This window comes from Paenibacillus sp. MZ03-122A, assembly GCF_024213325.1.
Lineage (GTDB): Bacteria > Bacillota > Bacilli > Paenibacillales > Paenibacillaceae > Paenibacillus > Paenibacillus polymyxa_B.
In genome coordinates this window covers 403,701-461,371 of the sequence record NZ_JANAVI010000004.1, presented here as the reverse complement: position 1 = coordinate 461,371, position 57,671 = coordinate 403,701, and the positions used below count along the sequence as shown (strand labels likewise).

At 45.2% G+C, this 57,671-nt stretch carries 46 protein-coding genes and 2 pseudogenes (2 of these 48 cut by a window edge); 10 read left to right on the top strand and 38 right to left on the bottom strand.

Translation table 11 applies throughout. The features are described from left to right. Window positions 1-302: the end of an alpha/beta hydrolase gene (locus NLX74_RS12130; protein WP_254328861.1), read on the top strand. It extends 673 nt beyond the left edge of the window; 302 of the gene's 975 nt are visible here — the last part of the coding sequence; its start codon lies off the left edge, out of view; its stop codon occupies window positions 300-302. 327 nt (window positions 303-629) lie between these two features. Here the strand turns inward: NLX74_RS12130 and sigK are convergent, their stop codons facing one another. Further along, window positions 630-1,331 (bottom strand): RNA polymerase sporulation sigma factor SigK, encoded by a 702-nt coding sequence (gene sigK, locus NLX74_RS12125; protein ID WP_013311218.1) that lies wholly within the window; start codon window positions 1,329-1,331, stop codon window positions 630-632. Between the two features lie 461 nt (window positions 1,332-1,792). Here sigK and NLX74_RS12120 point away from each other — a divergent pair, with 461 nt between their 5' ends. After that, window positions 1,793-2,302, top strand: a complete 510-nt coding sequence (locus NLX74_RS12120) for a discoidin domain-containing protein (protein WP_254328860.1) — start codon at window positions 1,793-1,795, stop codon at window positions 2,300-2,302. A 48-nt stretch (window positions 2,303-2,350) separates the two neighbouring features. On the opposite strand, the gene NLX74_RS12115 is transcribed toward NLX74_RS12120, so the two are convergent. From NLX74_RS12115 to NLX74_RS12085, 8 genes and pseudogenes are all read right to left on the bottom strand, one after another. Then, the gene (locus NLX74_RS12115; RefSeq protein ID WP_254328859.1) at window positions 2,351-6,937 is read right to left on the bottom strand and encodes a fibronectin type III domain-containing protein; all 4,587 of its coding nucleotides are present in this window, start codon (window positions 6,935-6,937) and stop codon (window positions 2,351-2,353) included. Between the two features lie 193 nt (window positions 6,938-7,130). Next, on the bottom strand, window positions 7,131-8,009 hold the full coding sequence (locus NLX74_RS12110; protein ID WP_254328858.1) for a hypothetical protein: 879 nt from the start codon (window positions 8,007-8,009) through the stop codon (window positions 7,131-7,133). Between the two features lie 203 nt (window positions 8,010-8,212). Beyond that, on the bottom strand, window positions 8,213-9,685 hold the full coding sequence (locus NLX74_RS12105) for an Ig-like domain-containing protein (protein WP_254328857.1): 1,473 nt from the start codon (window positions 9,683-9,685) through the stop codon (window positions 8,213-8,215). Between the two features lie 272 nt (window positions 9,686-9,957). Beyond that, window positions 9,958-11,429: pseudogene (locus NLX74_RS12100) on the bottom strand (carboxypeptidase-like regulatory domain-containing protein). 120 nt (window positions 11,430-11,549) lie between these two features. Beyond that, the gene (locus NLX74_RS12095; protein WP_235309269.1) at window positions 11,550-13,151 is read right to left on the bottom strand and encodes a ClC family H(+)/Cl(-) exchange transporter; all 1,602 of its coding nucleotides are present in this window, start codon (window positions 13,149-13,151) and stop codon (window positions 11,550-11,552) included. Window positions 13,152-13,405: 254 nt separating this feature from the next. Next, window positions 13,406-13,582 (bottom strand): hypothetical protein, encoded by a 177-nt coding sequence (locus tag NLX74_RS25995; protein ID WP_483311650.1) that lies wholly within the window; start codon window positions 13,580-13,582, stop codon window positions 13,406-13,408. A gap of 422 nt (window positions 13,583-14,004) precedes the next feature. Further along, window positions 14,005-14,184: a hypothetical protein gene (locus tag NLX74_RS12090; protein ID WP_254328856.1), complete on the bottom strand. Its 180-nt coding sequence runs from the start codon at window positions 14,182-14,184 to the stop codon at window positions 14,005-14,007. A gap of 28 nt (window positions 14,185-14,212) precedes the next feature. Further along, on the bottom strand, window positions 14,213-14,638 hold the full coding sequence (locus tag NLX74_RS12085) for a hypothetical protein (protein ID WP_235309265.1): 426 nt from the start codon (window positions 14,636-14,638) through the stop codon (window positions 14,213-14,215). 168 nt (window positions 14,639-14,806) lie between these two features. Here NLX74_RS12085 and NLX74_RS12080 point away from each other — a divergent pair, with 168 nt between their 5' ends. Then, complete coding sequence (locus tag NLX74_RS12080; protein WP_235309263.1) at window positions 14,807-15,025, top strand: helix-turn-helix domain-containing protein; 219 nt, start codon at window positions 14,807-14,809, stop codon at window positions 15,023-15,025. Window positions 15,026-15,593: 568 nt separating this feature from the next. Further along, entirely contained in the window at window positions 15,594-16,082 is a 489-nt protein-coding gene (locus NLX74_RS12075; protein WP_061830400.1) for a hypothetical protein, read from the top strand. Window positions 16,083-16,142: 60 nt separating this feature from the next. Here NLX74_RS12075 and NLX74_RS12070 read toward each other — a convergent pair whose 3' ends face one another. The 3 genes and pseudogenes from NLX74_RS12070 to NLX74_RS12060 all read right to left on the bottom strand — a co-directional run. Next, window positions 16,143-16,973: a siderophore biosynthesis protein gene (locus NLX74_RS12070; RefSeq protein ID WP_235309261.1), complete on the bottom strand. Its 831-nt coding sequence runs from the start codon at window positions 16,971-16,973 to the stop codon at window positions 16,143-16,145. 10 nt (window positions 16,974-16,983) lie between these two features. Further along, window positions 16,984-17,436 (bottom strand): AAA family ATPase, encoded by a 453-nt coding sequence (locus tag NLX74_RS12065; protein WP_254328855.1) that lies wholly within the window; start codon window positions 17,434-17,436, stop codon window positions 16,984-16,986. Window positions 17,437-17,438: 2 nt separating this feature from the next. Beyond that, window positions 17,439-17,817, bottom strand: a pseudogene (locus tag NLX74_RS12060) (tRNA(His) guanylyltransferase Thg1 family protein); the annotation flags it as partial. Between the two features lie 305 nt (window positions 17,818-18,122). On the opposite strand from NLX74_RS12060, the gene NLX74_RS12055 reads away from it, so the two are divergent. Continuing rightward, window positions 18,123-18,557, top strand: a complete 435-nt coding sequence (locus NLX74_RS12055) for a DUF4395 domain-containing protein (protein ID WP_483311649.1) — start codon at window positions 18,123-18,125, stop codon at window positions 18,555-18,557. A 110-nt stretch (window positions 18,558-18,667) separates the two neighbouring features. Here NLX74_RS12055 and NLX74_RS12050 read toward each other — a convergent pair whose 3' ends face one another. Both NLX74_RS12050 and NLX74_RS12045 read right to left on the bottom strand, forming a co-directional pair. Then, entirely contained in the window at window positions 18,668-19,015 is a 348-nt protein-coding gene (locus tag NLX74_RS12050; RefSeq protein WP_013311231.1) for a Na-translocating system protein MpsC family protein, read from the bottom strand. Window positions 19,016-19,134: 119 nt separating this feature from the next. Continuing rightward, a complete protein-coding gene (locus tag NLX74_RS12045; protein ID WP_419538109.1) occupies window positions 19,135-19,569 on the bottom strand; it encodes a MarR family winged helix-turn-helix transcriptional regulator in 435 nt (144 codons plus the stop codon). A gap of 150 nt (window positions 19,570-19,719) precedes the next feature. Between NLX74_RS12045 and NLX74_RS12040 the strand changes: the two genes are divergently transcribed. Beyond that, the gene (locus tag NLX74_RS12040; RefSeq protein ID WP_254328853.1) at window positions 19,720-21,030 is read left to right on the top strand and encodes an amidohydrolase family protein; all 1,311 of its coding nucleotides are present in this window, start codon (window positions 19,720-19,722) and stop codon (window positions 21,028-21,030) included. A 236-nt stretch (window positions 21,031-21,266) separates the two neighbouring features. On the opposite strand, the gene NLX74_RS12035 is transcribed toward NLX74_RS12040, so the two are convergent. From NLX74_RS12035 to moaA, 8 genes are all read right to left on the bottom strand, one after another. Further along, window positions 21,267-22,802 (bottom strand): right-handed parallel beta-helix repeat-containing protein, encoded by a 1,536-nt coding sequence (locus NLX74_RS12035; protein ID WP_254328880.1) that lies wholly within the window; start codon window positions 22,800-22,802, stop codon window positions 21,267-21,269. A gap of 201 nt (window positions 22,803-23,003) precedes the next feature. After that, on the bottom strand, window positions 23,004-23,669 hold the full coding sequence (gene modB / locus NLX74_RS12030; RefSeq protein WP_235309248.1) for a molybdate ABC transporter permease subunit: 666 nt from the start codon (window positions 23,667-23,669) through the stop codon (window positions 23,004-23,006). A 27-nt stretch (window positions 23,670-23,696) separates the two neighbouring features. Continuing rightward, on the bottom strand, window positions 23,697-24,518 hold the full coding sequence (gene modA, locus NLX74_RS12025; protein WP_235309246.1) for a molybdate ABC transporter substrate-binding protein: 822 nt from the start codon (window positions 24,516-24,518) through the stop codon (window positions 23,697-23,699). 102 nt (window positions 24,519-24,620) lie between these two features. Beyond that, entirely contained in the window at window positions 24,621-25,700 is a 1,080-nt protein-coding gene (locus NLX74_RS12020; protein ID WP_302058565.1) for a thiazole biosynthesis adenylyltransferase ThiF, read from the bottom strand. Window positions 25,701-25,763: 63 nt separating this feature from the next. After that, complete coding sequence (locus tag NLX74_RS12015; RefSeq protein WP_302058564.1) at window positions 25,764-26,495, bottom strand: molybdenum cofactor biosynthesis protein; 732 nt, start codon at window positions 26,493-26,495, stop codon at window positions 25,764-25,766. A gap of 55 nt (window positions 26,496-26,550) precedes the next feature. Continuing rightward, entirely contained in the window at window positions 26,551-26,799 is a 249-nt protein-coding gene (locus tag NLX74_RS12010) for a MoaD/ThiS family protein (RefSeq protein ID WP_254328852.1), read from the bottom strand. Between the two features lie 133 nt (window positions 26,800-26,932). Then, window positions 26,933-27,745 carry a formate dehydrogenase accessory sulfurtransferase FdhD gene (gene fdhD, locus NLX74_RS12005; RefSeq protein WP_165178516.1) on the bottom strand — a complete coding sequence of 271 codons (813 nt, stop codon included), beginning with the start codon at window positions 27,743-27,745 and terminating at the stop codon, window positions 26,933-26,935. 40 nt (window positions 27,746-27,785) lie between these two features. Then, window positions 27,786-28,799 carry a GTP 3',8-cyclase MoaA gene (gene moaA, locus NLX74_RS12000; RefSeq protein WP_069290051.1) on the bottom strand — a complete coding sequence of 338 codons (1,014 nt, stop codon included), beginning with the start codon at window positions 28,797-28,799 and terminating at the stop codon, window positions 27,786-27,788. A gap of 640 nt (window positions 28,800-29,439) precedes the next feature. Between moaA and fdhF the strand changes: the two genes are divergently transcribed. Beyond that, entirely contained in the window at window positions 29,440-32,382 is a 2,943-nt protein-coding gene (fdhF, locus tag NLX74_RS11995) for a formate dehydrogenase subunit alpha (protein WP_254328851.1), read from the top strand. 12 nt (window positions 32,383-32,394) lie between these two features. Then, entirely contained in the window at window positions 32,395-32,877 is a 483-nt protein-coding gene (locus tag NLX74_RS11990) for a helical membrane plugin domain-containing protein (RefSeq protein ID WP_254328850.1), read from the top strand. Between the two features lie 82 nt (window positions 32,878-32,959). Here the strand turns inward: NLX74_RS11990 and NLX74_RS11985 are convergent, their stop codons facing one another. The 6 genes from NLX74_RS11985 to NLX74_RS11960 form a co-directional block, all read right to left on the bottom strand. Continuing rightward, window positions 32,960-33,313 (bottom strand): hypothetical protein, encoded by a 354-nt coding sequence (locus tag NLX74_RS11985; RefSeq protein WP_235309238.1) that lies wholly within the window; start codon window positions 33,311-33,313, stop codon window positions 32,960-32,962. Between the two features lie 139 nt (window positions 33,314-33,452). Further along, window positions 33,453-34,454 carry a 2-keto-3-deoxygluconate transporter gene (gene kdgT, locus NLX74_RS11980; protein ID WP_254328849.1) on the bottom strand — a complete coding sequence of 334 codons (1,002 nt, stop codon included), beginning with the start codon at window positions 34,452-34,454 and terminating at the stop codon, window positions 33,453-33,455. Window positions 34,455-34,502: 48 nt separating this feature from the next. Continuing rightward, on the bottom strand, window positions 34,503-35,510 hold the full coding sequence (locus NLX74_RS11975) for a tripartite tricarboxylate transporter substrate binding protein (RefSeq protein WP_254328848.1): 1,008 nt from the start codon (window positions 35,508-35,510) through the stop codon (window positions 34,503-34,505). Window positions 35,511-35,639: 129 nt separating this feature from the next. Then, a complete protein-coding gene (locus NLX74_RS11970) occupies window positions 35,640-38,081 on the bottom strand; it encodes an AraC family transcriptional regulator (RefSeq protein WP_254328847.1) in 2,442 nt (813 codons plus the stop codon). 214 nt (window positions 38,082-38,295) lie between these two features. After that, window positions 38,296-39,951: a methyl-accepting chemotaxis protein gene (locus tag NLX74_RS11965; RefSeq protein ID WP_061829704.1), complete on the bottom strand. Its 1,656-nt coding sequence runs from the start codon at window positions 39,949-39,951 to the stop codon at window positions 38,296-38,298. 27 nt (window positions 39,952-39,978) lie between these two features. Next, window positions 39,979-40,983, bottom strand: coding sequence for a BMP family lipoprotein (locus tag NLX74_RS11960; protein WP_235309227.1), 1,005 nt, complete (start codon window positions 40,981-40,983; stop codon window positions 39,979-39,981). A gap of 285 nt (window positions 40,984-41,268) precedes the next feature. Here NLX74_RS11960 and NLX74_RS11955 point away from each other — a divergent pair, with 285 nt between their 5' ends. Continuing rightward, window positions 41,269-44,445 (top strand): bifunctional cytochrome P450/NADPH--P450 reductase, encoded by a 3,177-nt coding sequence (locus NLX74_RS11955; protein WP_254328846.1) that lies wholly within the window; start codon window positions 41,269-41,271, stop codon window positions 44,443-44,445. A 95-nt stretch (window positions 44,446-44,540) separates the two neighbouring features. Here NLX74_RS11955 and NLX74_RS11950 read toward each other — a convergent pair whose 3' ends face one another. The 5 genes from NLX74_RS11950 to NLX74_RS11930 form a co-directional block, all read right to left on the bottom strand. Continuing rightward, window positions 44,541-45,128, bottom strand: a complete 588-nt coding sequence (locus tag NLX74_RS11950) for a restriction endonuclease (protein WP_254328845.1) — start codon at window positions 45,126-45,128, stop codon at window positions 44,541-44,543. 174 nt (window positions 45,129-45,302) lie between these two features. Then, window positions 45,303-46,712: an aspartate ammonia-lyase gene (gene aspA / locus NLX74_RS11945; RefSeq protein WP_061829699.1), complete on the bottom strand. Its 1,410-nt coding sequence runs from the start codon at window positions 46,710-46,712 to the stop codon at window positions 45,303-45,305. A 200-nt stretch (window positions 46,713-46,912) separates the two neighbouring features. Further along, window positions 46,913-47,443, bottom strand: a complete 531-nt coding sequence (locus tag NLX74_RS11940; protein WP_254328844.1) for a GNAT family N-acetyltransferase — start codon at window positions 47,441-47,443, stop codon at window positions 46,913-46,915. A gap of 109 nt (window positions 47,444-47,552) precedes the next feature. Further along, window positions 47,553-47,954, bottom strand: a complete 402-nt coding sequence (locus NLX74_RS11935; RefSeq protein WP_061829696.1) for a VOC family protein — start codon at window positions 47,952-47,954, stop codon at window positions 47,553-47,555. Window positions 47,955-48,069: 115 nt separating this feature from the next. Next, entirely contained in the window at window positions 48,070-51,444 is a 3,375-nt protein-coding gene (locus tag NLX74_RS11930; RefSeq protein ID WP_254328843.1) for an S-layer homology domain-containing protein, read from the bottom strand. Between the two features lie 183 nt (window positions 51,445-51,627). On the opposite strand from NLX74_RS11930, the gene NLX74_RS11925 reads away from it, so the two are divergent. After that, window positions 51,628-52,791, top strand: a complete 1,164-nt coding sequence (locus NLX74_RS11925) for an aminotransferase A (RefSeq protein WP_250260839.1) — start codon at window positions 51,628-51,630, stop codon at window positions 52,789-52,791. 526 nt (window positions 52,792-53,317) lie between these two features. On the opposite strand, the gene NLX74_RS11920 is transcribed toward NLX74_RS11925, so the two are convergent. The 5 genes from NLX74_RS11920 to NLX74_RS11900 all read right to left on the bottom strand — a co-directional run. Beyond that, entirely contained in the window at window positions 53,318-54,391 is a 1,074-nt protein-coding gene (locus NLX74_RS11920; protein WP_254328842.1) for an ABC transporter substrate-binding protein, read from the bottom strand. Further along, on the bottom strand, window positions 54,388-55,209 hold the full coding sequence (locus NLX74_RS11915) for an ABC transporter permease (RefSeq protein WP_013311255.1): 822 nt from the start codon (window positions 55,207-55,209) through the stop codon (window positions 54,388-54,390). The genes NLX74_RS11920 and NLX74_RS11915 overlap by 4 nt, the downstream gene beginning before the upstream one ends. Beyond that, entirely contained in the window at window positions 55,199-56,011 is an 813-nt protein-coding gene (locus NLX74_RS11910) for an ABC transporter permease (RefSeq protein ID WP_023989586.1), read from the bottom strand. Before NLX74_RS11910 ends, NLX74_RS11915 begins: the two co-directional genes overlap by 11 nt. Beyond that, on the bottom strand, window positions 56,001-57,110 hold the full coding sequence (locus NLX74_RS11905; RefSeq protein WP_025720927.1) for an ABC transporter ATP-binding protein: 1,110 nt from the start codon (window positions 57,108-57,110) through the stop codon (window positions 56,001-56,003). The genes NLX74_RS11910 and NLX74_RS11905 overlap by 11 nt, the downstream gene beginning before the upstream one ends. Before the next feature lie 76 nt (window positions 57,111-57,186). Then, window positions 57,187-57,671, bottom strand: partial view of an N-acetyldiaminopimelate deacetylase gene (locus tag NLX74_RS11900; RefSeq protein WP_250260836.1) — the 3' portion only. 652 nt of this gene lie beyond the right edge of the window; only the last 485 of its 1,137 coding nucleotides appear in the window; the start codon falls outside the window, past its right edge; its stop codon occupies window positions 57,187-57,189.

The following is a 57,671-nucleotide window of genomic DNA, read 5'->3' as shown; positions in this document are numbered from 1 at the left end:
TTCCATTTAGTTATACATCGACATGGATGGCAAATTGGACCTTTAAGGTTGATCTTGATTCCATATCACCTATGGATGCGGTAAAAAAGATGCAAGACAAGCCAGTTATGCTCATTCATGGTACTGGAGATCAGCAAATTAGTTATAAAAATACAGAAATTATTTACGAGTCCTTAAAAGATAACCCAAAAGCAGAAGTATGGTACCCGCAAAATACGGAGCACATCGATGCCATCAACCATTACCCCATTGAGTATTTCAAAAGAGTAGATCGCTTTTTGGATGAGTATGTAGGAAAATAAATTCAATCCAAGAGAGTCAACTAGCGAAGGAGCTTGTCCGGACGAAGTATAAACACCCAATAATATCAAGCATTTTTAGCCTGTAGTGTAGAAAACCACTACAGGCTTTTATTTGCGTTTTAAATGAAAACACATAGCAAAATAGTTATTATTTAAGCGAAAAGGAACAGTTGTTTTTATAAGATAGCCTTAGATAAGAATATTGGATGGGCAGAGGGGGATGCAATTTAAACACACCTCTGAAAAGAAGCAAGTAATTGAATTATGAAAAAGACCTAAAAAGGCCCTGTTAAGGGCCTCAAGCGGCTTCATATATCTCCTTATCCATTACCCCTTCTGCTTGTAAAACTCATGGTACAACTTCATCAGCGCGCGCTTTTCGATTCGTGACACGTACGAGCGCGAAATTCCCAGTTCTCGTGCAATTTCCCGCTGTGTTCGTTCTTCTCCTCCGGCTTCCAGGCCGAAGCGGCCGATCACCACTTCTTTTTCACGCTCATCTAAAATATCCAGGTTGCGATAGATTTTACTTTTCTCAATTTTGAGCTGTACTTTATCTACAATATCATCCGCCTCGGTGCCGAGGATATCAATCAAAGTAATCTCGTTGCCTTCCTTATCAGTCCCTATAGGATCGTGGAGAGATACGTCTTTGCGTGTTTTTTTTAGGGATCGTAAATGCATAAGAATTTCATTTTCTATACAACGGGCTGCAAATGTTGCCAGCTTGGTGCCTTTCCCAGTCTGAAAGCTTTCAATGGCCTTGATCAGTCCGATGGTACCGATGGATATAAGATCCTCCAAATCTTCGCCGGTGTTATCGAATTTTTTCACAATATGGGCCACCAGCCGTAGGTTATGTTCAATGAGTGTGTTACGGGAGTGTGCGTTGCCTTCGGCAAACAGCTTTAGGTGTCGAGCTTCCTCTTTCTCAGTCAATGGCTGCGGAAAGGCGTTGTTTTTCACGTAGGAAACGAGCAGCGTCAATTCCTTGATGAACAGAGCGATAGCGCTAAATAGTCCGGGCACGGATGACACCTCCTGAGGTAGTTGCGAACTTACCGGCCTTTGTTACTTACCGGGCTTGCGGTCTGTTTATTGTATGTAGGCAGGTGCCCATCCGTGCCTGTACTCCGAAAACTGCTCCGTAACAATTTGCCAGATACCTTTCTGGAGCAACCTCCGATACTTAATTCGAAACGTAGAGATCTCTTCGACACAAATCAACGCACTCCATATAGCCATCTCCCAAATAATAAGTGTATATTTTCATATTCTATCCATTTCCTTTCTCGCACCTCAATTAGTTATTTATATTCTAAACATGCAACTCCCCGCCCGCAAATGAGCTTGCAATTATGATGTTAGACCGCTTAAACACTAGTATGCATTCCATCATCAAGGAATATATTCATAGAGAGTTCCATATAAATGATATAAATCAACCTTTTCAACACATTCAAAAATTAAACTAAAAGGGGAATTTCAACATGGCAAAATTCAGCCAAAATCCAGACAACTATACTTTTTCTGTAGATCCTGTTGTTATAGCAGAGGAAAATGTTTCAACCAACGGGGATTCTAAAAATACTTTTCCGAAAAATGTTTTAGTCGATAATAATCTCTATTGGGAGAGCAGTTTAAGCGGTAGAGGTGGAGAAATCATCTTCAAATTAGATACAGGCAAGACGATCAATGATATTCTTTTAGCTCAGCCATCTTCTCGAGCTTTTATACTTTCATTTTCTTTTCACGGCTCTATTGACGGAGAAAATTGGTTTAGGTTAGGTGAAGTCGAAACTTTGCCAACCACTGCAAAAACAACTTATCAATTTAGTAATGAGATTCCTTTTTCATATTATAAAATAACTGTACTTTCATCCGGCTTGAGTAGTACAACCTCCTATTATGGTATACGATATATTCAGCTAAGAACCGCACTCGTTAATGGCGTTCCTGCCTACAGAGCATCCAACATAAACCCCGCTATTGCAGAATAAGTTACTACACACAAAAAAGGGGCTGGCCAACGCCGCCCCTTTTTCATTCTATTTCATTTGTAGCATGTTATAAATCATCTCAGCCGCTTCCGCCCGTGTGACCTCTTGTTTGGCACGGAAGCTACCATCTGGATATCCTTGTACTAAATTAATCTCGGTTAGTCCAAGTACATCCTTTCTGGCCCACTCTACAATTTGAGAGGAATCCGAGTATGCATTGCTTTCTTGCTGTGGAGTAGCTTTGATAATGTTATTCACCATTTTAGCCGCCTGCTCACGGTTAATGATCCGATCTGGGCCAAATTCTCTATTACTAAACCCACGAGCGACCTGATCTTTAATCGCCGTTTTGAGCAAATCAACGTACCACGCCGATGGATTGATATCCTCGAAGCCTAAAGTCACATCCGTTTCGAGCGGTAATTTCAAGGAACGGATCAGCATAGAAGTGAACTCCATACGCGTTACAGGTCTGTTCGGCTCAAATAGCGTGTGGGTTGTTCCCTTTACTATACCCAAATCGGCAAGCACATTTATTTTTTCTTTATTAAATATCCGATCAATGTCGCTAAAATGATTTGGCTTCTTCTCAACGGTTGAATCTTGAATATACTCTGTTTCTAACGGTTCCTTTACAACAGGCTGAATCGGTTTTACACTCTCCGCCCCTCCTGCTCCGCCACCTACGTCCACAGTATTAGCCGTTGTTTTTCCATACGCTTGTTTTGCCTCTGTGCGTTTTCCTTGACTATTTTCTGCCCAAAGTTGAACTGTATACAACTGCTTCTCTTTAAGTTGTCTCCAGATATAGCTTCGATCCTTACCACGATATAGCTCGGTTCCTCCTTCACTGGCGAGGACGAAAATATCATTCTCATGGTCTGACTCCCAATGGATGATAAATTCACTATTCGTTGTTTCTGACTTCGAAAACGCAAATGCTGGAGACGGCAGCGTCTCGACCTGACCTTCTGTCTGCTTACCTTCACCACTTGTGTTCAATGGCTTGACGGTAATACGGTACAATGTAGAACTATCCAATCCATCTACTTTAAATTCATGGGAGGTCGTATGACCGATAAGCCCCCCGTTTTGGTAGACATTGTAAGCATCTGCACCCGGAGCTTCTTTCCACGTAACAACCAAATCGGTATCTGTTACTTCTTTCACAGTCAATCTATTGTCTGGTATTTGACCTGGCAAAGCGCGATGCGTAAAGGGAGTTATATTACCTACCCCCGTTGTATTCACGGCCTGTATACCAAACGAGTAAATCATACCAGGCTGGATATTTGAAAGCTTAATATGGGCATCTCTGGTGTTAAAAACTTCCCCCGTATCTTTACGGATTACAGTATATTGATAAGCGCTCTTGATTTCATCCCAGCTCAGTAAAATCTGTCCACCCTCAAGTTCTGTAACATTAACATTTTGTACTTGAGGAGGAAGTGTCAGCAGCTTACCCAACGCTGGCTGGCTGAAACCACTACTGTTCCCACTGCTCACTTGAAAATCATAGTTTCTCCCACCTGTTAAACCAGATACAACTACATGTGGTTCCGTACTATAAAAATTTTGACCGTTGATCGTTACCTTATATTGAGTTGCCCCATCAACCGGGGCCCATATCAACGTGGCATCATGCTCGCAAACATCTTCAGTTGCAAGTTGCACAGCCGAATCAGGTAGTGTTAATGCGTTGATAGACGTATCTTTACCTGTACCACTTCGATTGTAGGCTCGTATTTTAATATTGGCAGACCTACCCGCTGGCAAGTCCTCAAAAGTATAAGAATGGATACCACGCGCAACCCGCACCTTCGGTTCATCGTTAACATTCAAGATGTATCCTTCAGCCCCCTGCACATCCTGCCACGCAACACCGATAGCATACACATCCCTCGTCACACTGGATAATGTAGTTACTCGATCAGGTAAAGTGATGACTCCTAGATGGGCATAGTCTCCGAATCCTGTTGCATTTTCAGCGGAAACGTTATAACCATACTCTGTTCCTGCCTGAAGATCACTATCGGTAAATTCTGTATACACATCGTTATAAACCGAGACTTCGTCACGTTCTAGGGCGTAGTAGGTGGCAGTGATTACAGAATTCCACTTCAAATCGATTCCATCTTCTCTTACAGTTACATTCCGGAATCCGTTCGGGCTGTCTGGTAGGCTTAGAAAAGATACATGCTTTGCTGTACCCTCTCCAGTGTCATTAATAGCTGATACAGAAACATCGTAATATTGACCAGGCTTCATTCCCGTAATTGGATTGTACACATCCTGTGTAACGGTATTCCTAAATATGATTTCTCCCGTACTTACGTCCGCTGCTGTAATGTTATATTTGTTAGCTGAGAAAACTGGCGTAAAATCAGCCATGATTTCTGTAGAATGACGAGAGACAGGTCGTAACTGGATATGATCAGGAGCATCAGGTAACGTTAATACACGGACTCGATTGGAATACGCATTGCCTCCTACATGATTACTGGAACGCACTTCATATTCGTATTGCCGTCCTCCTTGTAGCCCTCTATCTGTAAAAGAATTTGTCGGATGCGTAACATCCCAAACCTCATTAGTTGTTAGATTTCGGACTGTATAAACGTAACCATCATCAAGGCCCGACGGGAGAGTCCACTGCAAATCAGCTTCCGTATTTCGTACGGATGTCGCAGAGAGCACAACCGGTTGGGGCTGCTTTTGAATGCACAGCGCACTGCTAACTGTTTCATAAATATTACCCACCCTGTCTTTGACCTTGGCATGAACATACCATTCACCTTCATTTGAAAGATCCATCTGGAGTGTTGTATCGGCTGCAGTATCCCAGTTCTCAGGTGAATCAGGGCTGTTCGTGATTTTATACTGCATTGTCGACGACTCAATCCCCGAATGCTGATCGGAATATCGTATCCTCACATGAATAGGGGTATCTTTCCATTCACGCGAATCCGGCCTCAGTTGGATCGTCGGTGGCTCCAAATCAATATAAGACATTACGGATACTGGATCACTTCGATTCCCAGCTGCATCTACAGCTTGGGCAGTCACTTTTATGATACCCGAATCCTTTAATATTCCCAACGAACCAGGCACATAGGCGCTAGAATCCAATTGATATTCATAATGTACTGCTGTAGTATCCGTCGCACCCGATAGAGCAAACTCCACTGGCATATTGGTATATCGAGTAGGTGTCGTCACCTCGGAAAACGTAACTTTTGGAGGCGTTGGCTTGGTTCGATCAATCATAACCGATTGAGTCACGATTGGACTAGACACGTCGAGATTATTGATCGTCCGTGCTGCTAATTCGTAAGTCCCTTCTGCGTTTAATGTAAAAGTGCCATTGTATGTCCGCCACTCCCCTAATGGACCCAAGCGATACTGTGTCATCTTAATTCCATTTGTAGAATCACTTCCTGAATCAATGGTAACATTAACATCACGGTTCGTTGGACCTGTTTCACTAGCCCGGATGACAGGAGCAGTCGGTCCCTTTTTATCAATCGTGATTTCTTTGCTTACTTCTTGGCTCACATTACCGACGCTGTCAATGGAGCGTGCATAAACCGTGCTTTTGCCATCTTTATTCACATGAAACACTCCAACATAGTCCTGCCAATCTTGATTCATAACGCCTGTCAAACGAAATTGAGTATAGGCTAGTCCAGAATAATCGTCTGTTCCCGGCTGTAATGAAATGGTGTAGTCATTACTATTTCCCGTTGCGCTTAGGGTGGGTGGAGTTGGAGGCATCTTATCTATTCGGACATTCCCAGAAGAAAGACCACTATACTGATTATTTACGTCCACCGTCCGGGCATAAATTGTATTTACACCATGTTCATAAACAGTGAAAGGCCCGGTGTATTGCTGAAATGCTCCTCCATTCAGGCTATATTCATAGTATTTTAGTCCTTCAGGAGCCACGTCCCCATTTATCCACACGGTTACAGGTTCTTTGGTCCATCCTGTGATCGCTTGTCCCTCTGTACCTGCATGGATCTGAGGTGGTTTAGGCATTAGGTCCGATTTGGGAATAACACGGATTCCAAACTTGGATATTTCAGCACTTGTCTGTTGGCTATCTCCCACCGCTCTGAAATATCGAACATCTCTTAATGTAATAGAGTCGGTGATATCTAACCATTTTCCCTGATAATATCTATCCGCATAGAATTTCGTTACATTAGTCCATGTATATAAGTTTGTTCCATTAGGCCTCCAACTGTCGCCTGCCGCGCTATTAGATGCATATATATCAGTATGATAAGACCCTTCAATGTAAACAAAAATCCTGTAATCCGAAGTCTTAATGGATCTTCCAATATCAATAAAACGATTTGTCGGCTGCGTAGTACCATCACATTTATACCTGGCCGAACCCATGCCAGTATATACTTCTGTTGCTCCTATCCCATTTCCTGACCAAGAACCCCAACTATCGCCTCCACCCGGCAAATTGTTTTGGCAAAAAGGGCCCCCCATGATCTCCTGAGCAGCAGCTGATACCCTTTCCGGAAATATGGGAATCATCGTTAATAGTAGGAATACAGCCAAAAATCCATACACCCACTTCCTATACTTCCTTACCTTTCGCTTATTTTTTCGATACATACACTTCTCCTTACTTTATTTTATTTTCAAAGAGTTTTACAAACTCGCTTCGGGTAAAATAGAAAAAGCACCTCAAACGAAGGCGTTAATGCCTAGGTTTGAGGTGCTTCCTCTATATCACGAGTATGTTTTGAAGCTATTATACTTCGTTCCTAGCAGGATGTAAACAGAACTGACAAATTATTTGAGGATATTAATGAATCTGAACGCCCAAGTTCCGAAAAAATCCTCGCATATTTTGCATGTAAGAATCCTGAGTAGCGGAAGATTCCTTAAGAAGATTTTGCATACTGTTCATAAAAGCAGAAGCTGATGTCGTATCAGCTTTGTCAAACCTATTGTTTAACGGTGTGTTATTTAGCAACTCTGCGTTCTGTCCCGTGCGTTCCTTGTATTTCTCAATCCAATCGGGATGTTGAGGAACCTTTTGCGCAAAATTTAACAGTTGGCTCAGCCCATTTCCTCCACCTTTAATATCATTCATGTACGCGGTATATTTTTGAGGATCGACCTGCTTCATCACCTCCGACAGCTTGACATAATCCTCAGGAGCACCTGACGGACGATCTATTGGAGTCGTGTAGCTAATATCTCCGGTCTCTGGATCAGTGGATCGTGTTAAAGCAATACCAGCAATCTGGTTCATGGTTTCCAGAAACTCTTTGGCCTTGTCGCCTTCCATGTAATGATCAGCAATATACTTGGATTGAGTAACTCCCATCTCCAGTAGCACAGCTCGCTGACTCTCATCCGTTACTGTTCCGTCGACGATAAAATTAGATTGAATCATACTGTACACTGCATTAGACACTTCTTCTGGCTGACCTTCCAAAACCCGGTTTAATGAATCATTAATCTGTGTTGTACCGAAATACTTGGCAGCCTGTGATACAATAGCCCCTTCGGCCAACTGTCTACCAGCTTCACTGATCTCCATGGAGTCTTGAACTACCATTCTGGAGACCTGTTCTTCATGAAGCTGGGGTGGTGGAGCTTGCTTGCTTGTCGGATTAATCCGTAAACTACTTGCATTAAGAATCGCTTGCTGTGCTCTAAAAGGTCCAAAATTCATTCTATTTCCTCCTGTCATGTTTGTAACAGGCAATCTAAGGCGTATGTATAGTGTAATGTGACCCTGTTTCTATATATATCGGACAAAGCATATATGGAATGAATATATGCTTTGTCCCAATAATGAACAAATATTGAAACAAACTACTTTCATTTCATTCAAGCAACAATTCACCTTAAGTGATTGCTTTATAACCCCATCTATCACCCTCCATAAATACTGTAAGCAAAGTGATATACAACATCTGTGGCTATATTCGAAGTACCTCTCACCTGAGCAGCTACCCCTGAAAGATCAAAATAGTGTGTGAAACTGATAGCTCCAGACAGATATTCTGCAATACTTCCAGTTGAAGGTGGCAGGGAAACAGTAACACTAAAAACTCCATTCTGATCCGTATATGCAGTACCTGTGCGAGTGCGATTTCCGCTGCTTTCGCTCCAGTTTTGATTCAACCATGTTACGTCAACAGGAGCATTTGCAACTGGATAATTGTCAGTTGTAGTAACCACGCCCTTCACAGTAAAACTACTACTTCCATTAACTCGATAATGGCGCCCATAAGAATAGGTTGGGTAGTCATTAGGCCCATTTTTAGAAGAATCATAACCGGTAATTACAACTTTCCCAGCCCGAAGCACCGGTTTAAGTGTGAGTGCATATGAATGGTCAGCTGAAAACTGATTTGTTGTGTACACTCGCACATAGTAGGTTCCTGTATTTAAGCTAACATTATGATTCGTTTGCGGCAAAAGCATCATTTGGTTTCCGGTAAGAGCTCCGTAGACTTCCGCTTTGTAGCCATAGCCGTCCGAAACATTGTCAAGCTTTACGTTCAAAGCGTCATAATTGCGGCTGACAGGGATCGTAACTTGGTACCAGTCGTTATCAATGCCTGAATGAATAGAGCGTGAATTAAGCGACGAACCACCCGTACTAAAGGTAAAGTTATAGGCATGGAAAGCACTCTCATCTGGTTCATATGCATCGTAGCTGGAACTTGTATCGACCGTTAGATAGAAAGGATCATTGATGCTGGAACCCTTTTTGGCATGGACAGCAATCGCATATGCCTTTTCATATCCGGCAGTGTTACGGGTTCCTACGTTTTCAGGAAGTGAGGCAGCACCCTGTTCATAATTGTTAAAATAAGTACCATAGGTGGATGCGTCAATGGCATTAGAATTAATGTCACCTGTCGTCATATCAAACTCATATAAGTATAAGTCATAGTCAAGCTGGGCTGAAAATGGACCATCCAACTGGGACTGCAACAATTCACCAGGCTGCAAATAAATCGGATATAAAAATTGTGTGCCTCCCTCTTGCGTAATCGTACCGGAATACGTAGCAGAAGAAGCTGTGGCTGAAGCAGCCATTGGGCTTGCTTTCAGCGAAGTAACGGGTTCCCTTTTCAATGAGGTTGTCTCTGGTGTCTTGAAGTTGAGATTTTCTTGCATGACATAAACCGAAGACGTAACGCTGTCTGGCTTGTCTGCCCGCGTCAAACGCTTAATAACGTCTTCATTGTCAGTTGTTAGATGAATCTTTGATTCTGCTTTAATCGCTTGATCCGATGCAGCCTCCGTACTTTCACTCGCATTCGCAGTCATTCCGAAAGCAAACAGGAGCATCATGCTTAACATTACTGCAATAGCCTTTTTGAACCTCTTCATACTGAAATCCCCTCTCAAATGGTTTAAGGAATTCCCGCTATCCCCGGATAAACCAGGGTGATTTCTAGGCTGTATGGCTCAATCATAAATCATCTTTGGTTCTATTGGAATATATTATGCAAAACAATTTTTATTTGTAATCTATGAAAACAAGACCATTTTCTTATTCTTGGTGAATAAACATGAAAAGTCGCTCTTTCAGAAGTGGAAAGCCTCAGCTAACCATTCAAAAAAAGCGACTCTCATGAATCAAAACTACATTAAAGCATATCTTAATTTCTCAAGCTATAAGCAAACAGATAAACAATGTCCGTCGCACTAATCGAAGTTCCATCGACCTGAGCGGCAACTCCTGTAAGATCATAGTAGTGTGTAGAACCAATTTCACTTATATAAACTACATTTTTTCCTGTCGATTGTGGAAGAGAAAGGGGCACACTGAATTTACCGCTATCATCGGTGTACGTAGAAGCCGTTCTCGTACGGTTACCGCTGCTCTCGCTCCAGTTCTTATCCAGCCATACGACCGTGACAGGAGCATTGGGAACCAGTTGACCATCTGTTGTTTTCACAACACCGTTCACGATCAGACTGCTGCCTCCGTTAATACGATAATGACGACCGTAAGAATATGTCGGATAATCATAATAGCCATTGGAGTTATAGCCAGTAATTTAAATTTTGCCAGCTCGAAGCACTGGTTTAATTGATAGTGTATACAAATGGTCGGCTGAATACTGACTTGTGCTGTACACTCGTACATAGTAGGTCCCTGTGTTTAGGGTAACATTATGATTGGTTTGCGGTAGAAGCACCATTTGATTGCCCGTAAGAGCTGCATAAACTTCCGCTTTGTACCCATAGCTTTCCGAAGTGCTATCCAGCTTCACATTTAATGCATCATAATTTACGGCTGGCTGGTACTGTAACTTGATTCCAATCGTTGTCTATAGCGGAATGGATGGTACGGAAGTTAATCGAGGAGCCTTTGTCGTTAACAGTAAAATTATAAGCATGGAAGGCACTGTCATCCGGCTCATAGACATCATAACTGGAGCTTACTGCTACAGTTAAATAGAAAAGATCATTAATGCTAGACCCCTTCTTGGCATGAACTGCAAGCGCGTAAGCCTTCTCGGCTCCGATTGAGTTGCGAGCTCCTACGTTTTCTGGAAGAGAAGCAGTTCCTTGCTCATAATTGTTAACATAAGTCCCGTAGTTGGAAACATCTATAGGATTGGAATTAGTATCACCTGTTGCCATGTCAAACTCATACAGGTATAAGTCATAGTCAAGCTGGGCTGAAAATGGACCATCCAACTGAGCCTGCAGCAATTCACCTGGCTGTAAATAGATCGGATATAAAAATTGTGTGCCTCCCTCTTCTGAAATCGTACCGGAATATGTAGCAGTGGACGCTGTCGCTACGGTCGCTGCGGCTTTAGCTGATACTGATTTTGTGCTGGCTTTGAGCGAAGGGGTCACTCTCTTTTTCAATACCGATTTCTGTGGTGTCGCCAAGTTCATATTTTCTGTAATGGTGTACACCGAATCTGTGATACTGCAGGCTTGTCCGCGCGTGTTAATTGTTCAATAAAACTTTCCTTATCAGTTGTTAGCTGCATATTGGAAACTGCCCGAGCAGCTTGGTCCGTCCTCTCCCGCTCGCGTTTGCCGTCATCCCGAATGAAAGCAGGAGCATTGAGCTTAGTGTAACTGAAACCACCTTTTTAAACCTTTTCATACTGAAATCTCCTCTCAAATGTATTAAAGATATTCAGCTATTCCCTAAATATATACAGGGAAATTATAGGATATCTATCTTTATCATAAAGTAATTCTGGTTTCGATGGAAGATATTTCTTTAAGGTTTTTCATTTGGAATCCCTTTTATCCAGTCGGTGCTTTGACCTGCGGGTTCTCTCAAACAATCATGGACATAGGCAGCGTGTCGTCCGCTTGTAAGTATATTCAAATAATCTCCTGCCAGCAAAAGCATCTGTCCATCAGGAATTTTTTCAACCGACCCGCGCTTGACAGAAACAATGAGACAGTGAGCAGGCCACTGAAAATCCTTGATTTGTGTACCGTCCAAACGCGATCCCTGAAGAATAGGTACTTCAAGTATAACTTTGCTTGATGATTGCTCCGTTTCACCACTTGCCTTTCTTTGATGCAAAAAGCGCTCCAGCAGAACTTCATACACGGGATGAGAACGAAACAGCTCGGCCGTCATGTAGGCAACGAGGCAGACAACACCTGTAGATAGCAGATTAGTGAAATTCCCTGTCATTTCGGTAATCAATATGATTCCAGTAATAGGAGCCTTCAAGCTCGCTGTAAGATAGCCTGCCATTGCCAAAATCAAGAAACTACTTTCGCTAAGCACAGGCATTCCCCATAATCCATTTATGAACTTGCTATACATCACACCAATTAAGGCCCCGATCACGAGCATAGGTAAAAATATTCCACCAGGAGCAGAAGAACCGTAACTGAACATCGTGAATAAAAACTTAAGTATTAAAATAACAAGAAGAAATTTCAACGAAAAAGAATCCGTTATCAAATCGTTCACCAGGCCATTTCCGCCCCCAAGCAGTAATGGCATGCTTAGTCCAAGCACTCCAGAAATTACAAAAGGGAGAATGGGTCTATATGGAGCAGGCAGCCAGGTCATTTTTTGATAGAAATCTTGAAAGGCATATATAGACTTATTGAAAATAACGCCCATAATACCCACAATAATGCCTAAAATAAGTAAATGAACGTACTGATTCAGCGGAACAGGCCCCACATTCATAAAATGAAAAACGGGACTCATTCCAAAAAACTCTTTGGATACAAAATCAGCCACCAGTGATGAAGCGAGTGACGCAATCAGGATAAGAGGCGAGAAATTCAAATGAATTTCTTCCAACGCAAAAATGACCCCTGCAATGGGTGCATTAAATGCCGCTGCCAGTCCAGCGCTTGCTCCACAGGTGATCAGGATATTCTCTTCTGTTTTCGATTTACTCATCAAACGACTAAATCCCTGGGCAGTTAGAGCCCCGATTTGAATAGAAGGACCTTCTCTTCCCAAGGACAAACCGGAACCAATACTAATGGCACCCCCTAGAAATTTAGCTGTAAGAGCCTTCCACCAATTCATATGTAGCTTATTCTGTAGGACTGCCTTGACTTGGGGAATACCACTACCGGAAATCGCAGGCTGTTTTTTGACGGTCATTCCCGTTGCCCAGCCGACTATTACTAATATCACGAACCATAATGGGACAATCCACATATGGCGCAATTGATAGTGGTAAAATTCAAGAACACGCTCCAAAGCTTCTTCCAACACAAATCGGAACAACACAACCACGCTACCAGATAACAAGCCAACTACTATGCCGCCTATCAAGAGTCGGAATTTAAAATTAAACCAGGTCGCCAGTGTTTTTTGTGTATCATTTCTTTCCATTCACATAACCTACTTCACTTCAATTTTACAGATGGCTAATATAATAATTCATTGTCACGTATCTCTGCAATAAATTACATCACAGGCTGAGCAATTGCCAGCTCTCCCTATAACGTTAACAGATCAAGCTTAGCCTCGGTCATACGCCCCCTGCAACTCTCCTAGCTAACCGCACTTTATATCACATCACGACAAAAAAGCTCCCTCACTCTAAGGAGCTTTTCTGAATTGCGTGTCTGCAGACACGCTCCTGCTTAAGGAGCAACGTCTGAATGAAACTGCGGATACCACGCATCTGACATTTCAACCCACGCTCCTACATAAGGAGCGACTTTATCACACGAAAATTGAGTTGCCAATGCCAAAATTTCAATCCACGCTCCTACATAAGGAGCGACGCCTGCTGGCACAACATATGGTGCTGCCGGCAATGAATTTCAATCCACGCTCCTACATAAGGAGCGACTTTGATTTACCTCTGTGTTTTGTGCTTGTGCCATTAATTTCAATCCACGCTCCTACATAAGGAGCGACAGCACCTGCTGAGATGCCTTGCTGTGTAAGGCTTCCCAGCATGTTAAGTGCGAATGTCCTTTTTCGACTCGTATATATGGAAACAAATGGGCGTGAATCTCTGAAATCCCGCGTCCCGCTTGAGGTGCGAAGGAACCGGGATTTTTATGTGAGCTTGGGGTTCGCACCAGCTTTATTTATTATATTTTGCTACCTATATTCAACGCAACCCATACCGTACTTCTCTATATCCTTTTCAGCTTTTGGTTTCAATTGGGCGTAAAGGAGACACATTCCGTGGAAGTCCATTTTGCGGGCAAAAATATAATGCTATAGCAATTTATGCTTCCAACTCAGCTCTCTCAATAGCCTGGACCAACGTCATAAAAGGGGCCTCCCGTTTATATTGAATAGCCTTTTGGCTTGTACCGCCAGCATCACACCATTCCCAATGGGTATGAATATCCACAGACTCCAGAAAATAAACAGACAAGGCCTCCACAGGATTCACTCCATACATATGTATAAATGCCTCGTCTGAAAGCTGATTATTTTGGAGATTCATTTTTCATGGTGCAAAGAAGCTTGCAGATATCCTCCCTGTTTACATTAACGAGACGACTCACGAATGCATTGCGTCTTTCCACCGAGTTCAGTATGATTTGCATAGCATTGCGTATATGCCACGCATCGGGGCCGATATGGAGCCTGTTAATTAAATCGTTAGCGGTCAGGTCAGGATTAAATGGGGCTGGCTCCAAAATGTATGTCCATGCATCGTTGTGTCCTTTTTCAAACACCTCAATAGCGTCAGAGACGTTTATACCAATGGTTTGCCACTTGCGATTGAGGGCATCCATAATATGATAGTAGTGTAGCTCAGTTTCTCCATGTTCAACTTCTTGCGTCCAAACCGGTCTCATGCGTACAATATCCTTGATTGCTTGCTCATTCGCTTTGAATTTCGTAGTCACTGTATCTTCCTCCTTTTGAAATCTGGTAAAATGGCAATAGCAAAGCTAAGGGTATGTTGTAACATCCCTTTGGGCGATAAATTATATTCGCTTTAGCGAATATTTATATGTACTATATTATTCGCATAAAAGAATAATGTCAATGGATTTTTAGGAGGTCTATTTTCTTTGCTAAAATTAAACATAAGACTTAAAGAAGTATTAAAAGAGCGAAACATGACCCAAATGCAACTTTCTGAAAAATCAGGTGTTAACCAAGCAAGAATTTCACAGCTTTGTAAAAATGGGCGACAAGAAGTGAACCTGCTCATGCTTGAAAAAATCGCCCATGCCCTAGATATCAAAGACATATCCATACTGTTGCAATTTGAGGAAGAAAATAACTGATTATTGTACACTCGCTACACCCTAAAATTCAACACTCCACGAAGCCTACATAATTATTGGGCTTCTCTTTTTCATTTCACCCAATTCCAATCGTACATCCCCCCTATGCTTTGTTCCCCACATCTACACTTCTATCTTTCCATGACAAAGAAGGCTCACATCACTTTTATAGAGAGTCGAGCCTTTCAAGTTTCAATCCACGCTCCCACATGGGGAGCGACAGCAAGCATGTGGTGAGAAGCCTTACTGCATAAGGCTTCTCACCGCATAAAGTGCGAATCTCATTTTTTAACTCAAAAATGGAAGCAAATAGGCGTGAATTTCTAAAATCCCGCGCCCCGCTTAAGGTGCGAATGATCCGTTTTTTTTATGTGCGCCTGGGGTTCGCTTAACTTTCCTGTTGCACTTATGTTAAAAGCATATCAATCAACTTAATTTTGACACTATTTTACCACAAAATTCCTACCATTCTCTTATTTATACGATATAATCAAACAATATGGATAGTTCTTTCTGACTATTAAATGAATCGAATTACCCATAACATACATAAAAAAGGGGAATACAGATGAAAAAACTTAGCGTGTTTATGTTAGTATTATGTTGCTTCTCTATTTTGGCAGCTTGCTCTACCGATCCGGTTAAAAAAGATTTAATTACGTATGTCAATGATGGAATGCTTCCTTTGGCACAAGATGAAAAAGCAGTTACTGATAAGTATGAAGCTGTGACCGGAGATAACTTTACAGATGATGTTACACTATATAATGCTTTAAAAGACGATATCATCCCGGAATACACCAAATTTGTTGATAAGTTAGAAGCTGTAAAGACGGAAACGCCTGAGGTAAGAGCCGTCCACGAAACCTACATCAAGGCCGCTAGTACTCAAAAGGAAGCCTTCATTAAGATGCTCGATGCATTGGATAAACAGGATCTGAACTTAATCAATGAAAGTAATACTAAGCTCAGCGAAGGTAGAAAACTATTCAGAGATTTTGGTGAACAGGTCAACACACTTGCCAAAGAGCATGATGTGGAGATGAATAAGAAATAAATATTAAAACTCCCTTGATGGGAGTTTTTTATATACTTCAGGATTTTGCAAAATCCTCACTTATGAATATTCGAAGCAAATTACCGCTTTGCTTAATTCTTGGTCGTAAAATAAATAGACGGCATCCGCCCCGCACGCTTGAAAATAATATCCGGTAATGGAACCGATATAGATAAAAGTCTCACCATTGGGACGCTTAGGCACATGAAGCAGATTGGTTTGCTCGAACTGGAGCATCTCTTCCAGAGATTCGTCATATTCCTTGATAAAACTTTGAGCCTTGTCAGACTGAAATGCGATATCCTCTAAAATACCGTTAACTTCAGGGAAACTCAGCCCCCAACCGCTGGATTGCTTTTCCTCAAAATCACGGATGAGTTCTTCCACAGAATTTTTGGCCTCTCCAAAGGAGGAATATGTATAAATTTTATTGTTTTCCAGGAAAAATGCTTTGCGAGCTTGGTAGTCTTGTTCATTAGCCATGTACACCTGTTCCAGTCCGTCCAACGCCATGACTTCTCTCTTCATACGTAGGTACGCTTTATCTCCGGTAGATTTCAGCGCCTCATAGGTGACTTCCAATTGCTCTTTCTGATGGAGACTAAAATAATTCCAGTCTGCTTCGAATTTGTATTTGCCGTCAATGACATCGAAACCCAGCATATCTTCCTTGGTATATGAGGTATGAAATTGCTGAGTATTTTCACCCACACAGCCTTCGTAGATTTCTTTTGCGGAAACAAAATGCAGCCACTCGTCCTGCTCCGGGAATAAAAACTGAAGATTAATCGAGCAAATCGGCAGAAAGTGCTTGCGATGATGTTCAAGATCGCTGGCAAATACATCTTCGTATGCTGGAAAACGTTTGATGAATCTCTCAGGTATGTTCATGGTAGTCCCCCTATATTGTATGGTTTTCCGGCAGTCTTCTGATCTGAAACGTTCCTTCAATGGAAATCACGCTGTAGAGTACATCAAATCCTTCTTCGTAGCTTGGAACCTCTAGTTTACTCATAACACTTTTAATACCGATTTCAGGAATATACTCTTTGCCTGTACGCTGCTCATTACGCTTAATAGATTCTGCAAAATCGGGTTCAAAATAGTAGCCAATAATTTTAAATCCCTTATTTTTACAAGCATCTATATATTTCTTCCGTTCTATAACGGTAGCATTTGTATTGTCTACAACAAAGCGCTGCATGGTTTCGATGGAGGCTTGTAGATAAATATTTTCCCTATTCCGTGTTTTAAGCATATCAAGGTTTATTCGCATATGTGTTTTGAAGAAATGTTCTTTATAAAATGTCGACTTGCCCGAAGCCTGAATTCCTATAAAAATGACACACTCCAAATCTACACATCCTTGTCCAAGTATACATATTGGTTAATATAATCTCTATTCTGTGAAAAAATCGGTGTCTCATGATCAACATCCCACTTGCTTCTGACGGCTTCGCCTTTGTTGGTGCTGTTGTTTGGTAATGCAAATTCCCCGCTTTTGCCAGACCGGAAGTTCGTTCCAGTTTAGCCCTTTTTCCACAAAAAGCTTGTCTTGTAGCTGTTTTCCGTTCAATCCTTCTAATTCTGAATGCCTGAAATGGGCTTGAGCTACCATAGAAATGCTATTTTTAGTAGCATCTTGTTGTCTCCATAGAAAGTAGTTTGTAACCTCATCCTTGGGCAAGACCCATGCTCTCGCATCAAAAGTGGCTAAAGGCTGACCTGGGTAAACGGCGTGGTAGGCTTAATCTATAGGCATTTTCATATTCCTTCATCCTATTTCCAAAATCATTTTTTTTCATAAACTATGTAGGTTCCTTTCCTGATCCGTGGTTTGCGCATAGAGTACAACAATGTCTATCTTCCCCAATAGGCGTATATAAGAATTGTAACAAATTGGATTATGCATTGCTAGGAATTAAGCAAGACAAAAAACCTTAGCAGATGGGCTTGCAGAGTCTTTGGTTTTTTGGTATCTATTCCCCAAATGTTAGGCTATAATATTTCCATCTTTGAATTTATTCCGATATGAAAAGGATGATATATTTGAGCCAAAATCCATCCATTCCGCGCCCGTTAGTCAGGGCTAATCAATGGGTAATTGTTTTATCTGTAGTTTTTACTTGGATTACAGGGGGATATGGGGTGCTAGTTATTCCTCTTATCGCGGGAGTGCTCGGCGTCCTTTTTAACTTCAATCCAGTAATGCGGATAGCCAAGCTTTTCTTGAAGAAAAGCCCCTCCTCATATGTGCAGGAGAACCGAGAACAGCAAAGGTTTAATCAGCTTCTTGCCGTCTTTTTTCTGCTGGTCGCTTGGGTAGGATTTATGCTCCAGTGGAGTATTGTCGCTTATGTATTTTCGGCCATGGTCCTAGTGGCGGCTTTGGTGGCTATCCTTGGTTTTTGCATAGGATGTTTTGTTCTCTACCAATGGTCCCAATATCAATATCGAAGAAGAAAAAACGTGTGAACAGAAAAAACTCTCTATTCATTCCATTTCAATTAGGACATCGTTAATTAAATCGAGGGTGTAGCCGAACTCTCCAACAATATGGATGCTATATCGGTTCCGCCTTCTTTTTATTTTGCGGTAATATTATCTTCAAATACAAAAACGGAGATGGCTATATCTTCCTCCACTTTAATATCTGAAAAGAGGTGCAGCAGCCGGGAATCCATGTAATCCTCCAGTTCTTTATTGAAGTGTGTAGGATATATTTTTTGAACCATTTTGGTTCGAGCTGCATGCACCATCTCTTTCCCAGATTCTTCTTGTGCCAGAAACTTTTCAGATGGGGTTAAATTTCCATACAGCATCGTGATGGCCATATTATCTACAAAGGTTGTATGTATGCGCTCCGGGCCTTTCCCAAACAGCTCTTTACGTACTTTTCGAATAATTTCGTTAAAACCCGTTTCCCTTCTCATATCGCACCGCTCTCCTAAAATCTACTAAAATCCCTATTACTATATCCATCATAACCGATTCCTCTCCTATAAAACAGAGACTAGCAAAAGTGATTTTTGGAACATGATTTTATCTAAAATTATAAACGTTCATTAATTTTGTTTAACATTTCCTCTAAGATTTGCTTCTCCTCTTCGGTCAGGGCTTGAACAATTTCGTCCTCCACCTTTTGAAAAGAGTCGCTAAAAGCTTCAATCAATTCAATGGCTTTTGGTAAAACATAAATATTTTTTTGCCGCTCATTATTGGCCGGGATTTTGCGCTCGATGAATCCTTTTTGCTCAAGACCTTGAAGTATGCTTGTAATGCTGGCTCCGCGCAGATGAAACCGATCGGCCAGATCCTTCTGAATTAAATTATTTTCTTGATTCTCGTAGATATATCTAATCATTTTTCCTTGTTGAGCATTTAATCCCAACTCTTTTATGCTCTCGTCCGCTCTTTTCTTTAACTTAAGACCGATAACCTGAAACAAATCCAGAAAAACCGTATCCTTTTGGGTTTCCATAATCATACCTCCTCAAATTATTAGAAGTCTAATTGTCAGTAAATAAACTATATAAATCTCTAAACTGTTTGTCAAATGAAAATCAGTTTATTGACAGTTATAAAACTAATAGTTAGAATTCTAAGTGTTTAAAACTGAACACTAAGGAGGAACGACATGAAGAATGTAACTCAAAGCTCTACGGTAGAAAAAGTTACAGCGATTACGAATGTACGTATTTTCGATGGAGAAAAAGTTATTGAGCCCAGAAATGTTGTCATCCAAGGGGAAACCATTATTTCGGTAGGCGGAGACCTTCCGACGCATGCAACGATCATCGATGGGGAAAATGCGACATTATTGCCTGGCCTGATTGATGCGCATGTCCACACTTCAATCGGTGGGTTACGAGATGCTTTAAAATTCGGCGTCACGACAGAACTCGAAATGAACGGCAGCTTTACAGAAAGAGGGCGCAAGATCCAGTTGAAAAACGTGAATGACGTCGCCGAAGTCCGTTCCGCCGGCACAGCGATCACTGCTCCAGGTGGTCATCCGGATGAATTATTGCAGGATGAGGATGAAATTCCTGAGTTCGTATTAAAGGAATTGGAGAAGTTACCCAAGGAAGACCGGGAAGCTATGCTAGCCGCCTACGCTCACGATCACGAAAAAGTGCCCCAAGTGACGACAGTGGAAGAAGCGATCAAACATGTGCATACCCAAGTGGAGAGTGGCGCCGACTTTATTAAAATCATGATTGAAGAAGGGACGGTCTTGGGTGCCCCTGGACTGCCTATTTTAAGCGACGAGATTTTAAAAGCAGCCGTGGCAGAAGCCCATAAGCTCGATAAAATAGTCATAGCTCACGTCTTGACGGCTCACTCTTCGCAAACCGCCATCGATATGGGAGTCGACGGATTGGGTCACTTATTTCTCGACAGGCCCGAATACACATCTGAGTTGGTGAAATCCATAGCGGATTCAGGCGCATTTGTTATACCGTGCTTGGTATTGAACTCATCCATTCTGGGGAATCCGGCATCAGAATTGGCGAATGATTCACGTGTTTATTCCAAATTAAGTCCAGAATGGATCGATATTTTGAACTCAAGCTTCCATACTTTCCCCCAAGGCAATTTGGAGAATAGCTTTAAAAATGTGATGGATCTTCACCGTGCCGGTGTGGATATTCTGGTCGGGACGGATGTTGCCCCCGTTCCTGTTCCCAATCTTGGCGGCCTTGCTCATGGAGCCAGCGTTCATCATGAAATGCAATTGCTGGTTGAGGCCGGATTTACTCCCATAGAAGCGCTTCAGTCGGCTACCGCGAAACCGGCCCGTTGCTTTGGGCTTAACGATCGCGGCTGTATTGCCGAAGGTTCGCTCGCTGACCTTATACTAGTAAACGGTGATCCGACAACCAACATCTCGGATACTTTGTCGATCAAATCCGTATGGTTAAAAGGTGTGCAACAACTATGTTAATCGGAGCCTATCGAACAGGAACAACTTTCTAATCTCATTTGTATGACTTCCATTTTTACTTTCCGAGGATAGCTTAATCTTGTTGCCAACGCAAAAACACCTTCAAGGTTATCTCCATATCTTACGACATGGGGTTTCACTTTGAAGGTGTTTTAATTACAAGGAACATTGTAAAAATGTACAAACAGTGGCCCCAAACACTTTCGCCATGCATTGTTTGTCATAAAATATAGGACTTACTCGTAGGCACCGATGTTCACAGCGGCTCCCTGTACTCTAGGCTTCCCGTCGATATCCAGTGTTCCAATGATGGCACGGTCCGTATTCCCGGCATCGATCGCAGGTGACGAAGACTGCAAATGGAAGTCGCTGTTCGCGGCATTCACGAATTTAGGATCGGCAAATAGAGAATGCGTATCGTTGCCGGTTCCTGATTTATATGCGGAGAATCCCGTATACTCTTTATTTTTCCAAGTCCAATTGGCCTCTGAGCTGCCGCCTGGAGAAAAATATAAATTATAATCCACAACATTGCCGGAATTTTTGGTGTATCCATTGGATATCAGCACATCCGTGGAGCTGGCCACGAAAATATTGTTTTTGATCACGTTGTTTCGCGTATCAAATTGAACCAAAAGCTGACCGCTTCCGTCGTCAAACGTATCGTTCTTGTATAGTGTATTGTTCACGATCTTGCAGTTTACCGTGAAGCCACGCTCCTCATTGTAACCGCCCATGGCAATGCCGGTCAGTCGGTTGTTATATATCACGTTGCTGCGGACCGTAATATTACTGGTTGCTTTACCGGCGTGCTCAGAGGCAATTTCGACGCCGATATCGTTGTTGTAGCTGTAGTTCTGCTCAATAATGCTGTCCTTGCCTCCATCTACATAAATGCCGCCGGCCGAGTTGTCATCGCTCTTGTAAGATGGGTTATTTTGAACTGAATTATTATACACCCGATTGCCCTTCACCAACCCGTTCCGCGCCTGATCGTAAGTCGTATTCGGCGCGGTGCCCTCAAAGCCGATCAAATCAATCCCGATGTTGTCATTATCGTGAATAAGGTTGTCGGTCACCGCAAAGCCATCCACGTTGCCGTTCAAAACGAGCGATTCGCTGGAGCCCAGCACGAGATTGTACAGCTCATTGCCGCTGATCGTAAGGTCGTGAATCGAAGCCGGAGCTTTCGTGCCGTAAACAGCGATACCGTGAGCGTCCCGACCCAACCGATCTTTGCCGGTCGGAGTGACCGTGTTTTTGATGTCATGGATTTTGTTGTTGGACAGATTAATGAAGCCGCCCGAACCGTGGACATAAATACCTACAGGCACCACGTTCTTGGAAGCAGTGGTAAAATTGCGGATTTCAAACCCCTGAACAGTAACGTAATTGACATCGGCCAGTTCGATCAGCCCTTCGTTCCCGCTGACCGGAAGTCCGCTGCCATCAATAATGGCGCTCTCTGTCCCATAATTGGTGAACACAATGGGACCCTGCGAAGCGGAGCCAGAGCGGGTAATCTTTAATTTCTGCTTGTACACGCCGCCTCGGACGTAAACCGTGCTGCCCGCAGGAGCCACGTCGGCCGCGTGCTGCAACGTCTTCCACGGCGCATCATTCGTTCCGGCGTTAGAGTCGCTGCCGCTCGTGGCCACATAATATTCTGTACCGGCCGCGGAAGCGGCGGGAGGTTGCACATTTCCGGCCACCAGACCAAGCCCGAAAGCCATGGCTAAACCTACCAGAAACATTTGCCCGAATTTCTTCATGTTCCTCATCCTCTTTGTTTTTATTGTAAATTTTACCATATGCGCGATACCAAGGACCGGGAGGTCACCGTAATCGCTGTCGAAAGGAACAAGAAACCCTGCGTTTTAGTAATCGCAGGGTTTCTTGGTGATCTAAGCTGCTCTATAACGTTGCCGCAGCTGCCCTATCGTCAGACTGCGCATGTTCTTACTCCAGACGGACTAATCCTTTACCAGTCGATTAGAAAGCATCAACATGATAAAAGAGAATAAAATGATGACGGCTACCCAGCTCCAGGAGAGTGTCATATTTCCGACCTCGGACGCAGTGTAAATTGCTGTAGGCAGAGTTTCGGTCTGTTCAGGAATATTACCTGCAAGCATCAGCGTAGCGCCAAATTCCCCTAACCCTCGGGCAAATCCGAGAATGTATCCTGAAATGAGCGGTCGATAGGCAAGGGGCATCGTAATGTGGCGAAACACTTGCCATTCGTTGGCACCTTGCGCACGTGCAGCCTGTTCTAGCTCCGGGTCTACAGCTTCAAATCCTGCTTTAATCGTACGGTAAGCCAGTGGAAAAGCAACAACTACGGCCGCCACCACTGCAGCTCCCCACGTAAATACAATCGTCTGCTCGAACAGGTTTTCGAAGGCAGTGCCAATCCAGCTTTTCCTTCCCAGCAAGATGAGCAAAATAAAGCCAACAACAGTGGGAGGCAAAACGAGCGGAAGAAGTAGGACGGTCTCGATCACGCTGGTCCCCCTCCGCGGCATGCAGTTCGCCATCATTCGCGCTACCACAGTAGCTAATAAAAAGACGATGATGCTGGCGACGACAGCGACTTTAACAGATACGATAACCGGAGGAAGAAAAGCTGACCAATCCAACGGGACCCCCTCCTTTATCTGTGAATTCTATTTTCCCGTCATTTCTGTAGGGGCTGAAAATCCATCTTTACTGAACACACTCATTGCTTCATCTGTCCGTAGAAAATCAAGAAACTCGCCTGCTTCCTGGCTATGTTTGGTTGCTTTTACAACGCCTTCAGGATACAGGATGGGTGCATGCAATTCCTCGGGCACTTCCAGTGCTATGACCGTTTTATCGGATGATTTGGCATCCGTTAAATAGACGAGTCCTGCATCGGCGTTGCCTGTTTCAACATAATTTAATACCTGTCTTACGTCCTTGGCGAATACCATCTTAGGTTCCAGCTTGTCCCATAGTCCAGCCTTCGTTAACGATTCTTTGGAATACTGTCCGGCGGGAACGGTAGTAGGCTCCCCAACAGCCACTTTCAGGAAAGAAGGACCCATCAGGTCATTGAGCGTAATGCTTTTGTTATCTGTGCTCTTCTCCTTATCTTGCGGAACAACCACAACCAGTTTATTTTGAAGAAGAACGTTATCCTTTTCCACTAATGAAGCATCGGTTAATGCCTTCATTTGCTTCATGCCTGCCGAAATAAATACGTCAGCGGGTGCGCCTTGCTCAATCTGTTTTTGTAATGTACCAGATGAAGCGTAGTTAAAGGTAAGTTTGATATCTGGGTGCTGTTTCTCATACTGGCCTTTGAGCGTATTCAGACTATCTTGAAGACTTGCAGCGGCAGATACAACTAGTTCTGTCTTGGGTGCGGACTGTGCCGATTGTACAGCAGCCGGAGACGAGCAGCCCGCCAGAACCCATGCCAACAATCCAACGAACGTGAATATGTACCCAAATTTCTTTTTCAACTTGTTTTTCCCCTATCCTATAAATTCCAAAATGAAATGACGAAATGTGATAGCGAAAATAAGGAAACATTGTACATCTCATAACGGGTCGAATCTATTGGGTCAACCCAAATATTTGTGATAAATCGATCTCGCCTCGGCGATGTCCTTCGTGCCATGAATTAAGACGCGTCCATCCTGAAAAAGAACGATTCGATGCGTTCCGATAACAACGGATACCAGGTATGGATTATGCTCCACCTTGCCCCCCTGACGGGATAACAAACGTGCCGCTTCATTCAGATCACGTACAGTACCCGGGGCAGGGCGGATTTGAACCGTATCTCGTCCGCACAAGACAGCCGTTTTAGCCTGATGCTCCGATTGTAAAAATGGATACACTGGGTGCTCACCACACGTTGGGCAATCGGCTTTCTTCATGGCGCTGATTTGAATCGCCTGATGCTGATTGTTCCACAGATCGAAAGAAATCAGCTTATTTTGCAAAGCCGAATCGTCCCCGGTGAGCAGCTTCAATGCTTCGGCGCTTTGATAAGCGGCCACCATCTGTACAGCCGGGCTAATCACACCGACCGTATCACAGGTCGCACCGCCAAGTGGTACGGTCCCGAGTAGGCAATGCAAGCACGGTGTCTGCCCTGGCACGATGGTAAAGGTTGTCCCGTAGCTGCCTACACACGCTCCATAAATCCAAGGAATTCGGTGCTTGACCGCATAATCGTTCATAAGCAGACGTGTATCGAAATTGTCAGTGGCATCTACGATAAGATCCACCCCTGCTGCGATATCGTCGATTTCCTCCAGCGAGACGTCCCGGACTAGCGCACGAATGTCCACGTCCGAATTGATTTGCTGCAATCGCTTCTGCGCGGCCACTGCCTTGGGGATCTGACCACGGGCATCCGCTTCGTCATAGAGTTGTTGGCGCTGCAAATTGCTCCAATCTACATAATCACGGTCTACCAACGTCAGCCGTCCGATGCCCGCTCGCACCAGCATGTCAGCATTGGCAGTGCCCAGTGCGCCGGCCCCCACCATCAGCACGTGCTTACTACGGATATTTTGCTGGCCTGTCGGTCCAATTTTCGAGAATAATTCCTGTCTAGAATAACGGGCATGAGACGCATGCGCATGTGCTTGTGCAGCAACTTCTATTTTCTGGATTTTGTCCATTTCTGACATCGTTGATTTACGCCCCCATACTTATCCATTGATAGCTACAAGTTGATCAGACAAGCTAAAAGTTCAAATGTCCTCGCCCTTATGCGAAAGCTTTGGAGTATTTTGAGGGTTCCAGCCACCCAGCTGATGCCCCTTCCATTCTGAGCCGTCCTCCCACACTTCCTTTTTCCAAATCGGTACGATTTGCTTTAACCGTTCAATGGCATGGCGGCTGGCTTCGTAGCAAGTATCACGGTGTGCAGCAGAGACAGCAATCACCACACTCGTCTCTCCAATTCTTACCGTACCAAGCCGATGTGTAATTGCAGTACGTGTAGAAGGCCAACGCTCTGCAATTTCGTCACCAATCTGCTTCATCGTGTTCATGGCCATCGGGACATACGCCTCATATTCTAGCAGCACCGTTCGCTGACCTTGCGTAAATTCCCGAGTCGTACCATTGAAGGTCAGCGAGGCGCCATGAGAAGGGTCGAGCACCTTTGAGGTTACTTCATCGGCATCAATCGGGTCGTACGTAATAGCAAATAAGCCACATTTTGAAACGACCGTCTCCATCCCGGGTGCTGACTGATGGAGAGCAATTGCATCTGATGGAAGCACAAGTTCATCTGGAGAAGCCAAATTTTTATGATGGGTAAAAAAAGAACCTGGCAGTTGTGAAGTCACTTCCGGGTACAGCTCATTCAGCCTTTTTCGAATGTCTGCAATGGTCACTGCTTCCTGTGAAAGTTCTACCGTGATCACATCACCAAGTTGCTCCGCCATACCTGCGAATAGCTGAATACGGTATTGCATATGATCTGCCCCCTTGCACCTATTCTATCGAATTCATTTATTCTATTAATAGAATTCACCCTCCTGAAACCGGAGGAATAATCGCTATCTCATCATGGATACTTATGAGGTCCTCAGAAGCGGCGTAGGCTTGATTTCTGGCAACAAAAGAACCCTGCAACTGGGCTGCTGCTTCAGGGAAACACTCGGATAGCAAGTCTTTTAACGCGGCAACGCTCATCGTTTCTTGATCAGTAGGCACCGTGATTATAGGCCCTCCCATCTGTTCCGCAAGTCCGGCAAATACTTGAATATGATAGTTCATTTAACATCCCCTCCTTTTCAGTACAGTGACTGTCCACCACATATGTACCAAGAAAAACCAACATGAATGAATACCCCGAAAGGTTTTATTCCATGCTGGTTAACTATGACGGTGTACAATGAGGATTTGTATATTATATTTTAGATTCAACCAGTTCATCAATCCGCTCGGTATGCGTATATACATTCAGAGAATGACTGCGTATAAAGCCGACGGTTGTAATTCCCAGATCCTCAGCTAACTCAAGTGCAAGCTCTGTGGGAGCTGACTTGGACAACACAACTTCACAGCCAATCTTCGCAACCTTCAACAAAATTTCAGACGAAATGCGTCCGCTGAATACTATGATTTTGTCTTGTAATACAATATCATGTTTTAGGCAATGCCCATAGATTTTATCCAGCGCATTGTGTCGGCCGATATCTATTCTGGACAGGATCATCCCGTCTTTATCGCACAACGCTGCATTATGAACACCACCGGTCTCTTGGAACGTAAGTGCCGAGCTTTGCATTAAATTCATCAAGCGGAAACAATCGTCAAAAGACAGCGTGACATGGGTATCATTCATTCTTTTTGCTACTTTGGCATCATTCATAAAATAAAAGCCCTGTCTGCTTTTTCCGCAGCAGGAGGTAATGTACCGTTTGGAATGAAAGTTTTGATAAAACTCATTCATTCGACGGGTTTTAATATGAACAAAACCTTCTTTTTCCTGAACCCAAATATCTTCAATATCATCGTACCGTTGAATGACGCCTTCAGAGGCCAAAAAGCCTACTGCCATATCCTCCACATACTCTGGTGTACAAACCATGGTAGCAAATTCCTGCTGATTGATTTTGATGGTCACCGGATGCTCCGTCACCACAGTGTCTTCAAAACGCTTGATCTGACCGTCACGATAACGTAGAATCTCACGTTTTACCTCAGCTGGCTTTTCCATGTGCTCCACTCCCTTGTTTCTGACAGGCGGGCTCTTCGGCTCACCCGCCGATGTGTGACATTTCAATTTTAGACGTTGCTTGCTGTGTATGATTCAGCCGTTCCTCTGAATAGCGGTCGGTACGTTCTCTCCAAACACGCTCAATGTAAGCTCTAATCTCGTCATCAGACTGTTCGGAACGCAGCATCGCGCGAAGCTTGTACCCTTGAGAGGCAAACAGGCACGTGTACAAGGAGCCTTCAGCAGAAATTCTCGCTCGTGTACATGTGGAGCAGAAGGCGTCCGTAACAGACGAAATAATGCCGATTTCCCCGTCTCTGTCCTGATACCTGTAGCGCGTCGCCACCTCACCTTTGTACTGGGGTGGAACAGGCTCTAACGGCATATGCTCATGAATGGCTTCGATGATCTGCTGCTTGGAAACGACCTGATCCAATTTCCAGCCATTGGTGTTGCCTACATCCATAAACTCAACAAAACGTAAAATATGCTTTTTCTTTTGGAAATAGTCAGCCATAGGAACAATATCCTGATCGTTAAAGCCCTTTTGCACGACCATATTTATTTTCACCTGCATCCCTGCTTGAGCGGCAGCCTCAATACCATCCAGCACCGCCTTTACACTGCTTCTGCCCCCGTTCATTTGGCGGAACCGATCATCATCGAGCGAATCCAGACTAACCGTCACTCTTTTCAGTCCCGCCTCTCGCAGTGCTACAGCATATTTAGGCAAAAATACGCCGTTTGTCGTCATTGCAATATCTTCAACGCCATCGAGTTGAGTTAACGAATGAATAAGCAAGGACAAATTTTTCCTCAGCAACGGCTCACCACCAGTAATACGCAACTTCGTAACGCCCAGCGAGACAAAAATACGGGAAAGGCGCGTAATTTCCTCAAAGGTCAATATTTTTTCTTTTGGCAAAAACGGATAGTCATGGCCAAATATTTCTTCCGGCATACAATATCGGCACCGAAAATTACATCGGTCTATGACGGATATTCTTAAGTCCCGTAACGGACGATTCCATTGATCGTCGCTCCGGTTCGCCATCCTGTTCACCTCAATCCGTCTTCATTAATAAAACTCTTTACACTCTAAATTGGAACGGCATTTCCATTCATTTTATACTGAACCAAAAAACCGGCATCACAACAACTTCTTCGCTTATGAATATCGAAGAATCTGCTAAATGCCGGTTAATTTATCTACATCAGGATTTTACGAATCCCACTTCATGTGATATAGAAAAATCAAACTAACAAGCGCTGCGACAAATAAAATATACGCGGTTCCCACGCACACTCCATTTACGATTGCTCTGAAATAGATTACATTCCTATTGTTAGCAATCCTGGAACGTTTGTCAATGATTTTTCGATTTCTCAAACGATAATCATTATCAATTAAAAAATTAATAATGTACCGTTGAACTATCTTAAATTTTACGTTATAGTTACACGAGATGACATGCAGAAAATGACATATCTAAGTTATTCAGAAGTTATTGATATACAGACGGTGCGTACTGTTTGTTATTATTACATATTCAAATGGCGGATTGGCCTCCAGGACCTAGAGCTTGGTCACTACTCCACCATAAACACAAGTGCTGGAACACGAGCACTTGTGTTTATGGTGGAGTTTTTTTATTCCTAATTTTTAAATTTAAAATCTGAAAGGAGCCTGAACCGTGACTGATAGTACGATCAAAATTACATTAAACGGACAGGAACTGAAAACGAAGAACAGCGCAACGATTCTTGAAGTGATTAACGAAAACAACATCGCCCATCCCCAGCTGTGTTACGTTCCCGAAGTCGATCCGATCCGCACCTGTGACACATGTATCGTGGAAGTGGACGGAAAACTTATGCGTTCCTGCTCAACACTGGCTTCGGATGGAATGAATATTCATTTACACTCGGATCGCGCGAAAGCAGCTCAAACCGAGGCTATGGACCGATTGCTAGAAAATCATCTCCTCTACTGCACAGTGTGCGATAACAACAACGGTAATTGTACTTTGCATAATACAGCAGAGCTTATGGAGATTGAACATCAAAAATATCCGTATCAACCGAAAGTTGACCCGACAGAAGTAGATATGTCTCATCCCTTCTATCGATATGACCCCAATCAATGTATTGCATGCGGCCAATGCGTAGAGGTATGCCAAAACCTTCAGGTCAATGAAACGCTGTCCCTTGACTGGGAAGCGGAACGCCCTCGCGTCATATGGGATGACAGGGTTGCAATTAACGATTCCTCCTGCGTCAGCTGCGGTCAGTGTGTAACCGTCTGCCCATGCAATGCCTTGATGGAGAAATCTATGCTGGGAGAAGCAGGCTTCATGAGTGGCATGAACAAGGATTTATTAAATCCGATGGTGGATTTAATAAAGGAAGTGGAGCCGGGCTATAGTGGGATTTTTGCTATTTCCGAAGTCGAAGCAGCAATGCGTGAAACCCGTACGAAAAAAACGAAAACCGTCTGTACGTTTTGCGGTGTAGGTTGCAGCTTTGAGGTTTGGACCAAAGGCCGCAAAATTTTGAAGGTACAACCTACCTCTGAGGGACCTGTTAACGGTATCTCAACATGCGTAAAAGGGAAATTTGGCTGGGATTTTGTGAACAGCGATCAGCGTTTGACCTCCCCTTTAATTCGTCAAGGTGACGAATTTGTGGAAGCTACCTGGGAAGAAGCCTTGAGCCTGATGGCCAGCAAAATGGGAGCTATTCAAGAAACTTACGGCGGTGAGGCACTCGGCTTTATTTCTTCGTCCAAATTTACCAATGAAGAAAACTATTTGATGCAAAAGTTGGCTCGTCAGGTCTTCCAAACGAATAACGTCGATAATTGCTCACGGTATTGCCAATCTCCTGCGTCATGGGGGCTGCAATACACCGGAGGCATCGGTGGGGACAGCGGTACGATTAAAGACATTGCCAAAGCAGGTTTGGTCATGCTGGTCGGTTGCGCGCCGGGAGAAGGACATCCAGTGTTGGCTACTCGTATCAAACGTGCGCATAAGCTGCACGGTCAAAAGTTGATCTCGGTCGACCTGCGCAAGCATGAAATGGCAGAACGCGCAGATCTGTTCATTCGTCCGAAGCAAGGTACGGATTATGTATGGTTATCCGCTGTAGCCAAATACATCATTGAGCAAAACTGGCATGATGTAAAATTCATTGAAGAGCATGTAAACTTCTATCCTGAATATTTGAAGTTGCTAGATCGTTTCACCCTGGAATTTGCCGAACAGGAAACTGGTATTTCCAAAGAGACACTGATTCAGGTAGCGACTATGATTCACGAAGCCGACGGCACTGCCATTTGCTGGGGCATGGGTGTGACGCAAAACATCGCAGGCTCTTACACTTCGATTGCAATTGCCAACCTACTGCTGGTGACTGGAAACTTTATGCGTCCGGGTGCAGGCGCATATCCGCTTCGCGGACATAACAATGTTCAGGGTGCTGCCGATATGGGTACAATGCCGGATATTTTCCCGGGCTATCAGCCCGTGACGAACGATGTCGTTCGTGCCAAGTTCGAAGCGGCCTATGGCGTACAAATTCCAGGTCAACGCGGACTAGACAACATTCAGATGCTGGAAGCTATTGAAACAGGTAGGCTCAAAGCGATGTATATCGCTGGAGAAGAGATGGCATGGGTGGATGCCGACTCCAACCATACCCAAGAAATGCTGGCGAATTTGGATTTCCTTGTCGTTCAGGATGTATTTCTGAGCAAAACAGCTGAATTCGCCGATGTCATTTTGCCAGCCGTACCTTCACTCGAAAAAGACGGAACCTTTACGAACACCGAACGTCGTGTCCAGCGTTTATATGAAGCACTCCGCCCTATGGGAGACAGTAAACCGGATTGGTGGATTTTCAGCCAATTTGCCAAGTACATGGGATTTGATTGGGATTACAGCCATCCAAGTGAAATTTTTGAGGAAATGGCGTCGCTCACTCCATTTTTCTCCCAATGTAATTATGATGTATTGGAAGGCTGGAACAGCTTCCACTGGGGATCGCCGGATGGTAGCAATACACCGCTACTGCACACCAACGGCTTTAACTTTCCGGATAAAAAAGCGCGTTTGGGACTTTTCGAATATGTGCCACCGAAAGAGTACCCCGTTGAATTCGATCTGACCTTAAATAATGGTCGACTGCTCGAACAGTTTCATGAAGGAAATATGACGACCAAATCAGCGGGTATTCAGCTCAAACTTCCAAAAGTATTTGTAGAAGTGTCCCCTGAATTGGCTGAAGAGCGCGGAATCCATAATGGATCGCTGGTTCGATTGGAATCCCCTTATGGTGCGGTCAAGCTACGCGTTCTGGTTACAGACCGGGTGCAGGGAACTGAAATTTATGTGCCGATGCACTCTACCAGCCATGATGGTGCGGTCAATCTGTTAACTGGTGGAGCGTTCGATGTGGTCACCCGTACACCGGCCTATAAACAAGCCAAAGTACGGATGCAAATTTTGGAGGTAGACGGTCAAAATCCACTACCACGTATCAATCCGCGTTACAAAAAGCGTCATCCGCAAAATGGGGTTGAAGTGGACCGTAAGTGGAATCGTCCCGGTTACGTCGATTTAGTGGATCAAAAATAAGGAGGTCAAGCCGTGGCTAAGCCTATTTCAATTGTGAGAAAACGCATTTTGACAGAAGAAGAACGGCAAAAACAATCGCTGGATCAGCTTACTGCTGATCTGGCGGACAATGGGGCGGCATTGCAGAAGACACTTGAAATCGTACGTGAACTGCACGATAGTGGTCTTCTCGAAGCAGCTCAGTCTATGCTGAAGGCTAAAGAAAGCATCGCCAAAATCGCTGTAGGACAAGCGACGCGTAAGCCTGTGACGAACATCATTAATAATCTCATGGGAGCAGCAGGAATGCTGTCTGAGGTAGACCCCGAGCTGATGAAAAAGCTGGCAAAAAGCGTTACTAATGGCCTGAACGAAGCCGATAAACATCTAAAGCAGAATAAAAAGACTCGTCTGCGCGATCTTATGAAGGCGATGAATAATCCAGATGTAAACCGGGCAATGGGATTTGGCATTCATTTTCTCAAAGGAGTGGGAAAAAGTTTGTCTGATAAATAGCTCATAGAGCGTGAAGGTGGAAGACTAGTAACAACAGACAATAAAAAGAGCTGGCTCCGAAAACGGGGGCAGCTCTTTTTATTTATTTTTTATCCACCTGCAATAGCGTCACCGTTTTAAGAGAAATGGCATCTTTTATTTGCTCCTCTGCGATGACCTTGAGCTTAAGCAAACTGGCAATCTTCGACGTATCCGGCTTGGAAAACAAGCGCCATAGCTGCGGATCAGGCAGTGAATCATACAGCTTTGTATGATCGTATTCCTTGCGGTGCTGCTGTATAATCTTGACTCGGTAGTTGCCAATTTCCCAATCTGATACTTCCTGCTGTGCACAATGTGCGGTAATGTCATTACGTAAATCAGTCAGTTCACCTTCAATTTCTTTTTGCTTTTGCTTTAACTGGTAGTAGCGACGCACCTTGTTTTCCAATCCCATCACGCTCCTCTGCTTACATATGTATGTTTGCAGAAGCGTTTTAGGACAAGTTTTGTAATGTTAGGATTAAAGGTATAACTGTAAAAGCATTTCCCGGGTAATGGAAAGGTCCATAAGGCGAGCCATCATCATCCAAACTTTATTTAGGCACATTCGCCCCTGGTTTTACAGGTCCTACTCCTTGGGATTTCCCCTTACGTTTCATATAATTGGCCCAGTATGCTGTCAGAATAGGTACTAAAATCGAGGTCACAATGACCGAAGCAGCAACTAAGGCCGTTGCAGATTGCGCTACAGGCAGAAACTCAGGCTTGATGTTGGCGACAATGACTGGATTGGCTACTGCTGCACCTGCTGTACTGGAGGCTGCAATCCCTGCTGTACCGTTGCCACCACCGATATATTTATCAGCCAAAATCAGCGGAATACCTGTAACGATAATGACAAAAATACCCAATAAAATACCAAGCATACCTGTCTGGACAATGACACTCAGGTCAATGGAACAACCAAGTGCAAAACCGAAAAACGGAATCAAAGCTTGCGTTGCGTTCCCAAAATATTTTCGGAAATCATGATCCAGATTGCCCAACATAAATCCGACCAAAAATGGTAATACCGCCCCCACAAAGGTCTGCGGTTCAAAAACGGCCAGCCCGGTGCTACCCAAAATAATCATGGTCACCAACGGACCCGATTCCAGTGACATCAGTACAAATGCTCCTGCCTCTTCCTTCGAGCCATACTGCTGCATAATAGAGGCGTATAACCCGCCGTTCGTCATATCCATAGCCGAGATCAGCGCCAGCACCGACAAACCTGCAAATAGCCCACTTTCTATACCACCAACAGGCAGCAATCTGGATGCAATGATCGCCACTACCCACGCGACCGCGATTTTAGTCAATACGAGCGTTCCTGATTTACGCAATACAGTACCCGTCGCTCGCACATCTATAGAAGCACCCATACAAAAAAACCACACTGCCAAGATGGGTACCGTACCTGTCATCAGCCCCTTGGTAAAAGATCCAAAATAGTCGCCTGCCCATGGAGTAAATGTATGAAAAAGCGCGCCAATAAACAGCGGCACCAGCATAATGCCCCCTGGAATTTTATCAATGTTTTGTTTGATTTTCATAACTTCGTTCAACCCTTTCGTTTTTGCCAATGCAAAAACAAGGCCGTGTTACTTGCGGCTCAAGCCGAGCTCGGGAATCAGTCTCGCGAAGGTATCGTGACTCTCCTTCAGTTGCCGCGCGAATGCCTCTGCATCCTGGACACGCAATCCCAACCCATGCTTACGCATTTCCTCCCTGAATTCCTCGTCTTTCGTCCCCTTGATCAGTGCATCCGTCAGCGTTTGAGCAACTTCATCCGGTGTATCCTTGGGTACAGCCAGCCCTCTCCAAGTGCCGATAAAATGTACACGTAGCCCAGTGGCTTGCTGTAGTGTCGGCACTTTTGGAAACGCTTCCGAAATAGTGTCTGCCTGGATCGCCAGTATGCGAAGTTTCCTTTCGTCCACGTATTTCTTCACTTCTGCGGGACTGACGGGTACAGCATCCACAAATCCGCTCATTAAAGCGGAGACGGCTGGGCCTGCTCCCTCATAAGGGATATGGGTAAAGCGAACTCCGCTTTTCTGCTCCAGCATCGCGGCAGCAAGGTGCCATATGCTCCCTGTGCCTGCATTCCCCATTTTGAGCTTGCCGGGATGAGCCCCAGCATCCTCCAGAAATGCCTCCGCTGTCTTCCATGGTGCATCCGCCCGGACCGTAATGGCGGAAGGGTCCATATTGGTTTGAAGCAGCGGCTTAAATCGCTCATAGGTGAGCGGTAGCAGTCCCAAATGAGGCAACGTAGTCAGCTCAGCGACCAGATACGTTACGGTATAACCGTCCGTCTGCGCCTCAGCCCCTTCCATCAGCCCGACAGAACCGCCTCCTCCCGTTCGATTAACGACGATGATCGGCTGACCGAGATGCTTTTCGGCGGCTTTCGCCAACGCTCTCGCGGTAATATCCGTACCGCCTCCGGCTGCGTAAGGAACGACGAGTGTTATTGGCTTCGTAGGAAATATACGGCTGTGATCCTGCAAGGTGTGGTGATCCACATATTCACTGATACTCAAGGCAGAAAGCATAGCTACTCCCGCCGCAACCAGCACATATTTTTGCCATGGCTTTTTCTTCATTACGTTTCCTCTTCTCCAAAAATGAACTGGGCCCGTCATGCGCCCGTTTTCACCTCCAACGTTTTTGGTCTTGTTGTTTGCGTTTACATGAAGTCAATGTACCGCAACGTGGAGGGCTACAGCTATCGCTTAATCTTCGTATTTATCTTCTATTTCGCCAAAGTATCGACCTTTTGACCGATCTGCATATTCATTGGAAGATTTGCTGATTTGTCTGAATTTCCCTGGGGTCACTTGTTTGTGCTTGCGGAATACCCGGATAAAGCTGTTCTCATTTCGGTATCCGACCTGTTCTGCAATTTCACCGATTTTCAAATGGGTTTCACATAGTAATGTGCATGCCTTTTTTACGCGTAGTCCAGTCAAATAATCGTAAACGGTGGTCCCCGTTTCTTCCTTGAACATGCTGCTCACTGAGGACACGCTCATGTGAACATGATCCGCAATTTCCTGAAGCCCGATGTTCAAATGTAAATGATGCTCCATATACTCGATCATCTCTTGTACACGCACAAAATCTTTGGACTGGATGCGTCCATTCCATTTTTCTTCAATATCAGTCAACATAATGACCAGCAATACCTCCATGTCATGAAGGTCTAGCGTCAGAATCTGATTCCAGTGGTAATCAGCAAGCTGATCCGGCGGCGTCACACTCTGAGTGGCACACCATTTTAGCAAATCTTCCAGCAATTCATGAACAAACAAGTAGACCTGGGCTGGGGATGTTCTGTGAAGTCGAAGTTCTTCTACCCAGTGGCTGATTAGCTTTACACTTGAACCAGGTTCCTGCGACTCCAGGGCACGAATCATTTCCACACGCCGATTGTCCAGCAATGTTGAATCCTGAATCTGCTCCTTTGACTGTTCATCCACCGTATTATCCTTTTTCACACTTATACTGCTGTCTATATTCGTATATGAACGTCCATACCCCTCATACAAACGCAAATTAAGGGCCTCTTTTCCTTTTATAAAAGACGCCCGTGCCTCTCGAATATCCGTGACCATATGACCAATCCCTATAGAAATAGTCAAAGGAAGATACTCACCGACAACCTGAATCAGCCTATCCACGTTTTTGTGAAGCAAAATGCTCTCTTGGAGGTCAGTCTCTGTACCAACTTCATTCGAACTCTCGCTGAACTGTAACAGCACAATAAAACCACTTTCCTCCTCCGGCGAGCATACTGCTTTCCAGTGAGGTTCGAGCATCTCTAGCAAAATATTGTTCAGCGCATACTTGAGCAGCATTTTATCTTCTTCTGGAAAGCTTGCGGCCCACGCAGAATACCGGTCAATGGACACGATCATGACAAACAAAGAATGGCCGTCCCAATCGGAAAAATACTGTTCCCATTTCATACGCATTTCCTGTATGCCCATTCTACGCTGGATGACATCTTCCATATATTTGGAACGCAGCTCCGGCAGGCTTCGCTCTACCACCAATGATTTGCGGTGAAACTCTCCAACCAGTTTGCTAATCACAGGTTCCAGGTCATACAATCCTCCTTGGCGCGTTCCTTTATTGCCCGAATTCAATAGGCTATTAATTTTTTTCATGGGACGAAAAGCTGCATAATTATAATAGTAAACTGCTGAGCACCCAGCCAGTATGGAGATAAAGGCCAGCCACAGCATCATATTGCGCGCCAGCTTTACATTTTTCAGCAGCTTGTCCATCGGAACGAGCGATACTAGACGCCAGCCCGTTACATCAGAAAAGGTTTGGTTCGCCATATATTCCATGTCCTCTATCTCCACATAAGCATAGGGACTCACATCCAGTTCTTTTAAAATCCTGCCCATATCATTTAAGGGTAAGGACGATCTCAGCTTGGGATAGATCAACTCGCCCTCCAGATCATACACGTATTGCGAGTTGGATAAATGAATATAGAGTTTGGAGAAAAAACGGTCATAATCCAGATTGATTAGCACCGCACCCATGACCTGACCATTCTCTACTATGGGCCTGACCAGCGAAAGCAGCTCTACCGCCCCCTGCTCACGATCGGTGCCGTACCAACGCCGCTTAATCAACAACGGCTTTTTTTCAATATCCTGAATCCAGGGAACCCATGTGGTATCCGGTGCCTGCTTCCAATCAGGCCTGTAACCATAATTGCTGGATACGAGAGCATGATTGTCCAAAGAAATAACTTCAACCGAGTAAATTTCTTCGTGCGAAGAAAGGGTTTTCAAGTATTTGTGAAGCCGATCTATGACGGAGGCCTTGTCTTCCAGCGATTCCCCATCTGTTTGGACACGTACAAAGGCCTCTACGTCTGGATGATATGCTGCGTCCAGCGCCTTGTTATCAGACTCACGAAAAGCCCGATTGGTCACATCCAGATTGATTTGCAGCAATTCTATATTGGGTGTGTTCAGCTCGGTATCCAAACCTTCACGGTATCGTGAATACGATAGCAAGCCGATCACGCTAATTACAAGCGACACGCACAGAGTGAGCAGTAGAATCAATCTTGTCTGTTTATTTTTCAGTATCAATCGAAGCTTAAGTCGCAACATTCCCGTAACTTCATCCTTCCGGACTTCGTTGTCCATCTTCCTCTTGCCAATATATGTGGTGACATATTCTCCCTAAATCTATTTGACGTAAGAGTTGGAATTCCCTGCCTATGTATATCAAACTTAATATAAGGATTCATATAAAAAAGAAGAAGCCTCCCTGTACTGTACAAGGTAGAACTCCTTCTTTGGCACTGCTTGTATCATTATTCAGCAAAAACAGATACTCGCTGCACAGGTTTTAGCTCGTCTATTCCACCTGAAAACGATCCAGCTCCCGCTGCATCTCTTCGCGAATCTGACGAAGCTCTTTTACCTTCTCAGCCGATTCCTCAAATGAACGCTTCTGCTCCACCGTGGAAGCCGTAATCTCTTCACTGCCTGCGGCGGACTGCTGAGTGATTGCGCTGATATTTTCAATAGCTTGCTGCACCTGTACGCTCAGTTCTCGCGATACATTCATGTCCGTTGATAGCTTGCTGACTTGGCTGGCAATTTGCTGCACTTTGCCACTAATCTCTGTAAACGATTCTCCAGTCGAGGAGGTTGCCTTCTCCTGCTCACGGAACAGCTCCTGACTTTGCGCCACAGAAGTCTTCACCTTATCCATAGCCTGCGTGATACTGTCAACAGCAGTATAAATTTTCTTTACAGCAGACTCTGACTGATTCGCCAGCTTTTTCACTTCATTGGCAACAACAGCAAAACCTTTTCCTGCTTCACCTGCACGTGCAGCCTCAATAGAAGCATTCAAGGACAACAGCGATGTTTGGCTGGCAATTTCGGATACGTATCCAGTCATGGTTGTAATCTCGGCTGCATTCGCCTCCAGCTCCTTGACCGTCTGCTCCACTTCGGACATGGCTGAACGATTTTCTGCAACAATACGCAGTTGATCGCTCATGACCCGCGTACCCTGCTCAATGACACGCAAAGCATCCTCACTATACGCGGTCGATTGTGTGGTCTCCAGTAGATTCGATTCAAACTTCTGCTGCATCTCGTCCACAACGCCAACTGTCGACGACAGATCCTCAGCAATTTTCTGACTGCCTATTGCCAGTTCCTCTGTTGACGTGCTGACTTGTGTCACAATTTCCTTCATGGCCTCATTATGCTGATCAATATCCCGAGCCATCAGATCGACACGATTACCCGCCTGATCAATGGAGAGTACAATGCTGCGCAAGTTCCCGATCATCACCCGGAAAGATTCATTAAGCTCGTCCAGCTCATCGCGTCCCTTGGTTTGGGCAAGCTGCACTGTCAGATTTCCCTCAGCAATTTGCTTTGCGGCATCCGTTAATTTGCGTGTTCTAAGGGCAAGCTGCCTGGATGTATATGTATTATATAGCCCAACCGCCACCAGAAGTATAACTGCACCTGCCAAGGCCAATTGCCATGTAAAACGAATGCTCTTGGTCAAATCTTCTGTGTATTGGTCATAACGTGCCTTGGTCAGCAGATCCAGCATAAATACATCGTTCTGAATCCCTTGGGCACGCATGGCCTCCCGCTTGGACTCCGGGCTGTTTTGGGTACTCATGGCTTTCTCCGTTGCTACTTTCAATTGGCTGAATTTTGTTTTAATCGTATTCAGTCGCTTTTGCTGCGCTTCGGTTTGCATCATGCCCTGTGAAAGCAAAGCAATCGTCTTTTCAGACTGAGTCAGTTGATTTTGCACATCGGCTTTGTTGCTCTCCGTCATGGAAGCTGAATAATTTTGCAGTGCCTGCCCTGACTGAATCAAATAGGCATTGAGCTGCTGTACATTCAACATAGCCGGAACCAGATTACTACTTTGCGAGTTAATACGAATTAATTCAAAAATGATATAAGCCACTAAAGCTAGGCAAGCAATCAAGGAAATCATCGCGTTCAGCACCAGTTTACCTTGCAGTTTCATCAGCTTTCATCCTCCGTTTGCGAAAATTTATTGGGTGGGAACAGTCAGTGTGCCGGATTTGATTTTTTCCTTTAAATCATCCAACAACTTTTGCTGATCCGGACTCAGTGTCACGACACGAATAGGCGCCAAACCTACACCATCTTCCGCAAGACCAAACACCATATCCTTCTCCGTAAATTTTCTTTGATGATCTGCAAATCCTTTGACTGCTGTATAAATTGCAATGTCTACATTTTTAAACATCGAGGTCACTACCGCTTTTTCCGCAATAAAAAACTGGTCGCTATCGACCCCGATGGCGAATTTATGCTGCTTTTGCGCTTCCTGCAGCGCACCTACGCCCGTAAGACCTGCGGCTGCAAAGATGACATCAATCTGATCCTGATTAATCATGTCATCTGCAATTTCCGTACCCAGTTCCGGCTTTCCAAAATCTCCTGCATACGTTGCAGTAACTTTGGCATTAGGCTTGACTGATTGCACTCCTGCGCGATACCCAATTTCAAATTTTTTCAACAGAGGAGATTCCGCACCTCCGAGAAAACCCACCTGTTCGGTGCGACTCGTCAAACCCGCAACGACTCCAGCCATAAAACTGCCCTCTTCTGCTTTGAAGCTAATAGAGGCCACATTCGGTAAATCTGATTTCTCATCCACGATTAAAAATTTACGGTCTGGATATTTTTTAGCAATGGATTCCAAACTGTCCTTCACCATGTAACCCAGCCCAATGATTAAATCAGCCTTTTCTTGAGCAAGCTGTTCAAAAGCCGCATCATACGTCTTGGTCTCCGTTATTTCTCGGTATTCAAAAACAATTTTCCCCTCATCCCGTGCTTTGACCAAACCCCGGAAAGCAGCGTCGCTGTAAGATTGGTCACCCAGACCAATATCTGACAGTACGATTCCCACCTTAATGGGCTGAGCCTTGGTTTGTGCTACCGATTGCCCACATGCACTTAGCAATAATGCAAAGATTGTGACAATGGGAATCCACCTACAAATTAATAATACTGCTCGCTTCTTCATGACATATCACCTCGGCATAATTTGGAAATCCCCAACATCTTTATATCGGTTATAAAAGCATATTTTTTCAGAAGAGTTTCTGTAAAATCATTGTAAATAGAATGTGATAAATAAGATTATTTTTTCTATATATGTAAAAAATGTATATTTTTGTACTTCTTTTATTATACGAACTGTCCAAATTCACTTATTTTCGTTTATGTCGTAAGAATAAAGTGTAATTTGGAAAACATAGGTACTCTGAAACCATCACTCTATTTCAATCCGAAAGGAGCAACATTAAAAATGACTTCGACCAATTTAATTCCACAGCCCAAAACTTATGGTCCCTTAGGTAATCTGCCCTTGATCGATACACATGCCCCTGTCCAGTCTCTGGTTAAGCTTTCTTATGAGTACGGTCCAATTTTTCGCATGGATCTGCCTGAAGGAACGAACATTTATATTTCTGGTCATAAGCTGGTCGCAGATGCTTGTGATGAATCCCGTTTCGACAAACAAGTGTGGGCTCCATTACAAAAAGTACGAGCTTTTGCAGGAGACGGACTATTCACAAGCTGGACTGAGGAACCGAACTGGCGCAAGGCCCACCAAATTTTACTGCCAAGCTTCAGTCAGAGGGCTATGAAGGGTTACCACAATATGATGCTTGATCTTGCTGTTCAGCTGATACAGAAATGGTCTCGACTCAATCCCGATGAAAGTGTAGAGGTACCGGAAGATATGACCCGGCTGACTTTGGATACCATCGGATTATGCGGCTTTAATTATCGTTTTAACAGCTTCTACCGCGATCAGCCCCATCCGTTCGTGACCAGTATGACACGCGCATTAGATGAAGCGATGGGTCAGCTGCAACGCCTCAATCTGCAAAACAAGCTGATGTTATCGAAAAGAAAGCAGTTTAAACATGACATCGAAACGATGTTTTCTCTGGTGGACAGCATTATTGAAGAGCGTAAAACCCTTGGCAACCAAGGAGAAGAAGATTTACTAGCGCATATGCTGGAAGGCAAGGACCCAGAAACTGGTGAGACGCTGGATGATGAAAATATCCGCTATCAGATCATCACCTTCCTCATCGCCGGTCATGAAACGACCAGTGGGCTTTTATCCTTTGCCATTTACTATTTGCTTAAGAATCCGCGAACGCTAACCAAGGCCTATGAAGAAGTGGATCGCGTGCTCACCGATTCGCTGCCTTCTTATACTCAGGTTCGTGAACTCAAGTACATAAGGATGATACTGAATGAGGCTCTGCGACTATGGCCGACAGCGCCCGCCTTCTCTCTCTTTGCCAAAGAAGATACGTTGCTCGACGGAACCTACCCACTTAAAAAAGGTGACAGCGTTAATGTACTCATCCCAAAACTGCACCGTGATACCGAGGCTTGGGGCGAAGATGTTGAGGAATTTCGACCGGAGCGCTTCGAGGACCCATCCGCCATTCCGCAAGATGCCTACAAACCATTTGGCAACGGTCAACGCGCCTGTATTGGACAGCAGTTTGCCTTACAGGAGGCCACTCTTGTGTTGGGTATGGTAGTGAAACATTTTGAGCTGATTGATCATACTCATTATGAGCTGAAAGTCAAAGAGACGCTCACACTCAAGCCGGAGGGCTTCACCATTCAAGTACGCCCGCGCAGCACACAGACTGCTGTCATACTGCCAGGTGCCGTTCAAGAACTTCATGAACAAGAGGAACAAAAGGTTGCCCCCCCCCATGCCGAAAAGCATGATACTTCTTTGCTGTCTTTGTACGGCTCGAATCTGGGTACGGCTGAGGGACTTGCAGGTGAACTAGCCGATTTAGGTCGAAATTGGGGTTTCAACAGTAGCATAGCAACTCTGAATGATCGTGTGGACCATTTGCCTAAAGAAGGCGTAGTACTTATTACGACCGCATCTTATAACGGGCATCCGCCGGATAATGCTGATGCCTTTGTACAATGGTTAGAGCAGGCAGGCGAAGGGCAACTGGCAGGCGTAAGGTATGCTGTATTCGGCTGCGGCGACCGCAATTGGGCCAGCACGTATCAGCGTATTCCAAGGCTGATCGACGAGCTGATGTCTGCCAAAGGGGCGAAGCGACTGTATGACCGGGGTGAGGGCGATGCCAGCGGTGACTTCGAGAAGGATTGGGAAGCCTGGAACCACGGCTTATGGCCGGATTTGTTGAATGCTTTCGGGGTAGAGCACAATGATACAGAACCGCAGGACAGCAACAGCCTGAGCATAGAGTTCGTCAGCGCCATACTCAGTACACCTCTTGCAGACAACTACGGAGCAGTGACCGCCGTCGTTACAGCGAATCGTGAGCTGCTTGCTGCTGAAAGTGAACGCAGTACACGACATCTGGAGCTCAAATTACCAACCGGATTGTCCTATCGCGAAGGTGACCACCTTGGTGTGTTGCCGCGTAATCCTGCTTCGCTGGTCAAAAGGGTGATGCAACGCTTTAAATTACAGGAACAGGATTACATCGTATTGAGAGGCAGTGACCGGGATGCGGCGCATCTCCCCTTAGATCGGCCTGTCAGTATAGGAGATTTGCTCACTCTCAGTGTGGAACTGCAAGAACCGGCAACGAGAGCCCAGCTACGGCAACTGGCATCCTTTACCGTGTGTCCACCGCACAAAAAAGAAATTGAAGCTTTGCTGGAGGATACTACCTTTGATCGAGAGATACGACAGAAGCGCGTCACGATGCTGGATATTCTGGAGAAGTATCCAGCCTGCGAGCTGCCATTTGAAAACTTTATCTCGCTGTTACCACCACTCAAGCCTAGGTACTACTCCATCTCAAGCTCTCCGCTTGAATCGGATAATTCGGCGAGTATAACAGTGGGCGTCGTGCGTGGACCAGCCCGTAGCGGACAAGGTGAATACCTAGGAATTGCCTCCAATTATTTAGCACAGCTCCAACCAGATGAGTCAATTGTCATTTTTGTGCGTAAGCCTCAGTCGGGCTTCCGATTGCCAGAAGACCCAACCGTGCCTGTCATCATGGTCGGTCCGGGCACTGGAGTGGCACCATTCCGCGGATTCCTCCAGACACGCCATATACTTAAGGAGAGAGGAGAACAGCTCAGCGAGGCTCATCTATACTATGGCTGCCGTAATCCTAAGCTCGACTATCTGTACAAGCAAGAGCTGCAAGCCTGGGAGCAGGAGGGAATCGTTACGCTTCATACAGCCTTTTCACGTCTGCCCGATCAACCCAAAAGATACGTGCAGCATGTCATGAAGGAAGATGCGGACGCTCTGATTCACTTGCTTGATGAAGGAGCGCATCTGTATGTATGTGGTGATGGTAGCCGGATGGCTCCCGATGTAGAAGACACCCTTTGTGCTGCTTACGCGGAAGCACACCATACCAGTAAAGAAGAAGCACAGCAATGGTTGGATCGTCTCCAACAGGAAAAACGCTATGCTAAGGATGTCTGGACAGGCATCTAATGATAACAATATAAGAGCAAGCATCATATTAAAAAATAAAAGGGACTGATTTCTGGACTTCGGTCTCGTCGCCAGTAATTCAGTCCCTTTTATGATTATCTTTCACTCCATTTGGAAGCAATCACTTCGGTTTTACTTTCTATGAGATCCATGACTTCCTCGCGGCGTTTCGTCTTGAAAAAATTAATCATGTCGATCAAGTCGTTGCGGTCTAATAATTTAACCCCGTTGACAGCAGCAAGTGTTTTACAGGATTCCGTATAACGGCCGGAGGTGATGACGACAGACTTGTCGGCCGCATAATAACGCATGGAGGTATAAATTTCCTGCACCGCGCCCAAACCTACCGGATGTTGTACCCCATAACGTTTGGCCTGTATGACAACTCTAACGCCTTCACGGTCTGTAAAAACCAGATCCGCTCCAAAATCCCGGCTACTGGTTGTTTTATAGATGTCCTTATAGCCAAGCGCGGATAATAACCGCTGCAAATAAAGCTCAAATTCCGAACCATCCTCCATACGATCTATATCCTGAATTCCAATTTTGCGTGGGTCCAGATCACGTAAAATCCGATTTCTACGACCACGTATCAATCCTCTGATGATGAGCGCAAACAACACTAAAAGTACAATGAGTCCTATTCCTAATTCCTTGTATGTCAATAATTTTTCTAGCAACATCCAACTCTCCCTCTTCTACCGTAAGCATAGCCGTATCATCTTTAACAGGGAACTCCCCTATGCAGGCTGGCTCCCGTATTACATCTGGGTTATCACATAACAATAGCCCCGCCAGATTCGACGGGGCTATCTTCGTCTTGCCTCAAAGCTGTCTAAACTCCATACTCCGCATCATTATTCGCGATTCAGCAAAGATTCTCCGGCAATACCAGGCTGAGTCATTTGGTACGGGTCCAATATAATGTCCAGCTCCTCCTCGGTCAGTACATTGTACAGCAAGCACAGCTCGCGCACCGATTTCCCAGTCGTAATTGCTTCGCGAGCAATGCGTGATACCACCTCATATCCAAGGTGCGGATTAAGCGCTGTAATAATGCCTACACTGTTCTCCACATATTCACGACACCGCTCCACATTTGCTTCAATTCCTTCCACACAATGAATGCGGAACACGTGAAAGCCCTGCTTCATAATTTCCAGCGATTGCAGTAGGTTGTACACCAGTACGGGCTCCATTACATTCAGCTCGAGCTGACCAGCCTCTGAAGCCAAGCAGATTGTATGATCATTACCAATGACCTGAAAAGCAATTTGGTTAATGACCTCACACATCACTGGATTTACCTTGCCCGGCATAATGGATGACCCTGGCTGGCGGGCAGGCAGACTCAGTTCCCCGAGACCCGCACGTGGTCCGGAAGCCATCAAACGGATGTCATTTGCCACCTTAGACATATTCATCATACAAATTTTCAAGGCGGCAGACACTTCAGTATAAGCATCCGTATTTTGTGTAGCATCTACAAGATTTTCGTCAGCTTCCACAGGGAAGCCACTGACGTCTGCCAGTACCTCTGCGACACGCTGAATATAACGACGGTCTGCGTTCAGGCCAGTACCCACCGCAGTTGCGCCCATATTAATCGTTAGCAGGTGCTGCTTGGTCGCACGGACGCGTCCGATATCACGACCCAGCACGCGCGCATAAGCCTGAAACTCCTGTCCTAATCGGATTGGCACTGCATCCTGCAAGTGAGTCCGGCCCATTTTAATCACACTATCAAACTCATTTGCCTTGCGGGAAAATGCTTCCTGAAGCTCACTCATGGTAGCTAACAGCTTATCAATCATACTTAATACAGCCAAGTGTACGGCTGTAGGAAAAGCATCGTTCGTCGATTGCGCCATATTAACATGATTATTAGGACTGATCTCCTGATAATCTCCGCGCTGCTTGCCAATCAGCTCCAACGCGCGGTTCGCAATCACTTCATTTGTATTCATATTAATGGACGTGCCTGCGCCGCCCTGAATCGGATCGACGATGAAATGATCATGCAACTGTCCTTGTATAATCTCATCAGCAGCCTGAATAATGGCCTCTGCTTTGGGGCGGTGTAAACGGGTTAGTTCCATATTCACCGTCGCTGCTCCCTTTTTTACAATCGCCATGGCTTTAATCAACTCAGGGTGCAGTCTTTGGCCTGTAATTGGAAAATTTTCTTTTGCCCTCAGCGTTTGTACACCATAATAGGCATCTAATGGTACTTCCTTGGTACCTAAAAAATCATGCTCCAACCTCATATTTTCTGATTCCTCCGCTGTGTTTGCTACGTTTCTTCAATTCAGTACAGCCAAATTGACATAATAAGACCTTCTCTGATCCCCTCTTCATTATACGTTTCTATTCCCGTGCTTTTCCAGTTGAATAAACGCGGAAAAAGCTATGTAATCCTATGACAAGTTATGATTACCCGTATATACCACACTTATTCGGTAAATGCTCAGCTATGACTTGAATACGGATTTAATGACTTATAATAATATCGAGTGGCATGAAGCTGACCATCGGCTGATTGAGCATAACCCGGAATAACACCAGCTTCTACAAACCCGATCGACTCGTATAGTCCATTGGAGGGATCACCCACCCGTGTATCTAGCACCAGTAACGTTCTATCCTGACTTAGTGCCTCTTCTTCCGCTGCCTTCATTAACTGTCGTGCGATCCCCAGCCTGCGACCGGACGGATGTACCATAAGCTTTGCAATTTCCGCACGATGAATAGCGTTAGCTTTTTGAGCCAAATGAAGCTGGACCGTCCCTACAGGTACTCCGTCCTTCTCGGCAATCCACAGAACTACGCCGTCCTCAAGTACATTGTTCCAATAAGTTGCTGCTTCCTGATAACCTAATGGGGGTAAGAAACCTATAGATGCACCGTCTGCAACCACGTCGATTAGCAGTCGACTTAGCGAATGTACCAGGGCTTCATCCAAAGCCTGAACAGGGTAGACTCTCATTTCGTTAGACATTGTGATTCCTCCCGATGAGTTCGATAATATACAATAAAGAAAGCAAACTATCTTTTTAGGATAGTTTACTTTCCATAATACTTCGCTTACTTCATCATTCTCATTTCCATTACTGCTCTGCCATATAAAAGAACTCCCACAGATGACCATCCAAATCCTGAAAGCTCCATCCATACATAAAACCATGATCTTGAGGTTCGTTTGAGGGCTTGCCGCCCGCTTCCAAAGCCTTGTGGACGATCTCGTCTACCTTTTCTCGACTCTCCACCGATAAGGCAACAATTGCTTCTGTGCTTTTTGTGGCATCTGAAATTTCCTTTGTCGTGAACGCTTTAAAACGTTCTTCAACCAATAACATGACAAAAATATGCTCACTAACAACCATACAGGTTGCATGTTCATCAGTGAACTGAGCACTGAATTCAAATCCGATGGTAGTGAAAAAATCAATGGACTGTTGCAGATTTTTAACTGGCAAATTCACAAAAATTTGTTTAGCTTTTACTCCCACGACATTTCACCTCTTCATTTGTCATTCATTCTAATTTATCATACTACCTCTCCACAAAAGATAACTTAACTATCGTATAAAGTCAATCAATCTAACATTTGTATAGGGAAATCTCCTATTCCCAATGAAGCTTAGCCAGTGTGCGAGATAATACAGCCGCAGCTTCTGCCCTCGTCACGGATGTAGCCGGACCAAAACGGCCTTTCTCGTCTCCTTTCATAATATCTAGTCCAGACAAAGTCTTCACAGCCGGAGCAGCCCATGTAGAAATCTCCTGCGCATCCGACAATGATACGGATATACTTTCACTCACTTCTCTTGTTTTTTCTCCTGTGTTCCCTGCGAAGCGCAAGGCTCTCTCTATGATCACAGCCAGTTCCTCCCTCGATACCGGGGTATCAGGACGGAAGCTTCCGTCAGTATAGCCGTTGATCAGCCCAGCTGCTGCTGCGGTACGTACGGAATCCGCATACCACGATTCGGGTTGAACGTCGTCAAAGCTCGTCAGCGTGCGATCAGTACGCTCCAGTCCAAGCACACGAACCAGCATCGCTGCCAGTTCAGAGCGTCGTACCTGGCCTTCAGGCTCAAAATGTACGTTCGCTAAGTCCCTTTCACGAGTAGCACTAGCTGTAGACGCTGTTGGATCGGTCCCCGTCACAAGCAGACGAGTTGCCAGCCGTGTAATGTCCTGCTGCGCCCAATGACCGGATATATCCATGAACGATCTGACTTCACCAGAAGCCCCGCCATCAAGCACAGCGTAAGTCCCTCCCGAACGTCCATACACGGTTATTTCCTCACTCGAAGTGTGAAAAGGAACGGGGGTATATGATAGCTGTCCGGCTTGGTTGGTCGATACCTTCACTACAGCAAGCTGGTCTGTATCGACCGTTGCAGGAACACGTAACAGATAACGTTCATACCCACTACCAGAGTCTCCGTTACCTGCCAAAAGCTGTTTCGGTCCATCCTCGCTTCTCAGCTCAGCGGCGATATTCAAAGCCTGTAACAGTTTGCGCCCTGTTACATCCAAGCGTTTAGCCAGTTCTTCGTTCGAAGCGATGGAAAAATTCAAGGAAATTTGTTTTACAGGCACCTGCCAGGTATCAGCCAGCTTTTGAAGAGACAAACGACTTGTTGCTACTTCATATCCACCTTGTGGCGTTTCCACTCGAAGGGTACGAATACGGTCGTTCAAAACGGCTTCCAAAGCTTCCCCGCTTAAATGAACCTCGTACGTCCCCGCTTCTACTTGCTCCCCTGCACGGATCACAAGCGTACCCTTCGCACCATTTTGAATGGCCTTTTGTATTTCAGCAGCTGTTACTTGAGCAATTGCCTTTTTCAGTCCGTTTTGCTCCACTCCGGTCACTACAGACTTGACTTGCACCACATTTGTACCAGACAGGCTGCTTCCATTGGGTTCACTACTGGGGATCTGAACCTGCCCATTTCCCGCTCCATTCAAGTTAACGCTACTGCTATTTCCAGCGTTGGCGCTTCCCTCGTTATCCTGCTGATCCTCCTCATCATCGTCATTTCGGCCACTCCCACCCTCTGTTGGTGGTTCTTCCGTTTTGCGCGGCACATCTATTTGCGCAACCAACGGATCATGATCACTGACCCGCCCGTCTGCCGTACTAAAGTCCGCATTCATATGAACGATATCCAGCACGGATGTTTTGCTCAGTGACGGGCTGACCAGCATATGATCCAATGTTTGCGAGTTACCTTCATAAATATAGGAGTACCGTTCCTTTTCATCCAAATGGTCAATCAGATTGGTCAATTCCTGCCCCCGTAGCAAAGCCAGCGTTTCCGAAAATTGAAAATCATTCAGGTCACCGAGCACCACCATATTGGCCTTAGGGTTTACTTGCAGTACCGACTTTACAAAGCCATTCACAATCGCTGCAATCTTCGCACGCTGTATTTCGCTGCTTCGCACAGGTGGTTGAATTCCTCCAAACGGCGCTTGATCGCCCCCTTTAGAATTAAAATGGTTAGCGACCACAATCACCTGCTGGCCTTCAAACTCAAATTCAGCGGCCAACGGCTTGCGCGAGCCTTCAAATGATGCATTCAGGGGATCAATCCGACCTGGGTTGAGGGAAAGTCCCTGCACTCCATAAGTGACAGACGTAACTGAATCCCCCTTGGGCTTGTCGGTCAGCGTAACACGTTGCGGATTGTACAAGAAGCCAACACGGATGTTGCCACCGGGGGCACCGCCATCCTTATTATTTTCAGGTCCAATATCTGTAAAATTGTATTCCGGGCCTCCATGAGCACGAATAGCCTCTATGAGCACTCGGAAGCTTTCGGAAGCGTCTGTGGTGCCATCATCCTTCTCACCGTTATTATCCTGCACTTCCAGCAATCCTATGATATCCGGATGATTCAAATTTACAGCGATAGCCTGCCCCAGCTGATCTATCCGTTTTCCATCACCGGGATCGAAGTTTTCCACATTAAAAGAAGCTACTGTCAGCTTACGATCATCCCCTATCAAACGCGTATTGGCTGGCTGGAGGCCGCCAGGTACAACATCCGGCATACGCTCTGGCAGCAGCTTATAATTGCTAAAGCTATAGCTCACCACACCTGTGATAGGACCCGCAAAACGATCGCCTGTTTTCAACGGTGTCGAAGGCTTCGCATCAATCAGAATCCGTTGCGGGTTCAGACTTCTTTCTGTCAGCATGAGTCCGCCTGCCTCCGTTACAACCTCACCTGCATTGGGACCGTTATCAATTCGGACTGGAATTTCATAGCCATAAGGACCAATCACAGTCGCATCCTTCAACTCTACACGCATGCCTTCCAGGCTTTCGAAAAAATCCAAGCCATCCTCCTGTGGATCAAACACCGTCATTCCGTCATGATCCACAATAGATGTCGGCATCACACGTCCCTGTTCACCTAGCAAAATTGGAGCTGGCAATGGACGGTCATTGGCAATTACCTTAACCGAAGAAGCCACAATTTCTGTGGTTGTCAGGTCGATTGGCTTGCTCGCATATGTCCTTTCCGTGTATTCCTTCACCGAACCGCTAACCTTTACCTCATCCCCTACCTGTGCACCGTGACTAGGCTTGTACACTAAAATGGCCTCGGATGTTTTTTCATCCTGATCCACTTGAGCATCCAACTCTTGGATATAGAAACTACTCCCCTTCACCATCGTGACAACGCCTTCAATATCCGCTACTTTTTGTCCTTCATATGGAGAACGGTGTGCTGCCCCCTGTACATCATGGATGCGAAGCTTTTTAGGAAAATAGACATCTGCGTATACACTTGCCCCTACAGTTACGGGTGAAGGTTGCACCTCTTTTCCTGCAAAAGATGCAGGCTCTGCCGAAGCTTTTCCACTGGACAACCCTGCCGGCCCTCCAGCTGAAAGCAGCAGTATGGCACTGAGCCATGTGATCCCGAACCTTTTTAATTTCGTAGGTAATATTTTTTCTATGTATTCTTGTTTCATCAGAAGATACTCCCCTCCCCATTTTTACCATGATTACGCTTACAAATATATTCATCTTTTAAGATACCATAAATTAGTCAATTTAGTACCTTAATTATGTAAAATGAATTCTTCTTGCCGTAGCATATTCAGATCAAATTATTGTAAACTTGTTCTAATACAGAAAAAGGTGGCACATACGCTATGGAGCATTTGCTTAACGATCAGGTCAAAAACATTCAAATCAGCGGCATCCGCAAAATCGCCAACAAAGTTGCCGCATTACCCGGAACCCTGTCATTAACGATCGGACAACCGGATTTCCCTACCCCTGCGCATATTATGGAAGCTGCCCATCGGGCGATTAACGAAGGACGCACCTCCTATACACCTAATCCGGGACTGCCGGAATTACGAGAAGCCGCAGCGGCGTTTGTAGCTCGTAAATACGGCCTGAATTACCGTGGACAGGATGAGGTGATCGTAACGAACGGAGCCAGTGAAGCGCTGGATATTACCTTACGCACGATTTTGTCACCGGGCGATGAAGTCATTCTGCCAGTGCCGATCTACCCAGGGTACGAGCCATTGATCCGCTTGTCAGGCGGCATTCCAGTGTTTGCTGACACCCGCAACAGCGGCTTCAAGCTCACGGCCGAGGTGCTGGAGCCTTATCTGACCGAACGGACAAAAGCAGTCATTCTCGGATATCCTTCGAATCCAACCGGACGAGTAATGAGTCGGGAAGAACTGGAAGCGGTCGCGGATTTACTGAAGGAGCGCGATCTGTTTATCATTTCGGATGAAATATACAGTGAACTTATTTACGAAACACCCCACGTGTCCATTGCAGCTCTACCAGGTATGCGGGAGCGCACCATCGTCATTAACGGTCTGTCCAAATCACATTCCATGACGGGATGGCGCATTGGCTTTACACTTGCACCCGCTGAAATTACACAGCACATGGTCAAAGTCCATCAGTACAACGTAACCTGTGCTAGCTCGATTAGCCAATATGCTGCCCTGGAAGCCTTGACTGTTGGTGTCGATGATGCACTCCCGATGCGTGAGGAATACCGCAAGCGTCGTGATTATGTACATGGTAGGCTGACAGACATGGGTATTCCGCTGGAGAAACCCGAGGGAGCCTTTTACCTTTTCCCTTCCATCGCCCATTTTGGATTAAGCTCGATGGATTTTACCTTGAAGCTGCTGGAAGAGCATGGAGTGGCTGTCGTACCTGGAGATGCCTTTTCTTCCTATGGCGAAGGATACATTCGCTTGTCCTATGCTTACGGACAGGATGTGTTGGAGCAAGGGTTGGATAAAATAGAGAGGTTTGTTAGGGGAATTGTGAGGAGTTAAGGTGGGAGAGGCGCTACGCAGTCCATTTGATCTTCCGATCGCTGTTGCTGGGGGATTCTTGGATTGGATAAAACATTTATAGGTAAGAATCCCTCAGCAAAGGCGAACGCTACCGCTTCTCCAGATTCAAATGGCCCACTTCGCTCACTGCCCGCCTTAAAGTCCCACAATTCTCTAACATGTGTGTAGAGTAAAGGGAGAAGAAGTACAATACTCACCCGCCTCGCGCGGTGAGTAAACATAAAAAAGGCCTCTGAGGTACCCCTACGGGTGGCTCAGAGGCCTTTTCGCTCTTCCACTACCCCACACGCGCTATCGGCGTAGGGATTCATGGGTGACTAGCTTTAAGCACGGCGTAGCGGAGGGGGCGGAATGGTGCTGGACAAGCGAAGCGGTCGCCTTTAAATTCCGATTTTAACCTTTAAGTATTTAATCAAAAAAAATCGGAATTTAACAGCGATGGTAAGCACCATCCGCCACCGCAGCGACCTTTAAAGCACCACCCCCTAATCCTCACGCCACTCCCCTACTTTAAATGCATTTTGAATTGCAGGAACAATTCATTGTAATGAGCGAGCATGCGCTTGCCTAGATTGTTGTATACTTCCAGCTTGTCTGTAATTTCGGACGGAGGGTAAAAACGCTCGTCACCAGAGATATCTTCAGGCAACAATTTCTTTCCATCCTCGTTGGGTGTGGAGTATCCTACAAATTCGGCATTTTGAGCGGCTACATCGGGCTGCATCATGAAATTGATGAACTTATGGGCCGCATCCACATGGGTAGCGGTTTTTGGAATAACCATATTATCAAACCACAAGTTGGAGCCTTCATCTGGCACGATGTAATCGAGCTTCTCGTTCTCATCCATGATTTCAGAAGCATCACCGGACCATACAACCCCGGCAGCGGCTTCCTCGTTTGCCAGCAGCATTTTAATCTCGTCACCGACAACCGCTTTGACATTGGGCGCTAATTTCTCCAACTTCGTCAAAGCCTGCTGCAAATGTGCCTCATTCGTATCGTTCAAGGAATAGTGAAGGCTGTTCAGTGACATCCCTACGACTTCCCTCGCACCATCAACCAACAGTAGATTATTACCCAGCTTTGGATTCCACAGACCGTTCCAGCTATGAAAATCAATGCCTTTCGTCAGCTCTGGGTTAAACACAATCCCAACTGTACCCCAAAAATACGGTACCGAGTATTCATTATTCGGGTCGAACGAAAGGTTTAGAAAATGAGAATCCACATGCTTCAAATTCGGCAGCTTGCTGTGGTCCAACGGGAGCAACAAGTGCTCCTGCTTCATTTTAGCCAAAGCATATTCCGAGGGAACCGCTACATCAAACGAAGTTCCTCCCTGCTCGATTTTCGTCAGCATCGCCTCATTGGAATCAAATGTCTGATAAATGACAGTAATCCCCGTCTCCTTCTGAAACCGTTCCAGCAGCTCAGGGTCAATGTAGTCTCCCCAGTTGTACACCGTCAGTGTGTTACCACCGGAGTAGCCTTGACTGGAATTCAACCATGCGGCCACCCCCATCAGCCCAAACGAGATGATGAAAATCGACAGAAACACGCGCACAAGTGACTTCATCTAGGCACCCCCATTTCTGCCGCAGGCTCTTTTTTACCATTACGATTCGCCTTGCGCATAATAAAGTAGTAACCCACCACCAGCAGCACAGTAAACAGGAAAATGAGCGTGGATAGCGCATTGATGGACAATGAAACCCCTTGACGGGCACGTGAGTATATTTCCACCGATAAGGTCGAATAGCCACTGCCTGTCACAAAAAAGGTCACCGCAAAATCATCCAGCGAGTACGTTAACGCCATAAAGAAGCCCGCATAAATCCCTGGCTTGATAAAGGGTAGAATCACCTTGGTCAGCACATCCATTCGACTGGCACCCAAATCACGCGCGGCATCGACCAGAGATGGACTCATTTCCTGCAACCGCGGCAAAATCATAATGACCGCAATCGGCACACTAAATGCAATATGGGATAATAAAACGGAGTAGAAACCCAGCTTAATCCCGACCATCGTGAACAAAATGAGGAAGGAAGCGCCAATAATGACGTCCGGGTTCACGATCAATACATTATTGAGCGATAGCAACGTATTTTTGACTCGACGGTTTTGCATCTGATGAATAGCCAGCGCACCCATGATGCCAATAATCGTAGCCAACGCAGACGACAGCAAAGCAATCACCAAGGTGTTAATGACAATAATGATCAAGCGAGTGTCTGCAAACACCTCTTTGTAATATTGGAGTGTAAAACCTTCAAACTCATGCATCGTCCCGCCACTGTTGAAGGAATAGTACATCAAATACAAAATAGGTGCGTATAACACGAGAAAAACAATCACCAAATAAATATTCCCGAACCGGTTTTTATTTACCATGCCGCACCCTCCGTTTCGTTCCCGAGGTGAGCAGCATAATGATCCCCATCGCCAAAATCAGGAACACGGCAACCGTAGAGCCCATCCCCCAATCCTGAGTAACCAGAAAATGCTGCTCTATCGCCGTCCCCAGTGTAATCACACGGTTACCTGCAATCAGGCGGGTAATCATAAACAGCGACAACGCTGGAATAAACACAGCCATGCAACCGGATCGCACACCCGCAAGCGTTAACGGGAAAATAACCCTACGAAACGCGGTCCACTTGGAGGCTCCCAAATCACGGGCAGCGTCCAGCAGTGAAGGGTTTAACCCTTCCAACGCGTTATAGATGGGCAAAATCATAAAAGGCACAAAAATATAAACCGACACAAACACAAAGCTGGAGCTGGTAAACAATAATTGCTGACCACCCAACCCAACCATACCTAACACCGCATTCACCGGGCCATAGGTACCAAATATCCCGATAAAAGCATACGTTTTGAGTAACAGGTTAATCCAGGTCGGCAAAATAATGAGCAACAGCCACAGCTGCTTATGCTTTGTGCGTGTGAGCAAATACGCCGCCGGATAAGCAACTAACAGTGAAAATACGGTAATCAGAAATGCATACCAAAACGAGCTGAGCGTCATGCTCAAATAAACGGGTGTCAGAAACTGAGCATAGTTGTTGAATGTGAGATGACCATCCACATCAAATAGTGAATAGTAAAACACAAGTACAACCGGAGCTGCCACGAACAGCACAATCCATAAATAGTAAGGCAGCAGATACGCTGCTCTTGTATTACCGGACATGCTGATCCACCTCTTCATAGGCTTCCAGACGCCGATCAAATTCTTCTTCTGTTTCCCCAAACCGCATCACATGGATCGCTTCCGGGTCAAATCGCAGACCGATTTCACTGCCCAGCTCCGCCTTTTTGGTAGAATGCACAAGCCACTCCTGACCCGAATCATCATAGCAGCTTATTTCATAGTGAACACCACGGAACAATTGGGTATCTACCTTCACACGCAGCTTGCCTTCAGCAACATTCGTAATCTCCAAGTCCTCTGGCCGGATCACAATTTCAATGGGTTCGTTCGGACGTAATCCTCCGTCGACACATTCAAACTGTCGACCGTTAAATTCCACTTGATAATCTGCAATCATCCGTCCTGGGACAATGTTGGATTCGCCGATGAAGTCAGCAACAAACCGATTGATCGGCTCATCATAAATATCATTAGGCGTACCACTCTGCTCAATCTTACCTTTGTTCATAACAAAAATTTCGTCCGACATGGCCAGCGCTTCCTCCTGATCATGCGTAACGAAAATAAAAGTAATTCCAAGACGCTGCTGCATTTCGCGCAAAATGTACTGCATTTCAGTACGTAACTTTAAATCCAGTGCAGACAACGGTTCATCCAACAAGAGAACATCAGGTTCATTGACGATAGCCCGTGCGATGGCCACACGCTGACGCTGTCCCCCGGACATCTCAGAAATTTCCCGCTCGCCGTAGCCTTCCAGATTGACAAAGGACAACGCCTGTGTCACCTTCTCCTGAATGTCCTTTTTGTTCATCTTTTTAATTCGCAGACCGAAGGCTACATTTTCAAACACATTCAGATGCGGAAATAGCGCATAATCTTGAAAAACCGTATTGACCTGCCGCTCATTGGCTGGAACACGATTAATGAGTTTTCCATTTAAATAAATAGAGCCTTCTGTCGGCTCCGCAAAACCTGCAATCATACGCAGAATCGTCGTTTTACCACAGCCGGAAGGCCCCAGCAGTGTATAAAATTTACCACGCTCAATCTCAAAGCTGACGTCCGCCAGCACTGGGGGATCGTTGTCATATTGCTTGGTCACCCGTTCAAATCGGATGATGGTTTGCTCTCCCATAACACCCTCCTTCAAAAAATTCGACTTCATTCCATTTCATTCTTTTCATTAAACCTATTTATTCAGGGCGCATCATTTACCCTTGAGACTTCCAGGTAAAATAGTCTGTCAGCACACGAATGGCTACACCAATCGCTTCCTCCGCAGGCTCCAGCTTGGCATGATGCAAACCATAAGGCGTATCAACACCAAGCCAGAACATCAGACCGGGAATTCGCTCCAGAAAATACCCGAAGTCTTCTCCGGTCATCGCTTCTCCGCATTCAATAAGCTGCACATCTTGCCGATTACGGACCCAGTTCATGAATTCCTGGGTTACCTGAGCTTCATTGTACACTTGCAAATAATTGGAGCCATAATGAATCTCGGCATGACATTCAAATCCAGCCTCCACACCGCGCACTAGTGCTTCAATCCGTGATTTAACCAGCTTCATCGTATCGGCTGACAACGTTCGGATCGTACCCTCCAAACGGGCGGTTTCCGCGATAATATTTTGCTTCGTGCCTCCGCTAACCTTACCCACGGTAATGACCGCTGCATCGAGTGGATTCACATTAC

Coding starts and splice junctions, on each gene's coding strand:
- NLX74_RS11975 (WP_254328848.1), bottom strand. CDS start 35,510: ATGAAGAAAAAGCCATGGCAAAAATATGTGCTGGTTGCGGCGGGAGTA.
- NLX74_RS11925 (WP_250260839.1), top strand. CDS start 51,628: ATGGAGCATTTGCTTAACGATCAGGTCAAAAACATTCAAATCAGCGGC.
- NLX74_RS12120 (WP_254328860.1), top strand. CDS start 1,793: ATGGCAAAATTCAGCCAAAATCCAGACAACTATACTTTTTCTGTAGAT.
- NLX74_RS11915 (WP_013311255.1), bottom strand. CDS start 55,209: ATGGTAAATAAAAACCGGTTCGGGAATATTTATTTGGTGATTGTTTTT.
- fdhD (WP_165178516.1), bottom strand. CDS start 27,745: ATGGAAAAGCCAGCTGAGGTAAAACGTGAGATTCTACGTTATCGTGAC.
- NLX74_RS11940 (WP_254328844.1), bottom strand. CDS start 47,443: ATGTCTAACGAAATGAGAGTCTACCCTGTTCAGGCTTTGGATGAAGCC.
- NLX74_RS11960 (WP_235309227.1), bottom strand. CDS start 40,983: ATGAAGAAGCGAGCAGTATTATTAATTTGTAGGTGGATTCCCATTGTC.
- NLX74_RS12090 (WP_254328856.1), bottom strand. CDS start 14,184: ATGTATGGAGTGAATCCTGTGGAGGCCTTGTCTGTTTATTTTCTGGAG.
- NLX74_RS12110 (WP_254328858.1), bottom strand. CDS start 8,009: ATGAATTTTGGACCTTTTAGAGCACAGCAAGCGATTCTTAATGCAAGT.
- NLX74_RS11950 (WP_254328845.1), bottom strand. CDS start 45,128: ATGTTGCTAGAAAAATTATTGACATACAAGGAATTAGGAATAGGACTC.
- NLX74_RS12020 (WP_302058565.1), bottom strand. CDS start 25,700: ATGTCAGAAATGGACAAAATCCAGAAAATAGAAGTTGCTGCACAAGCA.
- NLX74_RS12095 (WP_235309269.1), bottom strand. CDS start 13,151: ATGGAAAGAAATGATACACAAAAAACACTGGCGACCTGGTTTAATTTT.
- NLX74_RS12070 (WP_235309261.1), bottom strand. CDS start 16,973: ATGAACATACCTGAGAGATTCATCAAACGTTTTCCAGCATACGAAGAT.
- NLX74_RS12075 (WP_061830400.1), top strand. CDS start 15,594: ATGAAAAAACTTAGCGTGTTTATGTTAGTATTATGTTGCTTCTCTATT.
- NLX74_RS11985 (WP_235309238.1), bottom strand. CDS start 33,313: ATGGGATTGGAAAACAAGGTGCGTCGCTACTACCAGTTAAAGCAAAAG.
- NLX74_RS11930 (WP_254328843.1), bottom strand. CDS start 51,444: ATGAAACAAGAATACATAGAAAAAATATTACCTACGAAATTAAAAAGG.
- NLX74_RS12040 (WP_254328853.1), top strand. CDS start 19,720: ATGAAGAATGTAACTCAAAGCTCTACGGTAGAAAAAGTTACAGCGATT.
- aspA (WP_061829699.1), bottom strand. CDS start 46,712: ATGAGGTTGGAGCATGATTTTTTAGGTACCAAGGAAGTACCATTAGAT.
- NLX74_RS11905 (WP_025720927.1), bottom strand. CDS start 57,110: ATGGGAGAGCAAACCATCATCCGATTTGAACGGGTGACCAAGCAATAT.
- NLX74_RS12055 (WP_483311649.1), top strand. CDS start 18,123: ATGATATATTTGAGCCAAAATCCATCCATTCCGCGCCCGTTAGTCAGG.
- NLX74_RS11955 (WP_254328846.1), top strand. CDS start 41,269: ATGACTTCGACCAATTTAATTCCACAGCCCAAAACTTATGGTCCCTTA.
- kdgT (WP_254328849.1), bottom strand. CDS start 34,454: ATGAAAATCAAACAAAACATTGATAAAATTCCAGGGGGCATTATGCTG.
- NLX74_RS12035 (WP_254328880.1), bottom strand. CDS start 22,802: ATGAAGAAATTCGGGCAAATGTTTCTGGTAGGTTTAGCCATGGCTTTC.
- NLX74_RS12010 (WP_254328852.1), bottom strand. CDS start 26,799: ATGAACTATCATATTCAAGTATTTGCCGGACTTGCGGAACAGATGGGA.
- moaA (WP_069290051.1), bottom strand. CDS start 28,799: ATGGCGAACCGGAGCGACGATCAATGGAATCGTCCGTTACGGGACTTA.
- NLX74_RS12015 (WP_302058564.1), bottom strand. CDS start 26,495: ATGCAATACCGTATTCAGCTATTCGCAGGTATGGCGGAGCAACTTGGT.
- NLX74_RS12045 (WP_419538109.1), bottom strand. CDS start 19,569: ATGATTATGGAAACCCAAAAGGATACGGTTTTTCTGGATTTGTTTCAG.
- NLX74_RS12105 (WP_254328857.1), bottom strand. CDS start 9,685: ATGAAGAGGTTCAAAAAGGCTATTGCAGTAATGTTAAGCATGATGCTC.
- NLX74_RS12115 (WP_254328859.1), bottom strand. CDS start 6,937: ATGTATCGAAAAAATAAGCGAAAGGTAAGGAAGTATAGGAAGTGGGTG.
- NLX74_RS11965 (WP_061829704.1), bottom strand. CDS start 39,951: ATGAAACTGCAAGGTAAACTGGTGCTGAACGCGATGATTTCCTTGATT.
- NLX74_RS11910 (WP_023989586.1), bottom strand. CDS start 56,011: ATGTCCGGTAATACAAGAGCAGCGTATCTGCTGCCTTACTATTTATGG.
- NLX74_RS12050 (WP_013311231.1), bottom strand. CDS start 19,015: ATGAGAAGGGAAACGGGTTTTAACGAAATTATTCGAAAAGTACGTAAA.
- NLX74_RS11920 (WP_254328842.1), bottom strand. CDS start 54,391: ATGAAGTCACTTGTGCGCGTGTTTCTGTCGATTTTCATCATCTCGTTT.
- NLX74_RS11970 (WP_254328847.1), bottom strand. CDS start 38,081: ATGGACAACGAAGTCCGGAAGGATGAAGTTACGGGAATGTTGCGACTT.